The organism is Aeromonas sp. Marseille-Q7275, from assembly GCF_965119515.1.
Window position 1 is genome coordinate 223886 of sequence record NZ_CBCPLW010000002.1, and the last position, 55384, is coordinate 279269.

52 protein-coding genes and 1 pseudogene (2 of these 53 cut by a window edge) are annotated in these 55384 nt (G+C 64.4%); 28 read left to right on the forward strand and 25 right to left on the reverse strand.

Annotated elements, in window-relative coordinates:
- Positions 1-1039, forward strand: partial view of an ATP-dependent RNA helicase DbpA gene (gene dbpA / locus ACWPWQ_RS03285; protein WP_139439596.1) — the 3' portion only. The gene continues 341 nt to the left of window position 1, outside the view; the window shows 1039 of its 1380 coding nt (coding positions 342-1380); its start codon lies off the left edge, out of view; it ends in the stop codon at positions 1037-1039.
- A 90-nt stretch (positions 1040-1129) separates the two neighbouring features.
- On the forward strand, positions 1130-1420 hold the full coding sequence (locus ACWPWQ_RS03290; RefSeq protein WP_041206500.1) for a YkgJ family cysteine cluster protein: 291 nt from the start codon (positions 1130-1132) through the stop codon (positions 1418-1420).
- A 33-nt stretch (positions 1421-1453) separates the two neighbouring features.
- On the opposite strand, the gene ACWPWQ_RS03295 is transcribed toward ACWPWQ_RS03290, so the two are convergent.
- Entirely contained in the window at positions 1454-1861 is a 408-nt protein-coding gene (locus tag ACWPWQ_RS03295) for a hypothetical protein (RefSeq protein ID WP_454008987.1), read from the reverse strand.
- Positions 1862-2120: 259 nt separating this feature from the next.
- Here ACWPWQ_RS03295 and ACWPWQ_RS03300 point away from each other — a divergent pair, with 259 nt between their 5' ends.
- Positions 2121-3515 carry a PepSY-associated TM helix domain-containing protein gene (locus tag ACWPWQ_RS03300; protein WP_454008988.1) on the forward strand — a complete coding sequence of 465 codons (1395 nt, stop codon included), beginning with the start codon at positions 2121-2123 and terminating at the stop codon, positions 3513-3515.
- Positions 3516-3592: 77 nt separating this feature from the next.
- Here ACWPWQ_RS03300 and ACWPWQ_RS03305 read toward each other — a convergent pair whose 3' ends face one another.
- The 5 genes from ACWPWQ_RS03305 to ACWPWQ_RS03325 all read right to left on the reverse strand — a co-directional run bounded on the left by ACWPWQ_RS03305 (position 3593) and on the right by ACWPWQ_RS03325 (position 8554).
- Positions 3593-3811, reverse strand: coding sequence for a DUF6500 family protein (locus ACWPWQ_RS03305; RefSeq protein ID WP_454008989.1), 219 nt, complete (start codon positions 3809-3811; stop codon positions 3593-3595).
- Positions 3812-3824: 13 nt separating this feature from the next.
- On the reverse strand, positions 3825-4838 hold the full coding sequence (locus ACWPWQ_RS03310; RefSeq protein WP_454008990.1) for a CobW family GTP-binding protein: 1014 nt from the start codon (positions 4836-4838) through the stop codon (positions 3825-3827).
- A 153-nt stretch (positions 4839-4991) separates the two neighbouring features.
- Entirely contained in the window at positions 4992-5189 is a 198-nt protein-coding gene (locus ACWPWQ_RS03315; protein WP_025325546.1) for a YbdD/YjiX family protein, read from the reverse strand.
- A 59-nt stretch (positions 5190-5248) separates the two neighbouring features.
- Complete coding sequence (gene cstA, locus ACWPWQ_RS03320; RefSeq protein ID WP_265436465.1) at positions 5249-7375, reverse strand: pyruvate/proton symporter CstA; 2127 nt, start codon at positions 7373-7375, stop codon at positions 5249-5251.
- A 273-nt stretch (positions 7376-7648) separates the two neighbouring features.
- Positions 7649-8554, reverse strand: coding sequence for a 1,4-dihydroxy-2-naphthoate polyprenyltransferase (locus ACWPWQ_RS03325; RefSeq protein ID WP_429110012.1), 906 nt, complete (start codon positions 8552-8554; stop codon positions 7649-7651).
- 208 nt (positions 8555-8762) lie between these two features.
- On the opposite strand from ACWPWQ_RS03325, the gene ACWPWQ_RS03330 reads away from it, so the two are divergent.
- From ACWPWQ_RS03330 to ACWPWQ_RS03365, 8 genes are all read left to right on the forward strand, one after another.
- Complete coding sequence (locus ACWPWQ_RS03330) at positions 8763-10082, forward strand: isochorismate synthase (protein ID WP_454008991.1); 1320 nt, start codon at positions 8763-8765, stop codon at positions 10080-10082.
- A 30-nt stretch (positions 10083-10112) separates the two neighbouring features.
- A complete protein-coding gene (gene menD, locus ACWPWQ_RS03335; protein WP_454008992.1) occupies positions 10113-11846 on the forward strand; it encodes a 2-succinyl-5-enolpyruvyl-6-hydroxy-3-cyclohexene-1-carboxylic-acid synthase in 1734 nt (577 codons plus the stop codon).
- Positions 11847-11908: 62 nt separating this feature from the next.
- Positions 11909-12676 carry a 2-succinyl-6-hydroxy-2,4-cyclohexadiene-1-carboxylate synthase gene (gene menH / locus ACWPWQ_RS03340; RefSeq protein WP_454008993.1) on the forward strand — a complete coding sequence of 256 codons (768 nt, stop codon included), beginning with the start codon at positions 11909-11911 and terminating at the stop codon, positions 12674-12676.
- 86 nt (positions 12677-12762) lie between these two features.
- A complete protein-coding gene (gene menB / locus ACWPWQ_RS03345; protein ID WP_454008994.1) occupies positions 12763-13623 on the forward strand; it encodes a 1,4-dihydroxy-2-naphthoyl-CoA synthase in 861 nt (286 codons plus the stop codon).
- Entirely contained in the window at positions 13623-14552 is a 930-nt protein-coding gene (gene menC, locus ACWPWQ_RS03350) for an o-succinylbenzoate synthase (RefSeq protein ID WP_429161733.1), read from the forward strand. The genes menB and menC overlap by 1 nt, the downstream gene beginning before the upstream one ends.
- Positions 14553-14562: 10 nt before the next feature.
- Positions 14563-15969: an AMP-binding protein gene (locus ACWPWQ_RS03355; RefSeq protein ID WP_454008995.1), complete on the forward strand. Its 1407-nt coding sequence runs from the start codon at positions 14563-14565 to the stop codon at positions 15967-15969.
- A 177-nt stretch (positions 15970-16146) separates the two neighbouring features.
- Positions 16147-18891 (forward strand): collagenase, encoded by a 2745-nt coding sequence (locus ACWPWQ_RS03360; protein ID WP_454008996.1) that lies wholly within the window; start codon positions 16147-16149, stop codon positions 18889-18891.
- Between the two features lie 155 nt (positions 18892-19046).
- Positions 19047-19973, forward strand: a complete 927-nt coding sequence (locus ACWPWQ_RS03365) for a SanA/YdcF family protein (RefSeq protein ID WP_139439156.1) — start codon at positions 19047-19049, stop codon at positions 19971-19973.
- A gap of 78 nt (positions 19974-20051) precedes the next feature.
- Here the strand turns inward: ACWPWQ_RS03365 and ACWPWQ_RS03370 are convergent, their stop codons facing one another.
- Both ACWPWQ_RS03370 and ACWPWQ_RS03375 read right to left on the reverse strand, forming a co-directional pair.
- On the reverse strand, positions 20052-20666 hold the full coding sequence (locus ACWPWQ_RS03370; RefSeq protein ID WP_454008997.1) for a superoxide dismutase: 615 nt from the start codon (positions 20664-20666) through the stop codon (positions 20052-20054).
- Between the two features lie 23 nt (positions 20667-20689).
- Positions 20690-21115, reverse strand: coding sequence for a hypothetical protein (locus ACWPWQ_RS03375; protein WP_139439193.1), 426 nt, complete (start codon positions 21113-21115; stop codon positions 20690-20692).
- Between the two features lie 280 nt (positions 21116-21395).
- Here ACWPWQ_RS03375 and ACWPWQ_RS03380 point away from each other — a divergent pair, with 280 nt between their 5' ends.
- A complete protein-coding gene (locus ACWPWQ_RS03380) occupies positions 21396-22307 on the forward strand; it encodes a lipase family alpha/beta hydrolase (RefSeq protein WP_265436473.1) in 912 nt (303 codons plus the stop codon).
- Positions 22304-23053 (forward strand): lipase secretion chaperone, encoded by a 750-nt coding sequence (locus tag ACWPWQ_RS03385; RefSeq protein ID WP_454008998.1) that lies wholly within the window; start codon positions 22304-22306, stop codon positions 23051-23053. The genes ACWPWQ_RS03380 and ACWPWQ_RS03385 overlap by 4 nt, the downstream gene beginning before the upstream one ends.
- A gap of 48 nt (positions 23054-23101) precedes the next feature.
- On the opposite strand, the gene ACWPWQ_RS03390 is transcribed toward ACWPWQ_RS03385, so the two are convergent.
- From ACWPWQ_RS03390 to sgrR, 3 genes are read right to left on the reverse strand one after another with little or no spacing between them, the layout of a single operon-like run.
- Positions 23102-23815 carry a hypothetical protein gene (locus ACWPWQ_RS03390; protein ID WP_265436475.1) on the reverse strand — a complete coding sequence of 238 codons (714 nt, stop codon included), beginning with the start codon at positions 23813-23815 and terminating at the stop codon, positions 23102-23104.
- Positions 23816-23844: 29 nt separating this feature from the next.
- Positions 23845-24240 carry an acyl-CoA thioesterase gene (locus ACWPWQ_RS03395; protein ID WP_139439167.1) on the reverse strand — a complete coding sequence of 132 codons (396 nt, stop codon included), beginning with the start codon at positions 24238-24240 and terminating at the stop codon, positions 23845-23847.
- A gap of 50 nt (positions 24241-24290) precedes the next feature.
- Entirely contained in the window at positions 24291-26030 is a 1740-nt protein-coding gene (gene sgrR / locus ACWPWQ_RS03400; protein WP_454008999.1) for an HTH-type transcriptional regulator SgrR, read from the reverse strand.
- 100 nt (positions 26031-26130) lie between these two features.
- On the opposite strand from sgrR, the gene ACWPWQ_RS03405 reads away from it, so the two are divergent.
- The 3 genes from ACWPWQ_RS03405 to ACWPWQ_RS03415 all read left to right on the forward strand — a co-directional run bounded on the left by ACWPWQ_RS03405 (position 26131) and on the right by ACWPWQ_RS03415 (position 28459).
- Positions 26131-26307, forward strand: a complete 177-nt coding sequence (locus ACWPWQ_RS03405; RefSeq protein WP_454009000.1) for a hypothetical protein — start codon at positions 26131-26133, stop codon at positions 26305-26307.
- A 155-nt stretch (positions 26308-26462) separates the two neighbouring features.
- Positions 26463-27731, forward strand: coding sequence for an O-acetylhomoserine aminocarboxypropyltransferase/cysteine synthase family protein (locus ACWPWQ_RS03410; RefSeq protein ID WP_454009001.1), 1269 nt, complete (start codon positions 26463-26465; stop codon positions 27729-27731).
- 101 nt (positions 27732-27832) lie between these two features.
- Positions 27833-28459, forward strand: coding sequence for a glutathione S-transferase family protein (locus tag ACWPWQ_RS03415; protein ID WP_454009002.1), 627 nt, complete (start codon positions 27833-27835; stop codon positions 28457-28459).
- 296 nt (positions 28460-28755) lie between these two features.
- Here the strand turns inward: ACWPWQ_RS03415 and ACWPWQ_RS03420 are convergent, their stop codons facing one another.
- Positions 28756-29931 (reverse strand): iron-containing alcohol dehydrogenase, encoded by a 1176-nt coding sequence (locus ACWPWQ_RS03420; RefSeq protein ID WP_454009003.1) that lies wholly within the window; start codon positions 29929-29931, stop codon positions 28756-28758.
- 357 nt (positions 29932-30288) lie between these two features.
- On the opposite strand from ACWPWQ_RS03420, the gene ACWPWQ_RS03425 reads away from it, so the two are divergent.
- Positions 30289-30873 (forward strand): hypothetical protein, encoded by a 585-nt coding sequence (locus ACWPWQ_RS03425; protein WP_247627349.1) that lies wholly within the window; start codon positions 30289-30291, stop codon positions 30871-30873.
- A gap of 114 nt (positions 30874-30987) precedes the next feature.
- On the opposite strand, the gene ACWPWQ_RS03430 is transcribed toward ACWPWQ_RS03425, so the two are convergent.
- The 4 genes from ACWPWQ_RS03430 to ACWPWQ_RS03445 all read right to left on the reverse strand — a co-directional run bounded on the left by ACWPWQ_RS03430 (position 30988) and on the right by ACWPWQ_RS03445 (position 33144).
- The gene (locus ACWPWQ_RS03430) at positions 30988-31425 is read right to left on the reverse strand and encodes a hypothetical protein (RefSeq protein WP_454009004.1); all 438 of its coding nucleotides are present in this window, start codon (positions 31423-31425) and stop codon (positions 30988-30990) included.
- Between the two features lie 214 nt (positions 31426-31639).
- Positions 31640-32386, reverse strand: coding sequence for an SDR family oxidoreductase (locus ACWPWQ_RS03435; protein WP_139439181.1), 747 nt, complete (start codon positions 32384-32386; stop codon positions 31640-31642).
- Positions 32387-32428: 42 nt separating this feature from the next.
- The gene (locus ACWPWQ_RS03440) at positions 32429-32674 is read right to left on the reverse strand and encodes a DUF3624 family protein (RefSeq protein ID WP_247627351.1); all 246 of its coding nucleotides are present in this window, start codon (positions 32672-32674) and stop codon (positions 32429-32431) included.
- Entirely contained in the window at positions 32671-33144 is a 474-nt protein-coding gene (locus ACWPWQ_RS03445) for an N-acetyltransferase family protein (protein WP_454009005.1), read from the reverse strand. Before ACWPWQ_RS03445 ends, ACWPWQ_RS03440 begins: the two co-directional genes overlap by 4 nt.
- A gap of 186 nt (positions 33145-33330) precedes the next feature.
- On the opposite strand from ACWPWQ_RS03445, the gene ACWPWQ_RS03450 reads away from it, so the two are divergent.
- The gene (locus tag ACWPWQ_RS03450) at positions 33331-34773 is read left to right on the forward strand and encodes a RimK family protein (RefSeq protein ID WP_454009006.1); all 1443 of its coding nucleotides are present in this window, start codon (positions 33331-33333) and stop codon (positions 34771-34773) included.
- 24 nt (positions 34774-34797) lie between these two features.
- Entirely contained in the window at positions 34798-35334 is a 537-nt protein-coding gene (locus tag ACWPWQ_RS03455) for an MgtC/SapB family protein (RefSeq protein ID WP_454009007.1), read from the forward strand.
- 60 nt (positions 35335-35394) lie between these two features.
- Here ACWPWQ_RS03455 and ACWPWQ_RS03460 read toward each other — a convergent pair whose 3' ends face one another.
- On the reverse strand, positions 35395-37011 hold the full coding sequence (locus ACWPWQ_RS03460) for an alpha-amylase family protein (RefSeq protein WP_454009008.1): 1617 nt from the start codon (positions 37009-37011) through the stop codon (positions 35395-35397).
- Positions 37012-37132: 121 nt separating this feature from the next.
- On the reverse strand, positions 37133-37405 hold the full coding sequence (locus tag ACWPWQ_RS03465; RefSeq protein ID WP_139439186.1) for a DUF2442 domain-containing protein: 273 nt from the start codon (positions 37403-37405) through the stop codon (positions 37133-37135).
- 261 nt (positions 37406-37666) lie between these two features.
- Here ACWPWQ_RS03465 and ACWPWQ_RS03470 point away from each other — a divergent pair, with 261 nt between their 5' ends.
- Positions 37667-39631 (forward strand): LTA synthase family protein, encoded by a 1965-nt coding sequence (locus ACWPWQ_RS03470; RefSeq protein WP_454009009.1) that lies wholly within the window; start codon positions 37667-37669, stop codon positions 39629-39631.
- 181 nt (positions 39632-39812) lie between these two features.
- Here the strand turns inward: ACWPWQ_RS03470 and metF are convergent, their stop codons facing one another.
- Entirely contained in the window at positions 39813-40709 is an 897-nt protein-coding gene (gene metF / locus ACWPWQ_RS03475; RefSeq protein WP_025328549.1) for a methylenetetrahydrofolate reductase, read from the reverse strand.
- A 328-nt stretch (positions 40710-41037) separates the two neighbouring features.
- Here metF and ACWPWQ_RS03480 point away from each other — a divergent pair, with 328 nt between their 5' ends.
- Both ACWPWQ_RS03480 and ACWPWQ_RS03485 read left to right on the forward strand, forming a co-directional pair.
- Complete coding sequence (locus ACWPWQ_RS03480; protein WP_454009010.1) at positions 41038-41430, forward strand: hypothetical protein; 393 nt, start codon at positions 41038-41040, stop codon at positions 41428-41430.
- A gap of 87 nt (positions 41431-41517) precedes the next feature.
- Positions 41518-41829 (forward strand): annotated as a pseudogene (locus tag ACWPWQ_RS03485) (GNAT family N-acetyltransferase); the annotation flags it as partial.
- A 60-nt stretch (positions 41830-41889) separates the two neighbouring features.
- Here the strand turns inward: ACWPWQ_RS03485 and ACWPWQ_RS03490 are convergent.
- The 3 genes from ACWPWQ_RS03490 to ACWPWQ_RS03500 form a co-directional block, all read right to left on the reverse strand.
- Positions 41890-43335 carry an ABC transporter substrate-binding protein gene (locus tag ACWPWQ_RS03490; RefSeq protein WP_454009011.1) on the reverse strand — a complete coding sequence of 482 codons (1446 nt, stop codon included), beginning with the start codon at positions 43333-43335 and terminating at the stop codon, positions 41890-41892.
- Between the two features lie 8 nt (positions 43336-43343).
- Entirely contained in the window at positions 43344-45323 is a 1980-nt protein-coding gene (locus ACWPWQ_RS03495) for a methyl-accepting chemotaxis protein (RefSeq protein ID WP_454009012.1), read from the reverse strand.
- Between the two features lie 199 nt (positions 45324-45522).
- Positions 45523-46134 carry an OmpW family outer membrane protein gene (locus ACWPWQ_RS03500; protein ID WP_025328553.1) on the reverse strand — a complete coding sequence of 204 codons (612 nt, stop codon included), beginning with the start codon at positions 46132-46134 and terminating at the stop codon, positions 45523-45525.
- 324 nt (positions 46135-46458) lie between these two features.
- On the opposite strand from ACWPWQ_RS03500, the gene ACWPWQ_RS03505 reads away from it, so the two are divergent.
- Entirely contained in the window at positions 46459-46584 is a 126-nt protein-coding gene (locus ACWPWQ_RS03505) for a hypothetical protein (protein ID WP_005328766.1), read from the forward strand.
- 180 nt (positions 46585-46764) lie between these two features.
- On the opposite strand, the gene uvrA is transcribed toward ACWPWQ_RS03505, so the two are convergent.
- Complete coding sequence (gene uvrA / locus ACWPWQ_RS03510) at positions 46765-49593, reverse strand: excinuclease ABC subunit UvrA (protein ID WP_429161703.1); 2829 nt, start codon at positions 49591-49593, stop codon at positions 46765-46767.
- A 94-nt stretch (positions 49594-49687) separates the two neighbouring features.
- Positions 49688-50326 carry a LuxR C-terminal-related transcriptional regulator gene (locus ACWPWQ_RS03515; protein ID WP_162472085.1) on the reverse strand — a complete coding sequence of 213 codons (639 nt, stop codon included), beginning with the start codon at positions 50324-50326 and terminating at the stop codon, positions 49688-49690.
- Between the two features lie 518 nt (positions 50327-50844).
- Here ACWPWQ_RS03515 and ACWPWQ_RS03520 point away from each other — a divergent pair.
- Both ACWPWQ_RS03520 and ACWPWQ_RS03525 read left to right on the forward strand, forming a co-directional pair.
- Complete coding sequence (locus tag ACWPWQ_RS03520; RefSeq protein ID WP_005328769.1) at positions 50845-51420, forward strand: single-stranded DNA-binding protein; 576 nt, start codon at positions 50845-50847, stop codon at positions 51418-51420.
- Between the two features lie 156 nt (positions 51421-51576).
- Entirely contained in the window at positions 51577-52347 is a 771-nt protein-coding gene (locus tag ACWPWQ_RS03525; RefSeq protein WP_454009013.1) for a substrate-binding periplasmic protein, read from the forward strand.
- A gap of 48 nt (positions 52348-52395) precedes the next feature.
- Here ACWPWQ_RS03525 and ACWPWQ_RS03530 read toward each other — a convergent pair whose 3' ends face one another.
- Entirely contained in the window at positions 52396-52518 is a 123-nt protein-coding gene (locus ACWPWQ_RS03530; RefSeq protein ID WP_080675244.1) for a hypothetical protein, read from the reverse strand.
- A gap of 351 nt (positions 52519-52869) precedes the next feature.
- Here ACWPWQ_RS03530 and yjbD point away from each other — a divergent pair, with 351 nt between their 5' ends.
- The 3 genes from yjbD to ACWPWQ_RS03545 all read left to right on the forward strand — a co-directional run.
- Positions 52870-53154, forward strand: coding sequence for a DUF3811 domain-containing protein (yjbD, locus tag ACWPWQ_RS03535; RefSeq protein ID WP_162519186.1), 285 nt, complete (start codon positions 52870-52872; stop codon positions 53152-53154).
- A gap of 393 nt (positions 53155-53547) precedes the next feature.
- Positions 53548-53760 carry a transcription antiterminator/RNA stability regulator CspE gene (gene cspE, locus ACWPWQ_RS03540; protein ID WP_025328559.1) on the forward strand — a complete coding sequence of 71 codons (213 nt, stop codon included), beginning with the start codon at positions 53548-53550 and terminating at the stop codon, positions 53758-53760.
- 307 nt (positions 53761-54067) lie between these two features.
- Positions 54068-55384, forward strand: the 5' portion of a protein-coding gene (locus ACWPWQ_RS03545) for a ligand-gated channel protein (protein WP_454009014.1). Its footprint extends 639 nt past the window's final position; 1317 of the gene's 1956 nt are visible here — the first part of the coding sequence; the start codon lies at positions 54068-54070; the stop codon falls past the right edge of the window.

Below are 55384 nucleotides of genomic sequence, written 5' to 3' on the forward strand. Positions count from 1 at the left end.
ACCGCAGTCCGCCACCCTGGGCTTCGGTGCCCACATCGCCGTCGGCACCCCGGGTCGCATTCTCAAGCATCTGGAGCAGGGCACCCTGGAGCTCTCCAGCCTGGAGACCCTGGTGCTGGACGAAGCGGATCGCATGCTGGACATGGGCTTTGGCGAAGACATCAACAAGGTGATCCGCCATGCGCCCGAGCGCCGTCAGACCCTGCTGTTCTCCGCCACCTATCCGGAGGGGATAGCCCAGATGAGCCGCGGTGTGCAGCGCAACCCGGTCGAGGTGAGCGTGGAGTCCCTGCACGAGGGCAGCGCCATCGAACAGAAGCTGTATGAAGTGCCGGCCGGTCAGCGCCTCGACGCCCTCACCTGGCTGCTGAGCCACCATCAGCCGAGCTCCTGCGTGGTGTTCTGCAACACCAAGCGCGCCTGCAACGACGTGGCCGATCACCTGGCCGCCAAGGGCTTCTCGGCCCTGGCGCTGAACGGCGATCTGGAGCAGCGGGAGCGGGATCAGGTACTGGTACGCTTCGCCAACGGCAGCGCCACCATACTGGTCGCGACCGACGTGGCGGCCCGGGGTCTCGACATCAAGGAGCTGGGCGCCGTCATCAACTACGAGCTGACCTATGACCCTGAAGTGCATGTGCACCGCATCGGCCGTACCGGTCGTGCCGGCCAGCAGGGCCTGGCCCTGAGCCTGTATCAGCCCAACGAAGCCCAGCGCGTCAACCTGATCGAGGAGTACCAGCAGGCACCCATGCCGCTGGGGGATCTCGATACCCTGGGCCGCGACATCAAGCCGATAGCGCCGCAGATGGTGACCCTCTCCATCGATGCGGGCCGCAAGACCAAGGTGCGGGCCGGTGACATCCTGGGGGCCCTGACCGGCGAAGGTGGCATTGCCGGCAGCGACGTGGGCAAGATCCAGATCTCCGAGCAGTACTCCTACGTGGCGGTCAAGCGTCAGGTGGCGAGCGCCGCCCTCAAGCGGCTGCAGGAAGGCAAGATCAAGGGGCGCAGCTACCGCGCCCGCAAACTGGGCTAAGGTTCTTCACAAGCCGTTGGCCAGACCACAGGCGCCTGACAGGCGCCTGTTTCATATATCTCCATGCCGCCATGCGGCAAGACAGGCACCATGACCCAAGCAATCCAAACCGACGTGAGCTGCCAGAACTGCGAAGCCTGCTGCTGCCGCCTCGAAGTGATGCTCTTTACCGACACAGGCGTGCCGGATCGCTATGTGCTCGATCGGGAAGGGGAGATCCCCGTGATGCGCCGGCTGGAAGATGGCTGGTGCGCCGCCCTCGACCGCAACACCATGATGTGCCGCATCTATGAGGTGCGGCCCCTCATCTGCCGCGAGTTCGAGATGGGCGAACCCGACTGTGTCGACGAGCGGGACAAGTGGTTTATCAAGCTGGAGTGAGGCTGGCAGACAGAACGGCCCCGGGCTACCGGGTCAGCTCACCGGTGTGACGTCGCCGCCGAGCCGCTCCCCCAGCCAGTGGATGGCCGCCGCCTCCTGCTCGAAGTAACACACCGCCTTGAACGGCAGATCGCTGAAGACCTGATCCGCCAGATAGCGCTTGAACCCGCCCACCACCACGACCGCAAGAAAATCGCAGCCATTGGCGGCGCACCAGCCAAACTGACGACGAAAACGCGCCAGCGCCTCGGGACCGGCGGCCTCGAACTCGGTCGCCACCTCGACGATCCCCCAGGGTGCATCGTGCAATCCTGCGATCTGCTGGCTGAACGCAGCCTCATAGGCCATGGCGCCCGCCAGATTGAAGGGGCCGCTCGGGCGGCAAATCAGCACCTGCCCCTGTCGCTGCATCTCGAAATGGCCGTGTGGTTGCAAGTGCACGTCCCCCTCCTCCCCTGATTTTTTCGTCGTGCCGACGCCGCCTGATGTTGCAACAAGGTAAGGATTTATATGCAAAAAGTCCATGGCACCCCGGCCCTCACCGGCAGGCATCGACGCCAGATAGCACAATCAAGGCGCGCAACGAAGTGAAGGCGGAGCCAGCATGTTCTGTTGCAGTTAATAAAACGTTGCTGCTATCATCCGCGCCACTCAAACGTTCCACCAACTGAAACCTTTAGCCTCGGTGCAAGGATCCAAGATGAAGCATCAAGACGCGAGTTATTACCAAAGGATCTGGCGCTGGCATTTCTATGCCGGTCTCTTCGTCGCCCCCTTTCTGATCCTGCTCTCCCTCACCGGCATCCTGTACCTGTACAAGCCCCAGCTCGACAACCTGCTCTACCCCGAGCTGATGAAGGTGGCCCCCGCCACCCAGACCCTGAGTGCCGACCAACTGCTGGCCAAGGTGAAGATCGCCATGCCCGATGCCAGTCTGCGCAAATACCTGCCCCCCGTGGCCACGGATGCGAGCGCCCAGATCATCGTCAATCAGGGCGAGCGCGAACTGACCCTCTTCATGGATCCCGCCAGCGGCGCCCTGCTCGGCACCATGGACAACAAGTGGAACCTGCAGGCGGTGGCCCGCGCCCTGCATGCGGAGCTGCTGCTCGGTACCACAGGGGATCGCCTGATCGAACTGGCCGCCGGCTGGGGCATAGTGCTGCTCGTCAGTGGACTCTACCTGTGGTGGCCGCGCAAGGGGCCGGGCGTAGGGGGCATCCTCTGGCCCAGAATGAACCAGCGCGGACGCCTCTGGTGGCGCGATCTGCACGCCGTGGTCGGCTTCTGGGGAGCGGGTTTCCTGCTGCTGTTGCTGCTGAGCGGCATGACCTGGACCGGCTTCTGGGGCGATCGGTTCGCCAACGTCTGGAACCGTTTCCCGGCCGCCATGTGGAACGAGGTGCCGAAATCCGCTCCTCTCGCCCGCACCCTCAACCATGCCCATGAACAGACTGTGCCCTGGGCCGTCGAGAACACGCCCATACCGAGCTCGCAGCCGACGCCGGAAAGCCATGATCACAGCGCCATGAACCATGGCGGGGAACACGACGGCATGGTCATGGCCAGCCACCGCATCCCCCTGCAACGGGTAGTGGAGATCGCCACTGAGCGCGGGGTTCACCCGGGTTACAGCATCACGCCGCCGGTCGGTGGCACAGGCGTCTATACCATAGCCCTGTTCGCCGATGATCCGCGCAACGACGCCACCCTCCACATCGATCAATACAGCGGCAAGGTGCTGGCCGACGTGCGCTGGCAGGATTACGGCCCGGTCGCCAAGACGGTGGAAACCGGCGTCATGCTGCACACCGGCAAGCTCTACGGCTGGCCCCACCAGCTCGTCCTGCTGATCATCTGCCTGATGGTGCTGGCAAGCTCGGTGAGCGGACTCTGGATCTGGTGGAGCCGCCGCCCCAAGGGCCGGCTCGCCGCCCCGCCCCTGCCCGCCAAGTTGCCCCCCATGGGTGGTGCCATCGCGGTGCTGGTGCTGCTCGGGATCTGCTTCCCCCTGGTGGGCGCCTCCATGCTGGCCATCTGGCTGCTGGACTGCCTCTTCTTCTCCCGCCGGACGGCTGTGGCGCCCGCCAGCTGAGACCACTCGGCGGCGATAGCCGCAAACCATAAACAAGAAGGGCTCCTCATCAGGAGCCCTTCTTGTTTCATCTCGCCCTATTTCATGGCCTCGACCAGCGCGAGGATCTTGCGCGCCTTCTCGAAGTGGTCGAGTCTCTGGGTCTGGATCCACCAGGTCGCCGCCTCCATCAGCAGCTCGGGGTCGTCGTTCCTGTTGGCGAAGAAGGCATAGAAGGAGACGCCCACCCCCTCCCCCTTCTGCGCGATTTTCTGGTGGCAGACCTGGATGATTTTCTGTTTAAGTGATTCACGCATCTGTTATTTTTCCTCAGGCCCGGGTCAGGGCGAACCCCTCTTCCAGCGCCTCAAGAGGCAGGTAGCGACCGATCACCACCAGCCGCGAGCAGGGCACCTCGTCACCCCAGGGGGAGCCGTAATCGAACCCCGCCACCCTGTGCACCCCCTGCACTATCAGGCGGCGCGGCTCCCCGGCGATGGCCAGCACCCCCTTGTAGCGCAACATGTCGTTGCCATGCTGCTCTATGCACTGCTCCATGAAGGCCCCTATCTTCTTCAAGTCCAGCTCGCCCCCCTCGAACAGGTGGGCCGAGATGACATCCTGCCAGGAGCGGGGCCGGGACGAGAGGGGGGCAAACGCCTCGACGCCCTGACCGCCCCCACGCACTATCTTGATGCCTGGGCTCAGGCTCAGCTCGTCGCTCAGGGAGAAGGCATCGAGATCGAGCCAGAGCCCGGCCGGGCACTCCCCCCGCACTATGTCGATGATCTGCGCCTTGGGGTTGATGCCCTGGACTCGCGCTATGGCCGCCTCCCGGGTCGCTCCGTCCACCCTGTCCGTCTTGGTGAGCAGGATGCGGTCGGCAAAGCCGAGCTGGGCCGCCGCCACCGGATGTTCATCCAACTGACAACCTATGTGTTCACAGTCGGCCAGGGTGATGACGGCATCGAGGCGCAGGGCATCCCGCAGCGCCTCTTCCACGAAGAAGGTCTGGATGATGGGGGCCGGATCGGCGAGCCCCGTGGTCTCGACGATCAGCCGCTCGAACTGCAACTCCCCCGCCGCCCGCCGGGCCAGCAGATCGCTCAAGGCGGCCCGAAATTCCCCCCGCACGCTGCAGCAGACGCAGCCGTTGCTGAGCTCCACCACGCTGACCCTGTCACTCCCCTGCAGCAGGGAGCCGTCGATATTGGCGGCGCCGAACTCGTTCTCGAGAATGGCCACGGAGGCATCGGCGTGATGGCGCAGGAAGTGGTTGAGCAAGGTGGTCTTGCCGGCGCCGAGAAAACCGGTCAGCAGGGTAACCGCTACAGCCTGTGTCATGTTGAAGTCCTGTGATATGGGGATCGTATAAACCGAGAAAACCGTTCAATAAAGGGTGACAGCTACAGCCTGTGCCATGTTGAAGTCCTGTGGAAAGAGGGATTATATCCAGCCGGCGCCGAGGACAGGGCGTGCGCGCTGGTGGTGGCCTAATTAGCAGCAACGCCCGCCATTCTTGCCGCCGTAGCGGGCATCCTGGCGTTCGCGAAAGAACTCGTCGTGGCTCATGGGGGTCTGCTCCGGGTGGGTCAGCCGCATGTGCTGCACATAGTTGTCGTAGTCGGGCACGCCGACCATCAGCCTGGCGGTCTGTCCCAGATACTTGCCCGCCTTGGCCAGGGTATCAAACATGCTTGCTCCTTGTTCGCCGTCGAGGAGAGGCCGGCACCCCGGGGGGCCGGCCTGCCGACTTACTTGAGGCTGGGGGCCAGATCGCCGTCGTCATCAGACTCGGGCCGCGGGGCACCTTGCTGCGCCGGCATCGGCTGGTAGGGCGTCTCCCTGGCGGTCGGCTGCGGGTTCTTAAGCGCCTTCATGGCCGTCTTCAGGGAGAAGAAGGCGAGGATCACCACCACCCCCATGAAGAACAGCGTCAGCCCCGCATCCAGCCGGTTGTTGAACACCAGCTGGGCCAGCTGTGACTCTGTGTACTGGGCCGGGATGGTGCCGCTGTCGATCATGGCCTGGAACTTGTTCGCGATGGCCAGGAAGCCGAGCTTGGGATTGTCGCTGAAGGTCTTCTCCCAGCCCGCCGACAGGGTGCAGATGAGCAGCCAGCTGGTGGGCAGCAGGGCCACCCAGGCGTAGGCCTGGCGCTTCATCTTCACCAGCACCACGGCGCACAGCATCAGCGCCATGCCCGCCAGCATCTGGTTGGCGATGCCGAACAGCGGCCACAGGGTGTTGATGCCACCGAGCGGGTCCACCACCCCCTGATGGAGGAAGTAACCCCAGGCCAGCACGCAGAGGGCGGTGGCCAGCAGGTTGGCCGGCAGGGAGTCGGTCCGCTTGAGGGAGGGGGAGATGACCCCCATCAGATCCTGCAGCATGAAGCGCGCCGCCCGGGTGCCGGCATCCACGGCGGTGAGGATGAAGAGCGCCTCGAACAGGATGGCGAAGTGGTACCAGAAGGCGACGTTCATCAGGCCGCCGAGGGCACCGTGCAGTATGTAGGCCATGCCGACCGCCAGGGTCGGGGCACCGCCGGCACGGGAGATGATGCTCTGCTCACCCACCTCGCTGGCGATGCGGGTCAGGGTCTCCGGGGTGATCTGGAAGCCCCAGCTGCTCACCACGGCGGCGGCGGAGACCACCACGTCGGCGGTGCCCGCCGGTGCCAGCACCGCCAGGGGGCTGTTCATGGCGAAGTAGACGCCCGGATCGATGACGCAGGCGGAGACCAGGGCCATGATGGCGACGAAGGACTCCATCAGCATGCCGCCGTAGCCTATGAAGCAGGCCTGGTTCTCGTTGGCCAGCATCTTGGGGGTGGTGCCGGAGGAGATGAGCGCATGGAAGCCGGAGACGGCGCCGCAGGCGATGGTGATGAACAGGAAGGGGAAGAGATCCCCGGCCCAGACCGGGCCTGTCCCATCCACGAACTGGGTCAGCGCCGGCATCTGCAGGGTCGGCTGGGTCACCAGTATGCCGATGGCCAGGCCTATGATGGTGCCTATCTTGAGGAAGGTGGAGAGATAGTCCCGCGGTGCCAGCAGCAGCCAGACCGGCAGCACAGAGGCGACGAAGCCATAGCCCACCAGCATCCAGGTCAGCTGTACCCCGTCGAAGTCGAAATAGGGAGCCCAGGTCTGGCTCTCGGCCACCCAGCCACCGGAGACGATGGCGAAGATGAGGCACACCAGACCTATGATGGAGACCTCGCCGATGCGGCCTGGCCTCAGGTAGCGGGTGTAGATCCCCATGAAGATGGCCAGCGGTATGGTGAAGGCGACCGTGTAGGTGCCCCAGGGACTGTGGGTGAGCGCCTTGACCACTATCATCGCCAGCACCGCCAGGATGATCACCATGATCATGAAGGTGGCGACCAGGGCGATGACCCCGGCAACCGGGCCCATCTCCGACTTGATCAGCTCGCCGAGGGAGCGCCCATCGCGACGGGTGGAGACGAACAGCACCATGAAGTCCTGCACCGCCCCCGCCAGCACCACCCCGGCCAGCAGCCAGAGCATGCCGGGCAGATAGCCCATCTGGGCCGCCAGCACGGGGCCGACCAGGGGGCCGGCGCCGGCGATGGCGGCGAAGTGGTGGCCAAACAGCACCTTCTTGTCGGTCGGCACATAGTCCAGACCGTCGTTGTGGCGCACCGCCGGCGTCATGCGGCTGCTGTCGACCGCCAGCACCCGCTTGGCGATGAAGAGCCCGTAGTAGCGGTAGGCGATAAGATAAACGCACACAGCCGCGACCACTATCCAGAGCGCATTGATCTGCTCGCCCCTGTTGAGGGCGATGTAACCGAGGGAGCTGGCGCCCAGCAGTGCCAGCAGCCCCCATCCGAGATGTTTCCCTAACCTGTCCATAAGCCTGTCCCTGCCATTGGTTTTTTACATATGGAACCCCATACGCTTACATCTCTATAGCAATCGAAGCCGTGCCACAATCGAGGCCCGTCACAAGTCGGCGACCCGTTCCGAGAATTTCTCAATATTGCCGGCCGGATCACGGCCATCGGGCCTGAAGAGCAAGAGGAAGGCGCTGAAATACTTGAAGAAAACGGCAAGGTACAGCAACAGGAAGGGCCCCTTCACGGGGCCCTTCTTCGCCTGGCGTACCAGTTCATGGCTGAACAGCGCTCAGGAGAGCGCCAGCCCGACCGAGAGCAGCAGGCTGAACAGGAAGGCGCTGATGGCGGTCTTCTTGAGGGCGCCGGTCAACACCTCGCCGTCGAAGCTCTCGCGCAGGGTGCGGGCGGCATCGGTGAGGGGCTTGATGGCGGGCAGGAAGATCCAGGGCCAGATACTCATGGGCTGGGTCAGCAGGAAGGCGATGGTGGCCAGCAGCGCCGCCCCCAGCAGCCCCCAGTGGTAGGCGATGGCGCGGTTGCGGCCGAGCCGCACCGCCAGGGTGATCTTGCCGCTGGCGGCGTCGCTCTCTATGTCCCGCACGTTGTTGATGTTGAGCACGGCGGTCGCCAGCAGGCCACAGGCGGTGGCGGGCAGCAGCAGATCCCATTCCAGGGTATGGGTGAACAGGTAGTAGGAGCCGAGCACCCCCAGCAGGCCGAAGAACAGGAATACCGAGATGTCCCCGAAGCCGCGATAGCCGTAAGGGGTCTTGCCCACCGTATAGGTGATGGCCGCGACTATGGCGGCGCCCCCCAGCAGGATGAACGTCAGGATCTGCTGCCACGCCTCCCCGAAGGCGCAGACCAGCAGGGAGAGGCCGCTCACCACGGCCGCCAGCGCGGTCAACCCCATGGCGATGCACATCTGGTGGCGAGTGATGAGGCCGGAGACCACGGCACGCTGGGGCCCGATCCGCTCGCCGTTGTCGGCACCGGAGACCGCATCACCATAGTCGTTGGCCAGGTTGGAGAGGATCTGCAGCAGTATGGCGGTCAGCAGGGAGAGGCCCATGATGGCGCCGTCGAAGGCCCCCCGGCTGGCTGCGAGCCCCGAGCCCAGCAAAATGGAGGAGCACGCCAGGGGCAGTGTTCGCAAACGCGCCGCCAGCAACCAAACAGAGAAGGTATTTGTCATATTGTGATGGCCAAACAATCAGATATTGATCGTGTTAAGGGTTATCGAACCGGATTTAGGTATACTTGGCTCCGTGGGGGCTGGGCTCCCTCGGGCAATTTACATGGAAGAATGGGCAGATAATATATAGGAAATCATCGCCCTTTGGCATCAACCTGCGCCATCCTCCCCAGAGCGATTGCGACTATCTGGCTCAGACAAGACATCCATGTTGGCTCAGACCCATCTCAAGCAACAACTGGACGCCCTGCGTCACAGCAATGTCAGCGGCTTCGTGCGGTTGCGCGTGGCGGCCAACGTCGACCTCTTCCCGGGATGGCTGGCGGCGCAGACCCTGTATCCCCGCATCTATTGGCAGGCCCGCGGCCACAGGAGCCCTGAGTACGTGGCCCTCGGCGCCATCCACGAGCTGACCCGGCCAGCGGATATCCAGCGGGCCTGCGATCTCGCCAACTCAACGAGTGAAGACAGCCCCCGCTACTACGGCGGCCTGGCGTTCGATCCGGCCCAGCCAGGCTGGCAGGGGTTCGGCCCCTGTCGCTTCGTGTTGCCGCGCATCGAGCTGGTGCGCCGGGGGGAGTGTGTCAGCCTCTGCCTCAACCTCTGGCTGACCGACGGCAATCTGGATGCCGAACTGCAGGCGGCCGAGGCCGCCCTCGACGCCCTGCAGCCGGAAGCCCCCCTGCCCGCCCTGCAAAAACGGCCCTGGCAGCGCCAGGATGTCCCGGGTCAGGCCCAGTGGCAAACCCTGGTAGAGCGGGTAACCAGCCCTGCCTTTCAGGCCCACACCCCCAAGGTGGTGCTCTCCCGGGAGAGCGTGCTGACCCGCCAGCATGGGGATGATCCCCTCTGCCCCTGGTCCCTGCTGACCCAGTGGGCAAGTCACGCCCAGGAGTGTTTCCACTTCGGCTTCCAGTTCTCCCCCGAGCAGAGTTTCATCTCCTGCTCCCCCGAGCGCCTCTATCGCCGGGAGAGCGGCCACCTCTTCACCGAGGCGCTGGCGGGGACCATACGCCGCTCCGGTGACGACGCGGCCGACGCGGCCCTGGCCGCCGAGCTGCTGGCCGACAGCAAGAACCGGCTGGAGAACCGGCTGGTGCACGCCGACATCCTGAGCCGGCTGGCCCCGCTCACCACGGACGCCACCCTGACCGAGCCGCGCATCCTGAAACTGCGGCTGCTGCAACACCTCAAGTGCGACATCGAGGCCGAGCTCAAACCCGGCGTGTGCGACTGGCAACTGCTGGCCGCCCTGCACCCGACTCCGGCGGTGGGCGGAGCCCCCCGCGAGGCGGCGCTCGCCTTTATCCGCGAGTTCGAGCCCCATGAGCGCGGCTGGTACGCCGGTGCCTGCGGCATGCTGAGCCGGGAGACCTCGGAGTTCTCGGTCGCCATTCGCAGCGCCCGCATCACGGCCCGGGGCATCAGCCTGTTTGCCGGTGCCGGCATAGTGGCCGGGTCCGAGCCCGCCGCCGAGTGGGCCGAGCTCGACAACAAGATCGCCAACGTGCTCTCCCTGCTGGGATAGCGTTTTTCATCGACCCACTGCGAGAGCCTTATGCCCGCCAGCCAATTGCCTGAGCACCGAGCGTTTGCCAGCCAGCATGCCACCTTCAACCACGTCTGGTCTTCCCTCCTGCTGGAAGAGCTCCATCGCCTCGGGGTGCGGGACATAGCGCTGGCCTCCGGCTCCCGCTCGGCGCCGCTCACCATGGCCGCCGCCGCCCATGCCGGCTTTCGCCGCCATCTCCACTTCGACGAGCGGGGTCTGGGTTTCATGGCACTGGGGCTGGCCAAGGGGAGCGGCCGCCCGGTGGCGGTGATCATGACCTCGGGCACTGCGGTAGCCAACCTCTGGCCCGCGGTGGCCGAGGCCCAGCTCACCGGCGTGCCGCTGATTATTCTCTCGGCCGATCGACCGCCCGAGCTCATCGACAACGGCGCCAACCAGGCCATCGATCAGCAGGGGATCTTCGGCCGCTACCCCGTCTATCAGCAGAACCTGCCGAGCCCCACCCCGACCATACCGGCGTCCTTCGTGCTGAGCTCGGTGGATCAGGCCATGGCCAAGCAGGCACTGACCCCGGGGCCGGTTCACTTCAACTGCATGTACCCCGAGCCCCTCTATCCCGGCGAGGCGTACCTGGACTTTTCCGACTACCTGGCCCCGCTCGGCGACTGGCTCCATTCAAGTGAGCCCTGGAGCCCCTGGCAGCAGGGCGAGCAGCACTGCCCCCGCCAGCCCGACTGGGCCGCCTTGCAGGGCAAGCGCGGCGTCATAGTCGCGGGCCGCATTCAGGATCCGGCCGAGGCGCAGCGGGTGGCCCAGCTGGCCGAGCGCCTCGGCTGGCCGCTGCTGGCGGACTTGCAGAGCCAGATCCGCTTCGACAGCCGCAACCTCATCCACATGGATCTTGCCCTGCAAAACAGCTGCTTCGTGACCGAGCTGGCCCGGGCCGAGGTGCTGCTGCAGTTCGGTGCCCGCCTCATCTCCAAGCGGCTCGGCCAGTTCATCAAGCAGCACCCCTGGCAGGATTACTGGCTGGTGGACCCGCAACCGGCCAGGCTGGATCCGGACTACCGGCTGCGTCGCCGCCTGGTGTGCACGCCCGGCGCCTTCGCCGCGGCCCATCCGGTGGACCATCGCCACCTGCCCTGGCACCGGCTGGCGGAGCGTCAGCAGGGCATCAGCAGTCACATTCGCCGCGCCTGCGATCGCTTCTCCGAGCTCGGGGTCTGCCACCGGCTGACCCAGCTCATCCAGGGCCAGCTGTTCGTCGGCAACAGCATGCCGGCCCGGTTGATGGACATGCTCGGCGAAACCGGCAAGGGCCCCAGCCGGCTGATGACCAACCGCGGCGCCTCCGGCATCGACGGCCTGATCGCCACGGCCTTCGGTTTCTCCCTGTCCAGCGATGAGCCGACCACACTGCTGCTCGGGGATCTCAGCGCCCTGCACGATCTCAACAGCCTGGCCCTGCTCGGCAAATCGAGCCGCCCCCTGGTGGTGATCCTGCTCAACAACGACGGTGGCAGCATCTTCCGCATGCTGCCGGTGCCGACCCGGGATCAGCTGCTGGAGACCTACTACTGCCTGCCCCACGGCCTGCACTTCGAGCACGCCGCCGCCATGTTCGGCCTGCACTACAGGGCGCCGACCACCCTGGCCGAGTTCGAGCAAGATTACGCAACCGCCCTGGAAAAAGGGGTAACCCTGATTGAAATCAAGGTGCCGAGCAACGAGGTGGCCGAGGATCTTAAAGCACTGGGAACCCTTATCCGTGGCATATGACATCAAGGTCCTGCGTGGCCACGAGGCAGCCGAGGAGCTGAAGGCATTGGGAGCGGCTATCCGTGGCCACTAACAGAACCCAGCCAACACTGGTGCTGCTGCACGGCCTGCTCGGCAATGCCGGCGACTGGCGGCCTGTCATCCAGGCACTGCCCGGCATCGAGTGCCTGGCCCTGGATCTGCCGGGCCACGGCAGCAACAAGGGGCTGAGGGTGAGCGGCTTTGACGAGGTCCATCGCTGGCTCTGCGGCGAGCTGGCCGCGCGGCATATCGCGCGCTACCGGCTGGCGGGCTATTCCCTGGGGGGGAGGCTCGCCCTCTATCACGCCAGCCAGTCCCCCGCCGGGTTGCAGGCGCTCTTGCTGGAGAACTGCCATCCGGGCCTGCCGGAGGCCGAGCGCGCCGCCCGCCTCGCCCACGACGAGGGCTGGGCCCGACGCTTCGAGTGCGAGCCCCTGGCCCTGGTGCTCGCCGACTGGTACCGGCAGGGGGTGTTCGCCGATCTGGACGAGGAGGCCCGTGGCCGCCAGATTGCCAGGCGCCTTGGCAACGAGGGGAGAGCCGTGGCGACCATGTTGCGCGCCACTTCCCTTGGCAAGCAGCCGGATCTCGCCCCCTGGCTGGGCAAAACCCGGTTGCCGGTGCGCTGGATCTCCGGCAGCCGGGATCACAAATTCCATCGCCTGGCTTGCCAGCTGGTCAAGCAAGGCTGCAATATCAATCACTTGGCTCTGGATGGCGGGCACAACCTGCACGCCAGCCAGCCCGACACCTTTGCCCGGCTCCTGCAAGACTGGGTCAAGCAACCAGAAGAGAAGAGTCATGACTGACGCAATGACGGAAGTGCAACCCCATGCCACCGTCGCCCCTGACAGGATTGCCCGGCTGACCATTACCACACCAGAAGGAAAACACCATGATTGAGGCAATGACGGAAGCGGAACTGTACGCTCCCATTGAGTGGCAGGATTGCTCCGCCGGTTACGAGGACATCCTCTATCACAAGTCCCGGGATGGCATTGCCAAGATCACCATCAACCGTCCCCAGGTGCGCAACGCCTTCCGCCCCCGCACAGTGAAAGAGATGCTGCAGGCCCTGGCCGATGCCCGTTACGACGACAAGGTGGGCACCATCATATTGACCGGCTTCGGCGAGAAGGCCTTCTGCGCCGGCGGCGACCAGAAGATCCGTGGCGACTACGGTGGCTACCGCGACGACGAGGGGACCCACCACCTCAACGTGCTCGACTTCCAGCGCGACATCCGCACCTGCCCGAAACCCGTGGTCGCCATGGTGGCCGGGTATGCAGTCGGGGGCGGCCACGTGCTGCACATGATGTGCGATCTGACCATCGCCGCCGACAACGCCCAGTTCGGCCAGACAGGTCCGAAAGTGGGCTCCTTCGACGGCGGCTGGGGCGCCTCCTACATGGCCCGCATCGTCGGCCAGAAGAAGGCCCGCGAGATCTGGTTCCTGTGCCGCATGTACGACGCGGGCCAAGCCCTCGACATGGGGCTGGTCAACACAGTGGTGCCCCTGGCCGAGCTGGAGCGGGAAACCGTGCGCTGGTGCCGGGAGATGCTGCAAAACAGCCCCATGGCGCTGCGCTGCCTGAAGGCCGCCCTGAACGCCGACTGCGACGGCCAGGCCGGCTTGCAGGAGCTGGCGGGCAATGCCACCATGCTCTTCTACATGACCGAAGAGGGTCAGGAAGGGCGCAACGCCTTCAACGAGAAGCGCCGCCCCGACTTCTCCAAATACAAGCGGAACCCCTGATGACACTCGCCCTCTATCGCTACCAACTGCCCTTTACCCAGCCCCTGACCTTTCACGGCAAGGTGGAGGTGGCGCGAGAGGGCCTGCTGGTGCGCATCAACGACGGCTGGGGGGAGATAGCCCCCCTGCCCGGTTTCTCCAGAGAGAGCCTGGCCGAGGCGCAGGCCGAGAGCCTGGCCTGCCTGGCGCAGCTGGCCCAGGGGCAGACCATAACCCCCCGGCTGCCTTCGGTGCAATTCGGGCTCGACTGTGCCCGCCGTCACTGGCCACAGCAGGACGCCAGCCTGCCCGAACCCTATCCCCTCATTCAGGGCTCCCCCCAGGAGCTGCTCAAGAACTGGAAGCAGTGGCTGCACGAGACTCCCCTCAAGGCCAAGCTGAAGGTGGCCCGCTACCCCATGCGGGACGAGCTGGCGCTGATCCGCCTGTTGCTCGATCGGCGTCCCAATCTCAAGCTGGTGCTGGATGCCAACCAGGGCTGGACCCGCGAGGAGGCCTGGGCCTTCTGCGGTCACCTGGATCCGAACCGGATCGAATATCTGGAAGATCTGTGCGCCGACTTTGCCGACATCGCCTTCGTCGCCAACCGTACCGGCATGCCGGTGGCCCTCGACGAGTTGCTGGCCCAGGGCAAGCCCTGGGAACCCATACCCCAGCTGAAGGCCCTGGTGCTCAAGCCGACCCTGCTCGGCTCCCTGGCCAACAGTGAGGCCCTGGTGGCCCGCGCCCGCGAGCTGAAGCTGAAGGTGATCGTCTCCTCCTGCTTCGAGTCCGGCGTCGGCCTCGGTCAGCTCGCCCGCCTCGCGGGGGAGTGGGCGCCGGATCAGGCCCCCGGCCTCGACACCAGGCGCTGGCTGGCCAGGGATCTGCTGGACAAGCAGGGTCAACCCGACCCAAGCCTGATGACCCCCCTGTTTCACCGTGACTGAGGGGGCCCCCATGCAGCCCGTCCGTGCAGCTGACGCCTCACTGGCAACCTGCCCGGTGCGCCACTGGGCACAGACGGCACCCGAGCGCACCGCCATCCACGGCGACACCTCCCTCAGCTACCGGCAGCTGGATGCGCGGCTCAACGCCCTGTGCGACCAGCTCGAGCTGGCGGGTTTAAAGGCCGGCGACCGGCTGGCCGCCGTGGTGCGCGGCGCCCTGGAGGACGTGCTGCTGGCCTGGGCCTGCGTGCGCAGCGGCCTCGTCTTCTGCCCGCTCAATCCCGCCTTCCCCCTCCCCAGACAGGCCGAGCTGGCCGCACAGCTGGACGCCAGCGCCTTCTGGTCGGCGGGCGAGACTCCGGTGGGGAGCGGATTGCCGTTGCGGCTCGACTTCACGGGCGAGCTGGCGGCCGAGGGGAACTACCTGCTGGTACCCGACCAGCAGAGCAACATGATCCTCACCTCGGGATCCTGCGGCACGCCGAAAGCGGTGGTGCACCGGCTCTGCAACCACCTTGCCTCGGCCCGGGGCTCGGCCAGCCTGATCCCGCTCGATGGCGACTGCGGCTGGCTGCTCTCCCTGCCGCTGTTTCACGTGGGCGGCTACGCCATCCTGTTCCGGGTCTTCCTGGCGGGGGCCAGTCTGGTGCTGGACGATCGCACCCAGCCTCTCAAGGAGCGGCTCGAGCGTCAGCCCATTACCCACCTCTCGCTGGTGCCGACCCAGCTCTGGCGCCTGCTGGCGCAAGGCTTCGACCCCGCTCGCACCCGCTTGCGCGAGCTGCTGCTCGGGGGGGCCGCCATCCCTGAGCCCCTGGTCAACCAGCTCAAGGCCCTGGGGTTCACCCCCAAGTCGAGCTATGGCCTCTCCGAAATGGGCAGCCAGGTCTGCACCGGCCAGCCTGCTGGTGCCGGGGTAGTGGGCAGGCCCCTGCCCGGGCGGGAGGTCTGCATCCGTCAGGGGGAGATCTGCGTGCGTGGCGACACCCTGTTTGCTGGCTATTTCCAGGCCGGAGCGCTGGTGCTGCCGCTGGATGAGGAGGGCTGGTTCCACACCCGGGACAAGGGTTATTTCACCCCGGACGGCGAGCTGGTGGTGGAGGGGCGGCTCGACAACCTCTTCATCTCGGGAGGAGAGAACATCCAGCCCGAGATCATAGAGCAGCGGCTGGTGGATCACGGCGCCGTGGCCCAGGCCCTGGTGGTGCCCATCCCCAGCGCGCAGTGGGGGCAGCGACCCGCCGCCTTTATCGACTGGCACGGCGAACCTGTTCCCCACGCCGAGCTGGCCGTCTGGATCAGAGCCACCCTGCCCGGCTTTATGGTGCCGGATCGCTGGCTGCCCTGGCCGGATCTCGGCGGCAGCCTGAAACCCTCCCGCACCCTGCTCGCCCGTAGCCTGCGGCAAGAGGAGTGACGCCGCCCCCCATATGGGGCTGAGTCCTTGCTATCAACACAGTCCCTTTTGGGGCTGTTTTTATGTTGTTTGCTCCCGAATACATGATTTCTCGGCGCCATCTGGTTCGTTGATATTCTTTTGGAGCCCAATACCCTGTCTGGTCCCCACGTTACTCCATCCACCAAAGGGATCATGATGAATCACCTCTCTACCCGGCTGCTGCTCCTGGCAGCCCCCGGCCTGCTCGCCACCTCGGCGCTGGCCAGCTACTCCCCCGACTGGCAACAGTATCAACTCACAGGTGAATCCAGCCGTCAGCTGGGGGACAGCCTCACCGAAGTGACCTATGAGCTGAGCGCCCGCGATGGCGACGCCCCCTATCAGCAGCTGAGGGTGTATCGCCGCTTCGACTGGCACGACGCCAACCTGGCGGCCCTGGCCGAACAGCAGTGCGGCGAGCCGCAGCTCAGGGTCGAGCAGGGCTGGCAGATCCGCTACCTCAGCTGCGAAGAGGTGGTGCCGGCCGGCAAGGCCGTCCCGGCCAGCAGCCATGACTTTGGCTATGGCCTGAAACAGGGCCGCTGGGAGCCGCTGGCAGGCACCCCGACCGCACCGCGTCAGGACAGCCTGCCGCTCCCCGAGCGCATCGTCCTGGGTCACAGCGAGCAGGAGCTGGATCGCTGCGAGCTCAACGCCGAGGGGCGCTGCGCCGAGCAGGCATGGCAGTACCAGCCCCGAGACTGGCAGCAGCTGAAAGTGCTGGAAGAGACCCCCAACGAGCGGGATGGCCGCCTCGAGCAGATCTTCTTCCGCCTGCAACCCGTGGCGGGCAGCCAGGCCGCCCGTCAGGTGAGCGAGCTGCACGTCTGGCGCCAATACAGCTGGCAACTGGACGAGACCAGGGCGCAGCAGGAGTGCGATGAACCCCAGACCCGCCAGGAAGGGGACAAGACCATCAGCTACCGGGTGTGCCGCCAGACCCTGCCCGCGGGCAGCGAGGTGCAGGTGGTACTGAAAGACACCGGCTATCAATACCCGGTCGGCGGCAGCGAATGGCAGAGCCTGCCGGAAACAACCGAGTGGCAGGAGAGCCGGGTGCTCAACCGCCCCCTGGTGCTGGCCAGCAAGGAGGAGCAGCTCGACTGTCGCCGCGCCGACGGCCGCGCCTGTTCCGAACCGGATCTGCCCGATACCGATCTGCTGGACGCCGAAGCGGCCAGGATAGTGCAGGACGCCAGTGGCCAGCCCGCCCCGGTCTGGCAGGAGAACTATGGCCACGATGACCGCAAGCTGCTGGCGGTGTCCCGCGGTATCCAGAGCCTGCTGGCGGCCAATCAGCCGGCCCATCCGGCCATGAAGCTGCTGCTGGAATACGTGCGTGCCCACAACTACCACAACTACGGCAAGCACAAGGAGGACGGCCCGGCCGCCGCCGAGGCGCTGGCCGAGGCATTGACGGCGCTCGGTGCCCATCCGCTGCTCTTCCCGGAGCAGGCCAGCGACGAGGTGGGCGCCGTCATGGGGGCCTGGAGCATAGCCCTGCACGGCCAGTTCAGGAGCCCGGCAGTGCAGAGCCGCTTTGGCACCCTGCTCGGCCAGTTCAACCAGATGTTGGCCTACGCCACCCTGCATGCCAGCGAGATCAACGGCCAGCACCCCTGGGCCACCGGCCTGTTCGATCTGCTCAACTTCCTCGACTTCGCCAGCGACCATAGCGACCCCTTCGCCAACGACTTCCGCCAGCAGGATGGCGAGCTGCGCCAGCAGCTGCACGCCCTCGGCATGAGCGAGCTCGCACTGTGGAAGGGACGGGACGGCGCGGATCTGTTCCTGCTCAACAACGTGCTGGACGCCTACACCCGCCTCTACCGGGTCGCCCGCTATACCCGCCCGGACGAGCTCGACGGCTACCGCAGGCTGCTGGATGACTCAGTCATCGCCCTCGTTCGCCACCACGACCTGATCCCGGGCGGCCAGCAGAGCCAGGATCTGCTGGAAGACATGTCGCTGACCCTCTCCACCTACTACCTGACCTACACGGATCGCACCGGCGAGGCCTGCATCAGCGGCGACTTCGCCGGACTCTGCACCCCTGTCCGGGTGGAGGACGTGCTGCCGTTCGAGCACACCTGCTCGCCGACCCTGCGCCTGCGGGCCCAGGATCTGACCATGGATCAGGCCGAGGGGATCTGCCGTGAGCTGGGGGCCGAGGAGCAGCAGTTCCACCGCCAGATGGAGACCGGCGGTCAGCCGGTGGCGGACGATCTCAACGAGGCGCTTGAGCTGGTGATCTTCGACTCCTCCGCCGACTGGAAACGCTACGGCAGCGCCCTGTTTGGCGGCGTCTCCACCGACAACGGCGGCATCTACATCGAGGGGGATCCGGCCCGTCCCGGCAACCAGGCCCGCTTCTTCGCCTATGAGGCAGAGTGGAAGCGCCCCGCCTTCCAGGTGTGGAACCTGCGCCACGAGTACGTCCACTACCTGGACGGTCGCTTCAACCAGTACGGCAGCTTCGGCCACTACCCGCTCAACCGCACCACCTGGTGGTCGGAAGGGCTGGCGGAGTTCATCGCCCACGGCCAGTGCTTCGCCCGCGGCCTGGACAACGTCGCCGGTCGCCCGGCGGCCGAACGACCTGCCCTGGCCGACATATTGCACCTGGATTACGACAAGGGGGGCGAGATGGTCTACTCCTGGTCCTATACGGTGCATCGCTTCCTGAGCGAGACCGGCCGCGGCGCCAGCTGGCTGGCCATGGCCCGGGCCCTGCGAGGCCCGGATCAACAGCAGGCGATGAGCGACTTCGAGGCCGAGCTGGACGCCCTGATCGCAAACGACAGCGAGGCTTATCAGGCCTGGCTCGGCCGGGATCTGCTGCCCTGGTGGGACGCCAACAAGGAGTCTGAGGAGTGCAAGGCGAACGACTCGGCCCATTGAGGGTGAGCCATGAATGAGGAAGGGCGGCCATGGCCGCCCTTGTTTATGGCGCCCCTTGATGGGCTCAAGATAGCGCCGCGCTCTGCGACAGCCTGTGCCCGAGTGACGCCATGGGGGCGCATCAAACCTGACGCGCCACGGCAACTTGTAATAGAATGGCCCCCTGTCATCTCTTACTTCAGACCCGAACCGCACCGCGCATGAAGAAGTTTGCCAAGATCCTGCTCGCCTGCCTCTGCCTGCTGCTGGCCTCAGTCGCCGCGCTGCTGGGCTACAGCGAGTGGACCGTCTCCGACGCCCGTCACTACACCTACGACGACGTCGAGGCGGTGCCCTACAATCGGGTCGCCCTGGTGCTCGGCACCTCCAAGTATCTGATCGGGGGCAGCCCGAACCACTACTTCAAGTACAGGATCAAGGCCGCCGCCGAGCTCTACAACAACGGCAAGGTGGACTACATCCTGGTCTCCGGCGACAACGCCACCGTCCAGTACAACGAGCCGCGCCAGATGCGGCGGGCCCTGATCCAGGCGGGCATCCCCGCCAGCGCCATCTACAGCGACTACGCGGGCTTTCGCACCCTGGACTCCATAGTGCGGGCCAAGGAGGTGTTCGGTCAGGCCCGCTTCACCGTGGTCTCCCAGGCCTTCCACAACGAGCGCGCCATCTTCATCGCTCGTCACTTCGGCATCGAGGCGGTCGGCTTCAACGCCCTGGATCCCAGCGCCTATCAGGGCATCAAGACCCGGGTGCGCGAAGTGTTCGCCCGGCTGATGGGGCTGCTCGATCTCTACGTGCTGGACAAGGGGCCCAAGTTCCTCGGCGAGCCCATCGTCATCGGTGGTCCCATCCCCTGCCAGCCCCTGAGCACCATAGGGGCCAGCCAGCCCTGCCTGCCGATTCCCGCGGCCAAGACGCCGGCCAAGCCCGCGAAGCCATCACAACCCGTGCCCAGCGCGGCGGTAGCGACCGCGACAAGTTCGGCCTTAGCCACGGCAGCCAGCAGTGCCCCCGCCACATCGAGTGCTGCCGAGGTGACCAGTGCGGCGGTAGCGACAGATGCAGACAAGGCAACCGACTGAGCTCGGTGACGAAACTCCAAAAAGAGACCCGCCAGTTGGCGGGTCTCTTTTTTCATCTATGGCAGTAAATGCCGCTCTTTATGCCAGCGCCTGCTGGTAGCGACGCGCCACTTCCGGCCAGTTGACCACGTGATAGAAGGCGGCGATATAGTCCGGACGCTTGTTCTGGTACTTGAGGTAGTAGGCGTGCTCCCACACGTCCAGCCCCAGGACAGGCACCAGCCCCTCCATCAGGGGGCTGTCCTGGTTGGCGCTGCTCACCACCTGCAGCTTGCCGCTCTGATCGACCACCAGCCAGGCCCAGCCGCTGCCGAAGCGACTCAGGGCCGCCTGGGTGAAGGCCTGCTTGAAGGCATCCAGTCCCCCCAGATCCCGATTGATCGCCTCGGCCAGCTCACCGCCCGGCTCACCGCCCCCTTGCGGGCTCATCACCTGCCAGAACAGGCTGTGGTTGGCATGGCCGCCACCGTGATTGCGCACCGCCCCCTGCACGCTCGCCGGCAGGCTGTCGAAACTGGCGAGCAGTTCGTCCACCGGCAGGGCCGCCAGCTCAGGGAGCTCGGCCAGGGCGGCATTGAGGTTGGTGATATAGGTCTGGTGGTGACGGCTGTGGTGGATCTCCATGGTCAGCGCGTCTATGTGAGGCTCCAGCGCGTCATAGGCATAGGCGAGGGCAGGCAGGGTATGGCTCATGTTCGTTCTCTCTCTTGTTGGGCTCAATGCAATCGATGGGCGGGCTCGGTCTGGCACTGACATTGACCGAGGCAGCGCAAAATGCCGTCGTGATGACCGTGTTTCTGCACGAAGGCGAGCAGCTCGGTGCGGGTGCTGCGGCTATGGCGCAGGGCCGCCGCCCGCAGGGGATCCGGGCTTGCGGGAGACTGGCTGGTGGCGAGCAGGCAGTCGTGGACATGGCACAACATGTCGGCGGCCCTGTCCGGCAGCGTCATGGCCACCAGCAGATCCGCCAGGTTGTGGTGGGCCACCACCAGGGCTGCCACGGCTTCGTCCGCATCCGGCCAGCAGGCGAACTGCTGACGGGCCAGCCACAGGGCCTGCTGGTAATAGTCGAGCGCCCTGGCGTGCTCTCCCGCGTCGAAGTGGCGATTGCCACTCAGGGTCTGCGCCTTCCAGTGCGCCATGCTGCTCTCCCCGTCGGTGGCACCGACCCATCCCTTCACCCAGGTTACCGTCATGACTCAGACACTCAAATGATAATAATTATTATTTAACTTATTTGATGGGCGGACACAAGGAATAGTTGGTGCGACCTCTTTTTGCCCATATGGGTAGGGTTTTTCTGCAATCCCCGGTTTAGTGATCCCATCCACAGATACATTTGAGTTCAGCTACCATGCTGCTGCTACTGGCATGAGGCCGGTGGCTGCCGGAGCGCAGTCGGTTTTCACAAGGATGGTGAAGATGAAAAGATGGCTATTGGTGCTTCTGTGCGCCCTGCCCATGCTGGGCCAGGGGGCCGGCTATACCCAGACCCGCTACCCCATAGTGCTGGTGCACGGGCTGTTCGGCTTCGACAAGCTGCTCGGGGTCGACTATTTCTACGGCATTCCCCAGGCCCTGACCCGGGACGGCGCCCGCGTCTACGTGGCACAGGTCTCCGCCACCCAGAGTTCGGAGTTGCGCGGCGAGCAGTTGCTCAGGCAGGTACAGCAGGTACTCGCCATCACGGGGGCCGACAAGGTGAACCTCATAGGTCACTCCCACGGCGGCCCCACCATTCGCTATGTGGCCTCGGTCGCCCCCGAGCTGGTCGCCTCCGCCACCAGCGTGGGGGGCGTCAACCAGGGCTCCGAGATCGCCGATCTGGTGCGCGCCAGGGTGGCGCCGGGCTCGGTGGCCGAGCAGTTGGCGGTGGCCGCCGCCTCGGCGCTCTCCGGGGTCATCTCGCTGCTCTCCGGCGGCAGTGACCTGCCCCAGGATCCCCTCGCCTCCCTCGATGCCTTGACCAGCGCCGGTGCCCAGCGCTTCAACCAGCGCTATCCGGAAGGACTGCCCAGCCAGCACTGCGGCGAGGGGCCCCTGCTGGCCGACAACGGCGTCTACTACTTCTCCTGGAGCGGGCGCGGCAACATGACCAACATACTGGATCCGGTGGATCCGGCGCTGGCCCTGACCGGCACCTTCTTTCACGAGCCCAATGACGGCCTGGTCGGGGTCTGCAGCAGCCACCTCGGCAAGGTGATAGGCACGGCTTACCGGATGAACCACCTGGACGAGGTGAACCAGTCGTTCGGCATCCACCACCTGTTCGACACGGATCCCGTCACCCTCTATCGCCAGCATGCCAACCGCTTGCAGAGGCTGGGGCTATGAGACGGCTCCTGCTGGTCGCCCTCTCCCTGGGCGCGGCCCTGCTGGGTACACTCCTGCTCTGGCCCGAGCCTGCCCCTGATCTGGCGGCAGCCCCCGAGCGGGGAGCCCTGCGCCACCAGCTGGCCCAGCGGCTGGAGCAGGGCGAGGCGGACGAAGAGGACGCCATGCTGGCCCGCTACCGGCAGTTTCTGCGGGCGGAAGGGAGCCTGACGGTGCCGACGGATCCCGGCCTCGCCAGCCTGCAGCTGCTGTTTGACGAGCGTGAACGGCTGCGCCGGCAACACTTCAGCCCCGCCGAGCAGGCGTCGCTGTTTGCCGAAGAGAGGCTGATGGAGCAGTGGACCCTGAGGCGCAAGGCGCTGGCAGAGGCCGACGCCGCCGACAGGGTGATGCTGGGGGAAGAGCTGGCGCTCTGGCTGGCGGAGCAGCCCCAGTGGTTCAGGGAGGCCGAGGCCAACGGCCGCCTGCTCGGCGATCTGCAGCGCCTGGAGCGGCTCTCCCCCGCCGAACGGGACGCCGTGCTGCTGGAACAGCTGGGGCCTGAGGCGGTGGATCGGCTGCGCCAGCTGGCGCAGAGCCAGCAAGGGTTCGATCGGCAGCTGGCGGGCTATCTGGCGGAACTCGAGCCCCTGCTCCCCCTGGACAGGGCCGAGCAGCAGCAGGCGATCCTGGCGCGCTGGTTCGAGCCTGGGCAGTGGCGGCGGGTGGAGGCGCTGACCCGGCAGAGACTCGGGGAGCGGCCATAAATGGCGAGGGGGCCCCGACGGCCCCCTCGCTTCATGCTGTCACTGCACTCATTGCGGCTTGTTGGCTCCCGGCAGCGGCTGCCAGGTGAGGCGGGTCACCTGGGTGCCCTGTACCTCGCAGGTGAGGCAGAGATCCTGCCACCCCTTCTCCTGGCGCAGGGAGACCTCCCCCTTCATGCCCTCAGCGCCCGTCTTGAGCCTGGCCTGCTCGAAGGTCACCTTGTCGCCCTTGGCCAGCGCCATCAGCTTGCCGTTGCAGAGCCACCGGGTCAGCTCGGCCCCCTTCAGCTTGACGCCGCCTTCGCCGGCCTGCTGCTCCGCCTGACTCGGCACGAACAGCGCGCTCAGCTCGGCCGCCCGTTTGGTGAGCCAGGCCTCCCGCTGCTGCATGCTCATCTTGCTGACGAACTCGGCGGGCTGCCCCTTCTCATCCAGCCACTGAGTCAACTTGCCGCCGTCATCGAAGGCGAACTGGGCGGCGGGCTCCTTCACCCCGAACAGCTTGCCCCCCTTGAAGTAGTAGCGGCTCTCCCCCTCCTGCTTGCCCTGCTCGTTCAGTATGGGCACGGCTATGATGACGGGAACCCCGTCGATCCAGGCCTTGATGTCCACACCGTCATGGCTGAACAGCCGGGTGTCGAGACCATAGTCGGCCCCCTTCTCCATCAGGGTGAACTGCTCGGCCAGGGTGGTGGCCAGAGAAGGCAGGGAGCAGAGTCCCAGTCCCAAGCCGAGGCTCAGGGCGATCGCTGTCTTGCGCATAAGTGTCCTGTGATGGCCAAAAGGCCAGGTTAACTCTCTACCAGCCAGGCCCTCAGCCCCTCCCGGTGCGCGTCACTCAGGGGGATGGACTGACGGGTCTGGTAGTCAAAATGGATCAGGGTCGTCTCGGCGGTCACCGCCAGCTCGCCCCCCTGCCAGGCCTCCTGCCAGAGGGTGAAGGAGCTGGTGCCGATGCGCCGCACCCCCGTCTTGATCAATACCTGCTGACCATAGAACAGCTCCCGTTTGAACTGCACCGCATAGCCCGCGATGATCAGATGCCAGTTGTGCACATCCAGCTCGGGAGAGAAGAGGCGGAACAGGGGATCACGGGCCGATTCAAACCAGACCGCCGGCACCGTATTGTTGATGTGGCCGAGGGCGTCCGTCTCTTGAAAACGGGGTTGGATCTGCATTTCCAGCATGGATATCGACTCCTTGTCGTGGGACCGCGCACAGGCTAGCGCGCCAACCCTTATGACTCAAGCGTCCCGGCATCCGGGTGGGAGCCGCCTCCGGTTTCCGGCGCCGCCATCCCCTGCTCGGGTTTGAGCCAGGCGCTGCGAAAATCGAACCAGCCGAGGGCCGTCATGCGCACCCCGTGCACGCCGACCCGGCTCTCCAGCTCCAGCCAGTGATGAAACAGCGGCACAAACCAGCCCTGGCGCTGCACCTCGGCCAGCAAGGCCCGCGGGCCTGGCTCGGCGCCGCTGGCGCGCCACTGCGTCAATCCCTGCCACAGGGCCTGCTGGCCCCCCCATACCCGGCGCAGCAGCGGGGTGCCCTGCAGCCAGGCGTAGGGGGCGAAGGCGTGTTCGTGCTCCAGGTTCAGAGTGCCGAGCCAGAGATCCACGTCTTGATCCTCCCCGCTCACCCAGCGGCCGTAATCCAGGGTGCGCACCTCGAGCCGGATCCCCTGCTCTGCCAGCAGGCTGGCCATGGCATTGGCACACTCGTTGAACTCCAGATGCTGGTTGAAACAGGCCAGCACCAGCCGGGTCGGCAACAGCGCAGGTTGAGGCTCCTCGGCGGGCAGGGCTTCGCGCCAGTGGGGCAGCAGGCCGAGGGCACTGGTCCAGCCCCGTTGCAGCTCGGGGGCGACCCGCCCCATCAGGGCGATGGGGTTGAGCAGCCGGGTCAGCCACTGGCGCAGGGCGGGATCCTGCAGCGGGAGGGATCTGTCGTCCTGCAGCAGGAAGTAGCAGCCCGATTCCAACTCGGACTCGCCGCGCATGGTGCCGAGCTCGGGGCTGTCGCGCCCCAGTTGCAGGTGGCTCTCCAGCCGTTCCGCCAGCTCCGGCAGCATCCAGATGTCGATCTCGTCGAGCAGGGCCCGCAGCCCGAAGTAGTCGTCGAAGGCCGCAAGGCACAGCTGCAGGGGATCGTTGGCGGTGACCCTGTAGGGGCCGGTGCCGACCGGGTGCAGGGCAAAGCCCGCCTCCCCCTTGAGCTCGCGGGGCAGGATGGCCGCCACCGGCTCCGCCAGCAGGTGCAATAGCAGAGGATCCGGGCTGTCGAGGTGCAGATCTAGGGTGCGCGGCCAGCGACTCTCCAGCCGGGCGAGGTGGGCAAACAGCGGGCGATCCCGCAGGCCGAGCAGGCTCTCCATCACATCTTCCACCGCCAGCTCGCGGCCGTGGTGAAAGCGCACCGCCGGGCGCAGGTAGAAGCGCCAGTGACAGGGGCCCAGACACTCCCAGTGGTGGGCCAGATCCCCCTCGATTTCCCCATTTTCCTCATTTCGCCGGGTGAGGCCGTTGAAGATCTGGCGGCTGAGGTGCACCTCGGAGCGGCGCAGGGGATCCGTGGGCAGCAGGTGGGGCAGCGGCCGGTAGTAGGGCACCCGCAGGATCTGGCGCCCCTCCCGGGTGGCCTGACCGAGCTGCTCGATGAGCAGCGGGGTGAGCAAGTCCAGCCGTCCCTCCGCCAGCCGCACCGCCTGGGCGAGCTGGCCCTGGCTCAGCAGATCCCGCAGGCGGCGGCGAGTCAGGCTCTCCTGATTGTCCAGCAAGATGAGCCGGGAGCGCCGCCCCCGCCCGGCCTCCGCCGACCAGCTGAGCCAGCCCTGATCCTGCATGCGGCGCAGCAGCAGGCGGGCGTTGCGCGGGGTGCAGCAGAGCAGATCCGCCACCTCGGCGAGGCTGGTCTCCCGCTCATCACAGCCAAGCTGCTGGGCGAGCCGTTGAAATTGCTGGTAGAGGCGGCGGCTGGGCATAAAAGAGGAAATCCTTGTCAATCAAGTCGTCAGTTTTTACTTCCTCATTTTAGCTCAATACTGTTGGCGAACGTGAGCACCACAGCACAGGAGCACCATCATGAGCCAGACCAACCCCCATGCACCGAACCGGATCCAGCAGATCCTGCGCCGCTACTTCCGCCGGATCCAGCCCCGCCCCCTGACCCTGATCGAGGATCCCATGCAGCAGCTCAACCGCCTGATGCAGTGGGACATGCACCAGATAGACGACAGGGAGTATCGTCGCCGCCTCTGATCGGGCCAGGACTCCGGACGGGAAAGGGCGCGGCAGGATCACTGCAAGCCCCTGACAATGCTTTGCCGGATTGGGTGGTTTACATCGGCACAGGGCCTGCTAGATTGGACGTCTATCCATCCATAATGGCGACGACGTCCAACAAGGAGTGTGTGATGAAAGATGCGACCCTGGCCCTGCACCACGGCTTTTCCAGCGACCCCACCACCAAGGCGGTGGCCGTGCCCATCTACCAGACGGTGGCCTACGAGTTCGACAGCGCCCAGCACGGGGCGGATCTGTTCAACCTGGCGGTGCCCGGCAACATCTACACCCGCATCATGAACCCCACCAACGACGTGCTGGAACAGCGGATGGCCGCCCTGGAGGGGGGCATCGCCGGGCTGGTGGTCTCGGCGGGTTCCGCCGCCATCACCTACGCCATCCAGGCGCTGACCGCCGCCGGCGACAACATAGTCTCCACCCCCCAGCTCTACGGCGGCACCTACACCCTGTTCGCCCACATGCTGCCGAGCTTCGGGGTCGAGGTGCGCTTCGCCAAGGATGACAGCGCCGAGGCCATCGCCGCCCTCATCGACGACAGGACCAAGGCGGTCTATTGCGAGAGCATAGGCAACCCGGCGGGCAACATCGTCGATCTGGCCGCCTTCGCCAAGGTGGCCCACGCCCGCGGCGTGCCCCTCATCGTCGACAACACGGTCGCCACCCCGGTGCTGTGCAAACCCATAGAGCACGGCGCCGACATAGTGGTGCACAGCCTGACCAAGTATGTCGGTGGTCACGGCAACTCCCTGGGCGGCGTCATCGTCGACTCGGGCAAGTTCCCCTGGGCGGATCACGCCGAGCGCTTTCCCCAGCTCACCCGGCCCGAGCCCTCCTATCACGGGGTGGTCTACACCGAAGCCTTTGGCCCGGCCGCCTTCATCGGCCGGGTGCGCACAGTGCCCCTGCGCAACACGGGGGCGGCCCTGGCGCCGATGAACGCCTTCCTGCTGCTGCAGGGGCTGGAGACCCTGAGCCTGCGCATGGAGCGCCACGTGGACAACGCCCTGCGGGTGGCCCACCACCTCAGGCATCACCCCAAGGTGGCCTGGGTCAGCTACGCCGGTCTGCCGGGTCACCCCCACTATCCGCTGGCGGAGAAGTACATGGGCGGCCGTCCCTCGGCCATCCTCTCCTTCGGTCTGAAGGAAGGGTATGAGGCCGGGGTGCGCTTCTACGATGCGCTGAAGATCTTCAAGCGGCTGGTCAACATAGGGGATGCCAAGTCCCTGGCCTGCCACCCCGCCTCCACCACCCACCGCCAGCTGAGCGAAGACGAGCAGGCCAAGGCCGGGGTCAAGCCGGAGATGATCCGGCTGTCGGTCGGGATCGAGGCGATCGAAGACATACTGGCGGACCTGGATCAGGCGCTGGAAGCCTGAGTCGGCACGGAGCGGGCATCTGCCCGCTCTTTTTTGTCCATCGGTGAACCACTTGCCTCGCCCCTTCGTACACTCCATCCCGCCACCGAATCGAGGTTCCCATGATAGTCCTGCACCACCTGAACAAGTCCCGCTCCCAACGCATCATCTGGCTGCTCGAGGAGCTGGGCCTGCCCTACGAGATCAAGGCCTACCAGCGCGACGCCACCACCTTTTTGGCACCGCCCGAACTCAAGGCCATCCACCCCCTCGGCAAGTCGCCGGTCATCGAGTTCGACGGGCGGGTGCTGGCAGAATCCGGCGCCATCACCGAGTACCTGATAGCCCGCCACGCCCCCGAGCGGCTGGCCCCAGCCACCGACAGCCCCGACTACCCCGAGTACCTGCAATGGATCCACTTCGCCGAGAGCTCCGGCATATTGCCGCTGCTGCTGGACATGTTCGTGCGCAAGGATGGCAGCCCGATGCGCTTCCTGCCGGGCTACGCCCAGGCGGAGTGCGCCAAGGTGCTGGGCTATCTCAACGAGGTGCTGGCAAGCCGCCGCTATCTGGTGGGGGATCGCCTCTCCGGCGCCGACATCATGAACTCCTTCCTGTTGGATCTGCTGGCCCAAGGCGGCCAGCTGGCCCGGTTCCCGCACCTTGAGGCCTACTGGCAGCGGCTCAATACCCATCCGGCCCGCCAGAAGGCGGCAGCCCTGGAGCGCGAGCTGGATCAGGGGACCTGAGCCCCGGCACCTCGCCACAGCATGCAAAACGCCCCGAACTCGGGGCGTTTTCTTTTCAGCTCGGAAGCCGGAGTCTAGAGCGCGTGGGAGAGGATCCTGGCTACCTTGTCCGGATCTATGTCCTGCTGCTCACCCAGGGCGGTCAGCCCGAAGCGCTTGAGGTTGGAGCAGACAGAACGCAGGGATCACAGCGCGTGGGAGAGGATCCGCGCTACCTTGTCCGGATCTATGTCCTGCTGCTCACCCAGGGCGGTCAGCCCGAAGCGCTTGAGGTTGGAGCAGACAGAACGCAGGGATCACAGCGCGTGGGAGAGGATCCGCGCCACCTTGTCGGGATCGATATCTTGCTGCTCACCCAGGGCGGTCAGCCCGAAGCGCTTGAGGTTGGAGCAGATGGCGGGGATGCAGCTCTCGTTCAGGCCGTAGTCGGCGAGTCGGGTGCCCACTCCCATCTGCTGGAAGAACTGCTCGGTGCGGATGATGGCCTCCTCGATGCGCAGCGCCTTGTCCTCCCGGCGGGAGTGCCAGACCCGCTCGGCGAACTGGGCCAGCTTCTCCTGCTTCTGGGCCGCCTGTTCCCGCAGCAAGGAGGGCAGCACCACCGCCAGGCTCTGGGCATGATCCAGCCCGTGCAGGGCGGTGAGCTGGTGACCTATGGCATGGGTGGACCAGTCCTGGGGCACGCCGCGCCCGATGAGGCCGTTGAGGGCCAGGCTGGCGGCCCACATCAGGTTGGCCCGCACCTGGTAGTTGGTGGGCTCCGTCAGCGCCCGCGGGCCGTTGTCCACCAGCACCTGCAGCAGGCCCTCCGCCAGCCGATCCTGCACATCCCCTCCCACCGGGAAGGTAAGGTACTGCTCCAGAATATGGACGAAGGCATCCACCACGCCGTTGCCCACCTGGCGTACCGGCAGGCTGTAGGTGGTGGTGGGATCCAGCACCGCAAACCGGGGCAGCACCAGCGGATTGTAGAAGGAGAGCTTGGCCTCTCCCCGGCTCACCACGGCGGCGGGATTGCTCTCGGAGCCGGTGGCAGGCAGGGTCAGCACGCAGCCGAGCGGCAGCGCCCCCTTGATCGGCGCCTTCTCCAGCAGGATGTCCCAGGGATCCTCCCCCTCGAAGCAGGCCGCGGCGGCCACGAACTTGGTGCCATCCACCACGGATCCGCCGCCTACCGCCAGCAGGAAGTCGATGCGCTCGCGCTTGACCAGGGCCACCGCCTCCATCAGCTGATCGTACTGGGGGTTGGCACCTATGCCGGGAAACTCCAGCCACTCCCTGCCCGCCAGCGCCTGGGTCAACTGCTCATAGACGCCGTTCTGCTTGATGCTGCCACCGCCGTAGAGCACCAGCAGACGGCTGCCCGCCGGGATCAGCTCCGGCAGCGTGGCTATCTGGCCCTCCCCGAAACAGACGCGGGTGGGATTGGCATATTGGAAGTTGTACACGGCAGAGCCCTCGGTTGAATGCATGCAGGGGGATTGTGCGCCAGCCATACCATCAGGTCAAAAAACGGGAGCGAGCCATCAACATGGTGATGCCCCCCCTTTGGGATCATGGTACTCAGGCATGACTTTCCATGGTGTCACTGGCGCAGTCCCCTGCTCCCTCATGGCGCCGCGCCATGCCGTCATCCCATCAGGTCAAAAAACGGGAGCGAGCCATCAAAATGGTGATGCGCACTCTTTGGCATGATGGTACTCAGGTGTGACTTTGCTATGGTGTCACTGGAGCAGGGGGCTCACTCCCCTGCTCCGTCATGGCGCCGCGCCATGTCGTCATCCTGACGCCTCTCACGGGGTTCTGTTTTCCAGCCATAGGGTCTAATCATGAAACTGAAGCACGCATGGATCGCAGGAGTGCTCACTCTCTGTGTCAATCCCCTGATACAGGCCGCCGAGGTGACCGCCAATGTGGCCGTCACTCCGGGCCAGGCCAGCCTGGCAGAAGAGGTGAAGGCCGAGGCGACCGTCACCGCCCTCGATCTCGCGACCCGCAAGATCAGCCTGAAGAATGCCGAAGGCGAGACCTTCGATCTGGTCGCCGGGGAAGAGGTGACCAACCTCCAGAACCTCAAGGTGGGGGACGTGGTGGCGCTGCGATACCTGCAGCTGCTGGATCTCGAGCTGCTCAAGGGCACCGCCGGCGTGAGAAAGCGGGTGGTGGAGGTCGAGGGGAGCAAGGCGGCCGCCGGCCAGCAACCGGGCGCCGGGGCTGGCATGCAGGTCACCATCTATGCCGACGTCATCGACGTCGACAAGGCGCAGCAGACCATCAGGGTCAAGGGGGTGGACAATACCCTCACCCTCAAGGTGAGGGATCCGGCCCAGTTCGCCCTGATCGCCAAGGGGGATCAGATCAAGGCCGTCCAGACCACGGCCATCGCCATAGGAATCGTGCCCAAACAGCCCTGAGGCACACCGTCTGCGGCAGGGAGGGCGCTGGCGCTCCCTGCTTCATCCCTCCCCGGCATCCGGGGCAACATCTTGCCCACCCGACACCAAAGATTGCCGTTTGGGTCGGTGGTATCAGGCCTGGGTGCTTTGCCCGCTCGACGACTTGCCGGTGAGCCTGTCCATGGCCGCCTTGAGCATGGCATCACGCTGCTCGGTCAGGGCTCGGGTCTGGGTCTCCCGCTCTTCGGCCGAGAGCGTCTTGTTGTCGGCCACCCCTTTGATCTGGCTCTCGAGATCGTCAAATTTTTTGCGATCGAAGCCGAGTGCCTTGTCCACCAGCTGCTGCACCACCGTATTGTTGGCGCTCCCGGCCAGGGAGGCGCTCTTGCCGCTTCTGGCCAGATGCTCGTAAGTCAGTACCTGCTGCGCCTTGCCGGTCAGCACCTGGCTGGAGAGGCTGACCTGCAGATCCCAGCTCCCCTGCTGGCTGTCATCGCCACTGAGGGTGGCCAGGGCACGGCTGTGGGACGCACTCTGGGCGAGTTGCTGACCATAGGGTTTGATGTCCATGAAGGCTCCAAGCTGCTGCCGGCCAAACCGGCGTCCGGGGAGACACTCCCCGCCAATCACCATGACTCAGCAAGTTGCAGGCCAACTTGACCACCAGCTGGCAGCTATCTGGGATAGAGGGTGGATGGCGCCAGACGGGGGCGGTGGGCTGGATAGAAAACAGAGCGAGAAGAGGCACCCGGGAGTGCCTCTTCTCATTCCGGCGAGACGGGGTTCAGCGACGGCTGATCTGCAGCGGGCCGAAGGTCTGGGCCACCGGCATGATCTCTATGCTGTTGATGTTGACGTGGGCGGGCTGCTGGCTGACCCAGAGCACGGTATTGGCGATGTCCTCCGGCTGGATGGCCTGCACCCCCTGATAGACGGTGGCCGCCTTGGCGTCGTCACCGTGGAAACGCACGTTGGAGAACTCGGTGCCGCCGCACAGGCCGGGCTCCAGGTTGGTGACGCGGAGGGCGGTGCCCGCCAGATCGGCCCGCAGGTTCAGGCTGAACTGCTTCACGAACGCCTTGGTGGCGCCGTAGACGTTGCCGCCCGGATAGGGGTAGGTGCCGGCGATGGAGCCGATGTTGACCACGTGGCCGCGATTGCGCGCCACCATGCCCGGCAGCAGCAGCCGGGTGAGCAAGGTCAGGCCGCTGATGTTGGTGGCGATCATCTGCTCCCAGTCTTCCAGATCCGCCTTGTGGGCGGGCTCGAGCCCGAGCGCCAGCCCGGCGTTGTTGACCAGCAGGTCCACCTCGCTCCACTCGGCCGGCAGCCCGGCGATGGCGGCGCGGGTGGCGGCCTTGTCCTGCACGTCGAACGCCAGCGGCAGGAACTGTTCACCCAGCTCGTCGGCCAGAGCGGCCAGCCGCTCGGCGCGGCGACCGGTACCTATCACCCTGTAACCAGCCTGCACCAGCAGACGGCTGATGGCCTCACCAAACCCGGACGAGGCGCCCGTTACCATTGCGATCATCTGAACCTCCATTGTTATTTATCTGGTTGAAACAAAAAGAATTCACTCATTATCCAGCTCGCGCCCCGTCACCTTGCGCCAGAGGAAGACCGACAGGTGCAGCAGCAGCAGGCCGCTGCCCCCCAGGGCAAACAACAGGCCGGTGAGGGCGTTGACCGAGGTGTCGGCGCCACACCACCACCAGACCAGCCAGCCCACGGCCCCGATGACGAAGGTCTGGATGGCACAGATCGGGCAACGCCCGAGTTTGGCCTTGATGGCGGTGGCCAGACAGTCGTCACAGCTCATGATGTCTCCTGTCGCTCATCCCCCAGCGCCAGCACCAGCCGGTGGGCATGCTGGCCCGGGCCGTAGTAATCCGGCAGCCTGAGCCTTGGGCGAAACCCCAGTCCATGGTAGAGGGTCTGGGCCTCGGGATTGGCATCGGCCACTTCGAGCCGGACGGCGCCCCAGCCTGCCTCGCGGCCTTCCCGGATCACCTGCTCCAGCAGGCGCCGGGCCCAGCCCTGGCGGCGCACCGTCCAGCGAATGGCGAGGGTCTGGATGATGAGCCTGTCCCAGCCCCTGTGCTCCAGCACGCTGAGGTAGCCCATCAACTGCCCCTTCTCATCCAGCAGCAGCAGGGTGCGCCCCCTGGCATGGCTGAGCAGGTAGTGCCAGCGGCTGCGGCCGAAGGCGACCTCGGGGGGGAAACAGTAGCGTTCCAGCTTAACGATGGCGCCCAAATCATCGGTTCGGGCCGCGCGCACGGTCAACACGGGGAGTCCTTGTTCGGTTATTTATCCTCAGCACCAGAAATGCGACTTGTATCACAAGTTACCAAGGCAGAATATTAGGCACTGTAACCTCTTGTTTCCCCTCGCGCCATTGTCGTGCTTGTCGGTGCATCGAAGCCCACTGGGGATCCTGCCTATTCGGGCAGTCCTTTCTGTGGAGCCGAAAATATGAGTACCTATGTCATCGTCGACGAGCTGGGCGACTGGCCCTGCCATGCCGACTATCTGCTGACCGCCCGCACCTACCTGCAACACGGCGTGCCCACCACCGGCGGCCGCCCCCGCATCATCAACCTCTGCCGCAGTCTGGAGCACCTGAGCGCGGGCTATTACTGCTCATTGCTGGCCCAGGCCCGCAGCCACCACTGCCTGCCGGGGCTGCAGGCCATCAGCCGGCTGCAACCCCAGCAGCCACCGGCCAAGCTGTGGCGCAAGCTGCAGGGCTGGCTGACCCGCCAGAGCGAGGACAGGATCCGGGTGCGCGCCATCTTCGGCCAGTGCGAGCAGAGCGAGCTGGCGGGGCTGGCCCGCTACTACTACGGCCTGAGCCAGCTGCCGCTGCAGGAGCTGACCCTCAAGCGAGGTCGTCACGGCTGGTCGGTGCGCCAGCAGCAGAGCCTCTCCCCCCTGGCGCTGAGCCCGAGCGAGAAGGCGCTGATGGTGCAGCACGCCCAGGCGCTGGTGGGCACCGGGGGCGAGGAGCAGACGGCGCCCCTCTATCAGCTCGCCATCCTGATGGATCAGAACGATGGCCGGGCCAGCAGCGATGTCCTGGCGATAGAGCGCTTCATCCAGGCCGCCGCCGCCCAGGGGATCCAGGCCGAGATACTGGCCCCCTCCGCCATCGAGCGGCTGCCGGAGTTCGACACCCTCTGGCTGCGGGCCGAGACCGCGGTCGGCCACTACACCTTCGAGTTCGCCCGCCGCGCCGAGCAGCTCAAGATGCCGGTGATCGACAGCTCCCGCGCCATCCTCGCCTGCAGCAACAAGCTCTACCTCTACGAGCTGATGGTGCGCAGCGGCGTGCCCATGCCCCCCACCATGGTGGTGACCCGCCGCGGCCGCCACCAGGTGGACGAGCTGGTGCAGCGCCTCGGCCTGCCGCTGATGGTGAAGGTGCCCGACGGTGCCCAGGGCCGGGATCTCGCCATGGCGAGCGACGAGACCCAGCTCGCCCGCCTGCTGGACGAGGGGCTGGGCCGCTCCGCCCTGCTGCTGGTGCAGAGCCGGATCCCCGCCGAGTTCGACTGGCGCATCGGCTTTCTCGACGGCTCGCCGCTGTTCGCCTGCCGCCGCTACCGGCCGGAGCCCGGCAACCGCATCCGCCGCCGCAAGCACCCCCTCGACATGAGCCGGATCGAGGCGCTGCCTCTCACCGAGGTGCCGGAGCGGGTGTTGCAGACCGCCCGCCGCGCCGTGCACCAGCTCGGCAACGGCCTGTTCGGGGTGGATCTGCGCCAGCAGGGCCAGGGCTGCGTGCTGCTGGAAATCATCGACAATCCCTGGATACGTGGCGATATTGAAGACAGAGAGGCCAAAGATCTCTACGAGCGCCTGGCCAGGGCCTTCCGGCAACGGCTGGAGAACCGGGGGCAGAGCGCGGCAGGATAACAAGCAGGATCGGCAGAGGTGGGTATGATGACAATGCAGTGGTGGGACATAGCGCCCCTTGGCTGGAACAACATTCTGGCCTGTCTGGTGTGTGGCGGTCTGGTGGGGCTGGAGCGGCAGTTGCACGGCAAGCCGGTCGGCATTCGCACCTCCTCCCTCATCGTGCTTGGCACTTACTGCTTTCTCGCCATCGGCGCCGCCGTCAGCCCGCAGTCTGCGGATCAGGCGCGGGTGCTGGGCCAGCTCATCACCGGCATCGGCTTCCTCGGTGCCGGGGTCATGATGACCCGGGATGGTCAGGTGCTGGGGGTGACCTCGGCCGCCACCATCTGGATGCTGGCCGCCCTCGGTGCCCTGATCGGCATGGGAATGCTGCACCAGGCCGTGCTGCTCACCGGCGTGACCCTGGGGATCCTGGTGGGGGTTCACTACCTGGAGACCAGCTTCAAGAGCCTGCGCCGTGGCGTGCACAACCGGCTGGAGCACTGGCGCAACGGCAACGAGCGCGGCGCGCCGACCAGCCCCCGTCAGGAGGAGCTCGGCAGTGGTCTCGAGAAGTGATCCTGCCGCCAGCTGGCAACAACAAGGGCTCCCGCGGGAGCCCTTTTGCTGTCTGCCGTCTTATTGCAACAGCAGGAAGCGGCCGGTGAGGGGCGGCAGGTCCACCGTCAGGCTGCTGCCCCCCATGGCCAGGCGCTCGCCGCTCTGCAGATCCACCAGGGCGCTGCCGCTACGCAGCTTGGCCAGAGGCAGGCTGTAGCTCTGGGGCGTACTTGAAACGTTGAGCAGATAGACGATCTGTTCCGCCGCCGTCTGCTTGATGTCGCCATAGACGCTGCCCTCGGCCACCAGCTTGACTCGCTCCCCCTGGTAGAGGGCGGGGTGGGCGGCGCGCAGGGCCATCAGTTGGCTGAGCCACTGCTTCAGATCGCTCTGCTCGCCGCTTGGCACGAAGCCGGTGACACCGGGCACCTTGCCATCGCTGCGGGCCACATGATCGTCGCACAATCCCTGGGCCGCACAGTCGCCGCTGACCTGGGCCGCAAAGCCCGGCACCTCGTCGCCAAACTCCTCGCCGTAGTAGAAGGTGATGGGGCCGGAGCGGGCCGCCAGGAAGCTGAAGGCCGCCTTGTGGCGCTGCCAGTAGTCCGCCTGGTTGAAGTTGCCGCGCTCCAGCAGATCGCCGAAGCGCACCAGATCGTGGTTGCCCAGCATCAGGTTCGGCATGGCGTGATCGGGGTAGTTCTCCACCTTGTTCCAGCTGGCGTCGAGCACGCCGGCCCCCTGTCCGCCCTTGCCGGACTCCTCCACCGCCAGCGCCTGCACCAGGCCGTAGCGCAGCGGGAAGTCGAACGCCGAGGAGAGCGCCGGGTTGTCGCTGCTGCCATACGCCTGGGCGCGGATCTCGTCGGCCCCCTTCCACACCTCCCCCACCATGTAACCGAGCGTGCCCCACTGCTGGCCGGCGGCCTTGCGCGTTGCGCTGGCCTGCGCCACCTCGGTGCGAATGGCACGCCAGTCGTCCAGCCCCAGCTGATAGGCCTGATCGAGGCGCCAACCGTCGATGCCGTACTGCTGGACCCAGTGGCGGGCCACCTCCTTGAAGTAGGCGAGGCTCTCGGGCTGGCTGTAATCCACCAGCTGACCCGGATAACCGGTACCGCCGCTCTTGAGGGCGGGCAGGCGGCCCTCTGGCGAGGGTTTGCTCACCCCCACCCTGTTGACGTGGCCGAAGACACCGTCGAGGAAGACATAGAGGCCGCGCTGGTGGGCCGCGTCCACCAGGGTCTTGAGCTGGGCATTGCTGCCGAAGTTGGGATCCACGTTGAAGAAGTCGCAGGCGAAATAGCCGGTGGCATCCAGCCGATCGTCCCCGGCCTGACCGGCGCAGGAGTCGAACACAGGGGTGAGCCAGATGGCGTTGACGTTGAGGCTCTTGATGTGGTCCAGGCTGTCGATGATCCCCTGCAGATCGCCGTTGTGCCTGGAGGGGCCGTAGCCGACGCCGTAGTTGGCACTGCCGTCGCCGTCGACGAAGGACTCCACCATCACCTGATAGGTTCTCAGGTTGCAGGCGGGCTGATCATCGCCGTAACAGGCGCGACTGTCCGAGGTGGGAGGCGGATTGACCACGGGGGGCTGGGTCTCGCTGCTGGATCCCCCGCCGCCGCTGCCGCACGCTGTCAGTAACAAGGCGGCCCCGATCAGGCCGCCATGGCGCAACCTTCCTTGTTTCATTGTTATCTTCCCGCTGTGGTGCTGGCGCAAAATGCGCCACCCTGAGGCCATGATAACGGCCTCGCCAGGGCGGGTCTGTGACTGAAAACGTTACCTGACTCAACGAGTTAGCCCGTCACTCTCAGCCCGGGTTGCGATCCGGGAAGGCCTCGCGCTCGTCGATGGGGGCGATCAGGTGATAGACCTTCTGGGCCGACAGGGTACAGCCCGAGGGCCACTCCAGCTGGTGGCGACGATTGATGAAGACCCGGGCACAACGCCGCTCCGAGTCCAGCGCAGCGAACAGGGGCTGGCTGCGCCAGGGGGTCAGGTCCAGCACCCCGGTGGTGCCATCCGAGAGCACCACGAACAGGCACCAGCCGTGCACATACTCCACATCGATAAAGACCGGCATCCCTTCGGCTCCGATTGAGAAAATCCGGCGCCATTATAGGCAAGCCCCCCGCCGCGCTTTGCCGTGGGGATCACACAACGCCCAGTCATTTATGCTGTCTTTGGGCTCCCCTGGGATCCCTCATTAAAAAATCAATGTTATCAATAGCATCCTATGGCCCCCTGCGCCGCAACCTTTCCCCGCCCCCATTGTCATAACCCTGCAATATAAAAAAAGCTGTCCTCGGATGGGCATCAAAAACAGGCTTTATCAGGAAAAACAATGACAAAAATAAGACACTGGCTGGGTCCATTTTGGCCCATCGCCATTTTTTCGGTGATCGCGCTCATCGCCCTCTCCGCCAGCAGGGCAGGCCTGGGGCTCTGGCAACAGGAGCGGGTCGACGCCGTCGCCGGTTGGTCGCAACTGCTGCTGCAAGGTATCCGGGTCGACCTTGCCACCCTCTGCTGGCTGTGGGGCGTCCCCGCCGTCTTCACTCTGCTGCTGGCCGGCCCCCATGCCCTGGGCCGCGCCTGGCTGCAACTCATCCGGGTCTGGCTGACCCTGGGGCTCTGGCTGATGCTCTTCCTCGAGATCTCCACCCCCGCCTTCGTCACCGAATACGGGGTGCGCCCCAATCGCCTCTATATCGAATACCTCATCTACCCGAAGGAGGTGCTCGCCATGCTGTGGGCGGGGCGCAAGGGCGAACTGCTGCTGGCCCTGGTGTTCAGCCTGCTGACTCTGGGGGGCGGCTGGTGGCTGAGCGGGCGCCTGATGCGGCACCTGAGCTTCCCGCGCTGGTATCTGCGCCCGGCCTTCGCCCTGCTGATCCTGGCCATCGGCTTCCTCGGCGCCCGCTCCAGCCTGGGGCACCGGGCCCTGAACCCGGCCATGGTGGCATTCGCCAGCGATCCCCTGGTCAACGCCCTGACGGTCAACTCCGCCTACTCCCTCTTCTTCGCCATCAAGCAGATGAGCAACGAGGAGAGTGCCGGCGAATTCTACGGGGAACTGCCCAGGGAGCGGATAATGGCGCTGGTGCGCGAGGAGAGCGGCCGCCCCGACCAGGACTTCAGCTCCGAGACACAACCCAGCCAGACCTTCAACTCAGCCAGCCATAGCGGCAAGCCGAAGAACCTGGTGATCCTGCTGCAAGAGAGCCTGGGCGCCCAGTTTGTCGGCTCCCTCGGCGGCCTGCCGCTGACCCCCAACATAGATGCGCTGTCCCGGGAGGGCTGGGCGTTCGAGCAGCTCTACGCCACTGGCACCCGCTCGGTGCGCGGCATAGAGGCGGTGCTGACCGGCTTCACGCCGACCCCGGCCCAGGCCGTGGTCAAGCTCGGCAAGAGCCAGACCAACTTCTTCACCATCGCGGATCTGCTCAAGCAGCGGGGCTATGACACCAGCTTCATCTACGGCGGCGAGAGCCATTTCGACAACATGCGCAGCTTCTTCCTCGGCAATGGCTTCACCACCATAGTCGAGCAGAAGGACTTCAAGAACCCGGTGTTCGAGGGCTCATGGGGCGCCTCGGATGAAGATCTCATGGTCAAGGCCAACGACACCTTCGAGGCACTGCACAGGCAGGGCAAGCCCTTCTTCAGCCTGGTGTTCAGCTCCAGCAACCACGATCCCTTCGAGTTCCCGGACGACCGCATCTCCCTCTATGAACAGCCCAAGGCGACCCGCAACAACGCCGCCAAGTACGCGGATTACGCCGTCGGCGAGTTCTTCAGGAGGGCCAAGGCATCGGACTACTGGAAGGACACCCTGTTCCTGGTCATCGCCGATCACGACAGCCGGGTCGGCGGCGCCAGCCTGGTGCCCATCCCCCGCTTCCATATCCCTGGGGTTATCGTGGGAGAGGGCATAGCGCCGAAACAGGATCCGCGCATCGTCAGCCAGATCGACATGGCGCCCACCCTGCTCTCCCTGATGGGCATAAGTGCCGACTACACCATGCTGGGCAAGGATCTGACCCGCATGCCGGCAGACTGGCCGGGGCGCGCCATCATGCAGTACGACAAGAACTTCGCCCTGATGCGAGGCAAGGACGTGGTGATACTGCAGCCGGAGCGGGCGGCGGAAGGCTTCATCTATGACGATGCCAGCGAGACCCTCACCCCGGCCCCGCAGCCAGACGCCATGAAGGATGCCGCGCTGGGCCTGGTGCTCTGGGGCAACCTGGCCTACCAGCAGGGGCTCTACCAGACGGCGCCGGACGACAGGCTGGCCCTCAACTGAAGGGATAAAGAAACGAAAAAACCGCCAGCTGGCGGTTTTTTCGTTTTCGCTGCCTCATCCTGAACATGGATCCACCTTTCCCCTCCGAAATAGAATTCCCCGGTGCGGTGCATAGGGGGATGCTCAAGATTGGCCGATATGGTGCAACCCCATTTCATGACCAGACACTGGCGGATGGGGATCAGGCCTGGCCTTTGGGCCTCACACCCAGGGTATGGCAGATGGCGTAGGTCAGCTCGGAGCGGTTCAGGGTGTAGAAGTGGAAATCCTTCACCCCTTCCTGGCTCAGCACCCGCACCTGGTCGATGGCGATGCTGGCCCCCACCATGTTGCGGGTCATCTGATCGTTATCCAGCCCTTCGAATCGCTGGTGCATCCAGCGCGGGATCTTCACGTTGGTAAAGCCGGCAAACTTGTTGAGGGTCTGGAAATTGGAGACCGGCAGTATCCCCGGCACGATTTCGGCATCGATGCCGATGGCGGCGCAGCGATCACGGAAGCGCAGATAGGTCTCCACATCGAAGAAAAACTGGGTAATGGCGCGGTTGGCACCGGCATCTATCTTGCGCTTGAGGTTGAGCAGGTCGGACTGCGCGCTCCTGGCTTCGGGGTGGCCCTCCGGATAGGCGGCAACCGAGATGTCGAAGTCGGCCTCGGACTTGAGCAGGGCGACCAGATCGGTGGCATACATGTCCGGCTTGTCGAGTCCGGGGGGCAGGTCACCGCGCAGTGCCACTATGTGGCGAATGCCGCTGTTCCAGTAGTCACGGGCAATGGTTCTCAGCTCGTCGCGGCTGGCATCGATACAGGTCAGGTGCGGGGCGGCGATGAGGCCGGTGCGCTCCTTGATGTCCTTGATCACCTTGTGGGTGCGATCCCGGGTACCCGAGTTGGCGCCATAGGTCACGGAGACAAACTTGGGTTCTAGCACCTGCAGTCGTTCGATGGATTGCCAGAGGGTATTCTCCATCCCTTCACTGTTGGGTGGAAAAAACTCGAAGCTGACCGAAATGTTGTTACCCAAGTCAGCCAGACTCTGGTTGAGTGCCTCGACCTGACGCGCGCTGTGAAATCCCATCTGCTCTCTCCCTGTCCTACAACCGATTCCTGTACGTCAAAACGGATGTTTGGACGTCTAAACGGCTTTCTATCTTTATGAGAAAACGGATCAAAGTCAACACCGATTTGCCGGCGAAGGCGGGATAAACGATTTTTTTTATTTTGCAATTCGACCCAAGTAACGACGGGCCCCATCCCAAAATGGCCTCAGGCACGCTATGATGCGGGCGGATCGTCCTGGACGTTCTGAATCTGCGTGTGATTGTTTGGCCGGGTTTCCCGGCCTTTTTTTTAACTTCTCCCCCTCCCTGCCGATAATCAATTCAAGCATTTGCAGGAGCCTTGTCATGGAAGATCACCCCGGTTTTGCCACCGATTTGCTGTTCGATCGCTATCAGGGCGAGGTGACGGACCATGAAGGGTTCTGGGCCGTGCGCACCCCGACTGCCCCGGATTACTACTTCGGCAACTATCTGCTGCTCCCCACGCCCCCCAGCGACCGCGACAAGGGTTGGCTCGAGGCCAGCTTCGACAAGCTGATCGGCCAGGATCCCAGGATCCGCCATCGCACCTTCCAGTGGCCGCTGGCCGAGGGACAGAACAGCCGGGTCGCCGGCTTCGTGGCGGCGGGATACCAGTACATGGAGTGCGTGGTGCTGGCGCTGGAGGCGGCCGACTGCAAGGCCCCGAGCGACAGAACTCGCCCCGGCCCGCCCCTTCACCCCCGCCGACTGGGATGACTGGCTGACCCTGGACTCGATGACAGGGACTCGGGCCAGCGATGAGTAAGCTACCTTGCCTACCTTCAGTCGCGGCGCGACCTCTATCAGGCCATGATCGCCGATGGCTTGGGACAGTGGTGGGGGATCTGGCAGCAGGATCGCCTGATCGCCAGCTGCGGCCTCTTCTTCACCGGCACCATGGGGCGCTTTCAGCTGGTACGCACCCATCAGGATTGGCGCAACCGGGGCCTCTGCCGTCAGCTGCTGAGCCAGGTCGCCCGCCAGGGGTTCCTGCGGGCCAGGCAGCTCATCATTGTGGCCGACGAGCACTACCACGCCCAGCGGGTCTACCGCGCCCTGGGCTTCGTTCCGGTGGCGCGTATCGGCAGCCTGTGCCGCTGGGCTCAGCAGCCATAGGCATCTGGCGCAAATGAAAACGGGAGGCTGATGCCTCCCGTTTTTTCATGGTGCAGCCCTTCAGGGCTGCGGCGCGTCCAGTTCGCTGGCCAGCGCCTGCTCGACGTCGGTCGGGGCCGCCGCTGAGGGGGCAACAGCCGCTGCTGCGGGGGACGCGTTCAGCTCGGTCGAGATGGCCGCGGATGGCGCAGCGACGGCGGCCTCAATCGTGGCAGGAGCGGCAGAGATGGCGGCGGGCGCCGCACATTGACAGTCCAGGGCCTTGGCCTGCTGGCCCTGATGAGGGGCGTACCAGCCCTTCAGCCCCTGCTCCAACCGATCGGCGGCGGCTTGCGGCGCCATGGTGCCAAGCAACACCCCCTGGCTCACCTCGGCCAGCTCATCCCCCAGCTTGGGGGTGCCGCGAGAGAGGATCTGGGTGGCGACCCGGATGGTGGAGTCACACTGATCCCGCCACTCCATCATCTCTTTGGCCGCCGGGTTGGTGGCCTCGAAGAAGTGGTTGGAGAGGGAGAAGAACCCCGGCAGCGAGTTGGTATAGAGCTCGGCAAACTGGGAGGTGGTCAGCCACTGCAGGAAGGTCATGGCGGCCTCCTTGTTCTTGCTGGCCGGGTTCATCCCCATGCCGATGTCGGTGTGATCGGTGAAGAAGCAACCGTCACCCTGTTTTGCCACAGGGGGGCGCATGACACCGAAGTCCACCTTGCCGGTGAAGGGGGCTATCTCCCAGGAGCCGGCCGCATAGAAGGCGGCCTTGCCGGAGGTGAACAGCTCGTTGGTGGTGGCGTAGTCACGACCCTCCCCCCCCTCGCCGAGATAGGCGCGCCAGCGGGCCAGCTCCTCGAACACCTTGACGTACTGCGGGTTGTCGAGCCGCTCCTGGCCCGCGATCAGTGCCAGTCGGCCATCCTCTCCCTTCCAGTAGTTGGGACCTATGTTCTGGAAGCCCAGCTCGGAGGCGACCCAGCTCTCGGAGCCGCTCATGGCCAGCGGCACATAGCGGCCATCCGCCTTCACCTTGTCGAGCACGGCGAAGAACTGGTCCCGGGTCTGCGGCACCGCCAGCCCCAGCTCACTGAAGATCTGCTTGTTGTAGAAGAAGCCGTGAATGACGGAGGCCATGGGCACGCAGAAGGTCTGGGCGCCGCTATCGGTCTGCCAGGGGGACTGGGCGAAGCTCGGGAAGTTCTCCATCCCGGCCATCTCGCTCAGCTCCGCCAGATGGCCCGCCTTGAACAGGGCCAGGGAGTCGTCGAACGGGCGGCAGGTGATGAGATCCCCGGCCTTGCCCGCTTTCAGGCTGGCCCAGAGGGTCGGCATGTATTCGACGTTCTGCACCCCGTTGAAGCTCACCTGGATGCCCGGGTGAGCGGCCTCGAAGGCGGGAATGATCTTCTCCTCCCACAAGGCCTTGTCATCTATCCGCCAGCTTTCGATCACCAGCTCGCTGGCCATCAGCTGGCCACACAACAGGAGACTCAGGGCCCCGATCCACTTGTTAGCCATAAGTCCTCCTACACCTTGAAATGAGCGATCAATTGCTGCTGCTTGGCGACCAGTTCCGCCAGCACTTCACTGCTGCCTGCCGATTCACGGGCCTCCCGTTCGGTCTCGTAGGCCACGTCCGCAATGCCGGCGATATGACGGGCCACCCCCTGACTGACCGAGATCTGCTCCTGGGCCGCATGGGCGACCTGATCCGCCATCGACTTGATGGCGCTCATCCGCTCGGCGATGGATTGCAGCGCCTCGTCCATGGCCCGGGTCTGCGACACGCAACCCTGGGTCTGCTCCTGGCTGCGTCCCATCACCTCCATCACCTGCTTGCTGGAGCTCTGCAGGTTCTCGATCATGGCCTGGATCTCCTCGGTCGAGGTCTGGGTCCGGTTCGCCAGTGCCCTCACCTCGTCCGCCACCACGGCAAAGCCGCGACCGGCATCACCGGCCCGGGCCGCCTCGATGGCCGCATTCAGTGCCAGCAGGTTGGTCTGCTCGGCAATGCTGCGGATCACATCCAGAATGCTGCCGATGTTGTTGCTGAATTCACCCAGCTTGTGGGTGATGCCGACCGCCTCCTCCATGGCGCCCGCCAGCTGTTCGGTGATCTGGCGCGTGGTCGCCACCTGCTTGCGACCGGCGCGAGCCTCCTCGTCGGCCAGATCCACCTCGCGCTTGGTGCCGTCGGTGGAGCGGGCCACCTCGGTGGCGCTCACTTCCAGCTCGGTGATGGCGGCGGCGACCTGATCGGTCTGGCTCTTCTGATCCTGCACCCTGGACATGGCGCGCTCGCTGATCTCGGCGGCGCGACTCGCCTCCTCCACCAGATGGCGGGAACCGGCGTTGATCTGGGAGAGCAGCTCCCCCGTCTTGTCCGCCAGGGTGTTGATGGAGCGGGTCAGGCTGCCGAATTCACAACTGCTCTGGTAGTCGATGCGCCGGGTCATGTCCCCGGTGGCCATGCGATCCAGCGCCCGATCGATCAGCTGCAGCGGGCGCTGTATGCTGCGGGCCGTGGTGTAACCGATGATGAGCGCGGCGGCGGCAGAGATGGCGGAGACGATCAGGATCCAGAAGCTGGCACTGCTGACGGCGTCATCGGCCCCGATCCGGCTCTGGCTGGCGATGCTGCCCGCCGACTTGCCCATCTCGTCCAGCAGCGCCAGGCTGTTGACCAGGCTGGTATCGAGCTGCTGATTCAAGGTTTGCAACGAGGCCGCAAGCTGCTGGGCATGGCGCATGGTGGCCAGCAGCCCCTGCGGGCCGAGCGCCAGCTCCTGCATCCTGTCCAGATTGACGACGAAGCGCTGCCTCACGTCATCGGGTACCAGCACCCGCTCGAGCCGCTTGCGCGCCATCTCGATATCCTTGGCGAGCACCTTCTCCAGTTCGTTGAGATCTGTCTTGGCGTCGGCCCGACGGATGTTCTTCAGATCCCGGGCGATGCCGGAGGTGATGAGTTCGGCCTTGTTGCGCATGGAGCGCTTGCTGGCGGTCTGCTGCAACAGCAGATCGGCGGCCCACTGATAGGTATCTTCCAGCCGGATAAAGGCCAGCTCCAGCTCATGACGCCGATCGAGGGCGGCTATCCACTGGCCATGCTGGCTCAGCACCTGATCCGCCAGACCGTAGAACTCCCGGGTGGCCCCATCTACCTGACGAAAGCGCTCGCCCGCCTCGGCCACGTCGTTGAAGCGGGCCATCTCCTGGCTCTGGGCCAGGAAGCGCGCCTGCTGCGCCTTGAACTGGCTGGCCAGCTGCGGCAACTGGGTGGCATCTTCGCTGGTCCTGTAGGTCAGCACCCAGCGGTTGCTGTCCTGCAAGGCACCCTTGAGCCCGGCAACGGCGATCACCAGGGGAGTGGCACGATCCGATACCTGGGATAGTCCCTCATTGATTCCCCGGATCTTCAGGATACTGATGAAGCCCAGCAGCACCAGCAGCAGCAACATCAGCACAAATCCGGCGATGATCCGCTGCACGATAGATAAACCCATGGAGACATCCTCACTCGTTGGGAAATAAAGGGTGAACGCAGAGGCTATCGGCAAGTTGAGGCAATGGAAGAGCAATAAGTGACGCCATGAGGGGCCGGATCACAGTTATTACGCCACGCCGGACAGAAAAGGGCCCGAACAGAGCCGGGCCAAAGAGACATGCTTGGTTGTCATGGCCTTGAGGCGGCCAACCTTGTCATCAGAAGCGGTAGCCGACGCCGAACATGAAGGCAACCGGATCGATGGAGGTATTGATGGTACCCACCGCGGTGTGCACGTCGGTGTCGATGTCGATGAGCCAGGCGGAGGCGTTGACGAACCAGCGGTCGTTGATCGCCATGTCCAGGCCCACCTGACCCGCCAGCCCCCAGGAGGAGTCAACGCTCACATCCGTGCCCGCCAGGGCGCCGCGGCCCTCTTCATCGAAGAAGGTGGTGTAGTTGATGCCGGCGCCGACATAGGGGCGCACCTTGCTGTTGGCATCCCCGAAGTAGTACTGGGCCATCAGGGTCGGCGGCAGGTGCTTGACCTTGGCGACCTCACCCAGCCCCGGAGTCGACACCGAGTGGGAGAAAGGCGTCGCCGCCAGCAGCTCGACGCCCCAGTTGTCCGTCAGCATGTAGGAGAGGGTCAGCCCCAGCTGCATGTTGCTGTCGATATCCAGCTCGCCGGTGCCGAGCACGTCGTCACTGCTGGTCTGGGGAGAGACGAAGGCCAGGCCGCCACGCACCAGGATGTCACCGGCCTGGTGGGCCATGGCGGCGGGGGAAGCAAAAGCGGCTGCGATCAGGAGAGGAAGCACTTTTTTCATCACATAATTCCTTTTTGTTTTCTTTCTATGTTGTAAGCCCGAAAACTATAAAAGGATGTGAATGGACGGTTATTGATTTAGCTCAATAGTTATCAAGAAATAGATGGATGTACACAGCAGCTTCAGACAGCCAAAAACCTGACAAATAACACCATAAAACCATTTAAATACAGCAAGTTGAAATATAAATATACAGTGACGCCCCATTTAAAATAGCAAATAAATACACCTTAAGGTTACCCATATTCCCGTTTCACTGTTGTTTAATGATGCCGGTCAGCGTATTTTATTAAAGCAATGTAGCCATGCTGTAATTTAATCTTTATGAAACCACAGACACGCAAAGACAAAATCATCGGCATCCTGGCAGCCATCTGGGGCATAGGCTCCTTCCTGTTTATCCTGCTCGGTTTTCTGTTCGCCCTCGCCTTCCTGATGCTGGCCCACTGACCCCCGGCGTCACGGCTCACACCCTGGGTGCGGGTTGCCCTGCCCGCTTCAATACCGCATTCAATCATGCTCCGGGCTCAGATCCTGCGCCCGCCGCCGAGGCGAAGCCCGGGATCTCTCCATCCCCCGGCGATCGCCCACAAAAAAGGGGCCAAGGCCCCTTGTCTGTCTGATGTGCCCCTACTTGTTCAGCAAGGGGGCCAGGAAGCGCGCCGTGTGCGACTCCTTGCAACGGCTCATCTCCTCCGGTGTGCCGGTCACCAGGATGCGACCGCCACCGGCGCCCCCTTCCGGCCCCAGATCGACGATCCAGTCGGCGGTCTTGATGACGTCCAGGTTGTGCTCGATGATGACGATGGTGTTGCCGCGATCCCGCAACTGGTGCAGCACCTTGAGCAGTTGCTGGATGTCGTGGAAGTGCAGCCCCGTGGTCGGCTCGTCCAGGATGTAGAGGGTCTGGCCGGTGTCCCGCTTGGAGAGCTCCCGCGCCAGCTTGACCCGCTGCGCCTCGCCCCCCGACAGGGTGGTGGCGGACTGACCGAGGCGGATGTAGGAGAGGCCCACGTCCATCAGGGTCTGCAGCTTGCGCGCCACCGCAGGGACGGGGTCGAAGAATTCGCGGGCATCTTCCACCGTCATCTCCAGGATCTCGTGGATGTTCCTGCCCTTGTACTTCACCTCCAGGGTCTCGCGGTTGTAGCGCTTGCCCTTGCAGACGTCGCACGGCACGTAGACGTCCGGCAGGAAGTGCATCTCCACCTTGATGACCCCATCCCCCTGGCACGCCTCGCAGCGCCCCCCCTTGACGTTGAAGGAGAAGCGGCCCGGCTGGTAGCCACGGGAACGCGCCTCCTGGGTGCCGGAGAGCAGCTCGCGGATCGGGGTGAACAGGCCGGTATAGGTCGCCGGGTTGGAGCGCGGGGTCCGGCCGATGGGGCTCTGGTCGATGTCCACCACCTTGTCCAGATGCTCCAGCCCTTCCACCTCGCGATAGGGCGCCGGGGTGGACTCGGTCGCCTTGTTGAGCTCCCGGTGGGCGATGCGGAACAGGGTGTCGTTGATCAGGGTCGACTTGCCTGAGCCGGAGACACCGGTGACGCAGGTCATCACCCCGATCGGCAGATCCAGGTTGACGTTGCGCAGGTTGTTGCCGCTCGCCCCCTTGAGTTTCAACCACTTGCCGGTGAGCGGCGTGCGTTCATCAGGAATGGCGATCTGCTTGCGGCCGGAGAGGTAGTCACCGGTGAGCGACTCGGGATTGGCGATGATCTCTTCCGGTGTCCCTTGCGCGACTATGGCTCCGCCATGCACGCCGGCTCCCGGGCCTATGTCGAGCACATGGTCGGCGAGGCGGATGGCGTCCTCGTCGTGCTCCACCACGATCACCGTGTTGCCGAGATCGCGCAGATGGGTGAGGGTCTTGAGCAGCCGCTCGTTGTCCCGCTGGTGCAGGCCGATGGAGGGCTCATCCAGTACATACATGACCCCCACCAGACCGGCGCCGATCTGGCTCGCCAGCCGGATCCGCTGCGCCTCGCCGCCGGAGAGGGTTTCGGCGCTGCGAGACAGGCTCAGATAGTTGAGGCCGACGTTCACCAGGAAGCCGAGCCGCTCGACTATCTCCTTGAGGATCTTCTCGGCGATCTGGGCGCGCTGGCCGGTGAGGTTCAGCCCCTCGAAGAAGGCGAGCGCATCGCCGATGGATTGCTCGGCGATGGCCGGCAGGTTGCGGTTGTCCACGAAGACGTGGCGCGCCTCTTCCCGCAGCCGGCTGCCACCACAGCTGGTGCAGGACTTGTTGGCGATGTACTTGGAGAGCTCTTCCCGCACCGAGTTGGACTCGGTTTCCCGGTAGCGGCGCTCCATGTTGTGCAATATTCCCTCGAACGGGTGCTTGCGCACCACCACATCGCCGCGATCGTTCATGTAGCGGAATTCGATCTCGGTGCGACCGGAGCCGCGCAGGATCACCTCCTGGATCTTGGCCGGCAGATCTTCCCAGGGCGCCTCCAGATCGAACTTGTAGTGCTCGGAGAGGGATTTCAGCATCTGGAAGTAATAGAAGCTGCGCTTGTCCCAACCCCGGATGGCGCCACCGGCCAGGCTCTGGCCCGGATCCTGGATCAGCTTGGCGGGATCGAAGTACTGCTGCACCCCGAGGCCGTCGCAGGTGGGGCAGGCACCGGCCGGGTTGTTGAAGGAGAAGATGCGCGGCTCCAGTTCCGACATGGAGTAGCCGCACTCGGGGCAGGCGAAGTTGGCGGAGAAGATCAGGGGGGCAACCCCCTCCTCTCCGTCCATGGGGGCCACCAGGACGATGCCGCCAGAGAGGGTCAGTGCCGTCTCGAAGGATTCGGCGAGGCGCAGGGCCAGGTCATCGCGCACCTTGAAGCGATCCACCACCACCTCTATGGTGTGCTTCTTGTGCAGCTCCAGCGAGGGAGGATCGGAAAGGTCGCACACCTCCCCATCGATGCGGGCACGGATGTAGCCCTGGGCCGCCAGGTTCTCCAGCAGCTTGGTGTGCTCCCCCTTGCGATTGCGCACCACGGGCGCCAGCAGCATCAGCTTGGTGCCTTCGGGCTGGGCCAGCACCTGATCCACCATCTGGCTGATGGTCTGGGCGGCGAGCGGGATGGCGTGGGTCGGGCAGCGGGGTTCACCGACCCGGGCAAACAGCAGGCGCAGGTAGTCGTAGATTTCGGTGATGGTGCCGACGGTCGAGCGCGGGTTGTGGGAGGTGGACTTCTGCTCGATGGAGATGGCAGGCGACAGCCCCTCGATATGGTCCACATCCGGCTTCTCCATCAGGGAGAGGAACTGGCGGGCATAGGCGGAGAGGGACTCCACATAGCGGCGCTGGCCTTCGGCATAGAGGGTATCGAACGCCAGGGAGGACTTGCCGGAACCTGACAGGCCGGTGACCACGATCAGCTTGTCGCGGGGCAGGGTCAGGTTGATGTTCTTGAGGTTGTGGGTGCGGGCACCCCGGATCACGATTTTTTCCATCTTGTTGCGCGCTCGATACGGGAACCAGAGCGGGCCAGTATGGCATAGAGACTACTGGATGAATAGACAGGCTTTTATCATCCCACCCCGGCGCTCAGAGATACTCCTTGGCCCAGCTCACCGCCTGCAGACGGTTCTTGACGTTCAACTTCTTGAACACGTTATAGAGGTGGGACTTGATGGTGTGCTCGCTCACGAACAGGCTGTCGGCGATCTCGGTATTGGAGGCCCCCGTCATCAGGTGGCGGACTATCTCCTGCTCGCGGGCAGTCAGCAGGGTCTGGTTGCGCAGGGGCTGGCCGCTCCCCTTGCGGTAGTAATCCACCAGATCGCACAGCAGATGGCGCGGGATCCAGTACTCCCCCTGCAACACCTTGCGGATGCCGATCACCAACCTGTCCAGGTTGTCTTGGCGGAAGAAGAGCCCGCTGGTGTGGGGCCACATCAGCAGCAGCTCCCTGTCCGTGCTGGTCGGGGCGTTGAGCAGCACGGCACTGGCCTCGCCGAAGCGGCTGCAGATGGCCTTGCTCCAATCCGCCTGCTGAGCCGACTTCAGATAGTCCAGATCGATCAGCAGCAGCGTCTGGGCAGACGTTTCGGCGGGTTCGGGCAGGGCCTCTATCTCCCCCACCAGCAAGATGGACAAGCCAAGCTGTTCGCTGAGGTGACGCTGGAAACTGCTGGCTTGTGCATTATTTTCGGTGATCAGCACTAAGGGGTATTCGGGCGTCATCAAGAGAACTTCCTTGCACATTCGAGTCGGGGCTTTTCGGCAAGGAAGAGTACCAATCCCCCTCCTGGCTGCAGCATTAAAAAAGTATTAGACGCTGCTGTGATTCCTTTGAAGCTCAGCAATTTTCCAACCAATACAAATGACTAGCACACCCCCCCCATTTGGGGGGTCAAGTAGTGCCGGACCGCACCATAGCAGGCCTTGGCCGTCGATGCAGCACTCGGCCCCGTCGCCCCCTTGCTGGTGGGGCCATACCTCGGGTAAGTTACTCGGACGCCAGCGGCGGGGTTTGGTGCTCGCCGGGACAGGAAGGTGTGCGCTCATCTCCGCCAACTGGTATTATTGCGGGCAAACGCTGCGGCGGATGGCCGATAAACGCGTCGGTTGAATCTGGCACAGCCGTGACATGCGTGAAGATGAGGTCCATCCGTGGCACGCATCTCATTGCAAACAAACGACATATTGAATGGGACCAGGCATTTGGCCTGGCCGGTATACATAAGGGTGGAAGAGAGATTATGGCCAGTCGAGGCATCAACAAAGTCATTCTGATCGGTAACCTGGGGCAAGACCCGGAAGTGCGCTACATGCCGAGCGGCGGTGCCGTGACTAACATCACCCTGGCCACCTCCGACACCTGGCGCGACAAGCAGACCGGTGAGCAGAAAGAGCGTACCGAGTGGCACCGTGTAGTCTTCATGGGCAAGCTGGCCGAAGTGGCGGGCGAGTACCTGAAGAAGGGTTCCCAGGTCTATGTCGAAGGCAAGCTGCAGACCCGCAAGTGGCAGGATCAGAGTGGCCAGGAGCGTTACACCACAGAGGTGCTGGTCGACAGCTTCACCGGCGTGATGCAGATGCTGGGTGGCCGTCCGCAAGGCGGCGCCGGCCAGGGCATGGGCGGTCAACAGTCCCAGGGCAACTGGGGCCAGCCGCAACAGGCAGCTCCCCAGCAAGCGATGCAGCGCCCGGCCGCAGCCCCGCAGCAGAATATGCAGCCACAGGGTGGTTACGGCCGTCCGGCCCAGCAGCCCCAGTCTGCACCGCCGGTCTACAACGAGCCGCCGATGGATTTCGACGACGATATCCCGTTCTGATCGACACCCAGGCCCTGATGACTCAGGGCCTTTTTGTCTGTTCCTGACGCATTCATCCCCTCCCTCATCATGTTGTTGCGACGATCCGCACCTGACCCTCTCCCTCGCCCTGACGTGTGGCTATTCTCGGGACGAGTCAGCTCCCCGAGAACCTGCATGAATCACCTTGGTCGCCTGCTGCGCCTCATCTTGCTGGTGTTTGCCGCCCCTCTGATCGCCGAACCGCTACGAGTGGGGGTGAGCTTCGCCATCCCTCCCTACGTGATCGCTCACGAGGATCGCGGCATCGAGCTCGATCTCATGCGCGAGGCGTTCGTCGGCAGCAGTCATGAGCCCGAGTTCATCTATCTGCCTCTGGAGCGGACTTTCAGGATGCTGGAGGAAGGCAAGCTGGATGCCATCATCAACGTCAGACCCGGCATGCTGAGCCACGCCCACCTCTCCCAGGTGGTGATCACCTTTCACAACCGGGTCTTTACCCTCGACAAGACGGCCTTTGACACCATGGGGGATCTGCGGACGCTGCGAGTCAGCGCCTTCCAGCGGGCCAGGCAGATCCTGGGAAAAGAGTTCGCCGACCTGGTCGATCAGAACCCCGACTATGAAGAGGTGGCGAGGCAGGAGGGGCAGGTTCAGAAGTTGTTGCTGGGACGCACGGATGCCGTGATCCTGGAGCAGAGGGTCTTTTACTACTACCTGTTGCAACTGATCGGGCAAGCAGAGGGCAGCGCGCGCTATCCCCACGACAGGGTCAGACAGCATGATCTCTTCCCCCCCACCCGGTACCACTTCGCCTTTCGCGAGGCGGCGCAGCAGCAGTGGTTCGATCGCCAGTTGAGCAAGATGAAGGAAGATGGTCGCTATGAGCGGATCTTTACCGCCTATGGCACGACCTCATCCGACAGAAACATAAAAGCCAGCCCATGACGGACTGGCTTGATACTGGCTCCAGAGGAACAACAGTGTAGTGGAGCGTTACTTCATCGCGCCGCCATTTTTCAGATCAGCTTTCTGACGTTTGGCCTCGCGCTTCTCTTTCAGTGACATCTGCGGTTTTTTCTTGGCATCTTTGCCGTGATGCTGTTCTTTGTTGCTCATCATCAGACTCCAAAAATGTTACCAGGACAGTTGGAATCAAGATTCCAGCATGTCATCCGAATCATAGATCACAGTACGCTAGCAGTGACGATCGAGGATCGCACTGGCACCAGCATACCCCCAGCCTCCACCGGGATCCAGCCTCGCCGGACAGCGGTGCTCCACAGGGCTCTGACCTCGCCATCCAGATCCCGACAACCCGGGACAAACTGCCACAACCGGCCTGTATCTGGACGAAAACCGGCAGGAAAACGCACTCAACTTGCTCTTTTGGGGTCTAGAGGACGATTACATAAGAGTCGGCCTCCGGAGTGTGTTAGGGTGAGCCATCACCTGCCGCAGGAGTGCGCCATGAAAAAGCTGGAAATGAAAGATCTTACCGAGGCCGAAAAAGCCGAGATCACCCTGTTGCTGCAGAAGGCCCAGGCCCATGCCGATCACACCCTGACCAATGGGGAACGTAACAAGATCCGTGAGGAAGGGCGCCTGAAAATCGCCGAGGATCGCGCCAAGGCAGCCAAGGCGGCCTCCGCACTGGCACGGGAGAAGGCCAAGGAGCGCGCCAAGAATCAGGTGCTGCCGGAAACCTTCAACTGGGCGGACTCCGTCAGCAACAAGTACCGCAGCAAGCGATAATTTCTGTCTCCCATGTCCGGATGCTTGTGCTGTCATCCGGAGATGGGCCTGCGTACATCCCTTTCCCGTACCGGAAAATGCTAGATAACCTTCTGGTATAAAACGATTTTATCAAGATAAAACGCTAACACCCCCTCGCCGGGCAGGAATTAATACCAAGATAAAGATTGCCATGGCGGAGTGAGCGTGTTCTAATCGATTTCGATGGTTCGGTAGTTCAGACCTGATTATGTTAGGCAGTCATTTTAAAGCAGTGATTTGTGCATAGAGTTGTCCCAGATGATTCTCGCCAAATAATTCTCCTTCTTTAGTGCTCCCCATACGTATTGCTGACGAAAAATCATGGATTGCTACACAAGTAGCGTTTCAACATCACTATTCAAGGAAATTATTATGTCTAACAAAATGACTGGTACCGTAAAGTTCTTCAACGCTGAGAAAGGTTTTGGCTTCATCTCCCCGGCTGACGGTGGCAAAGACGTGTTCGTACACTTCTCCGCTATCCAGTCCACCAGCTTCAAAACCCTGGACGAAGGTCAGCGCGTTGAGTTCACCATCGAGCAAGGCCAGAAAGGCCCGGCTGCTGCCAACGTAGTTGGTCTGTAATTCAAGCCAGGAAGCCTTTTCGTCAATCGGAAAGTCCTTCTGCAAGAATTGAAAAAACCCGCCTCGGCGGGTTTTTTGTTATCTGGATTTCCATCATTACCTCTCTTCCCCGCCAGAACTGCCCCCTTCCCTCGAACAAAACGCAAATGATAACCAATATCAATTGCATTTGATTCTTGTTTGCCTAGAATGCCTGTCGACAGATGTCATCCATTTGAGGCTCAGCTCCGCCGTCCCAGTGCGACACCAAGATCCCGGGACTCAGTGGCGGGTTGAGAAACTTTCCTTCCCAGGAGTTCAGGTTTTCATGACTAGCATCCCCATTACCCCTCTCGCCACCCTGATCATCGCCGCACTGGCCAGCCAGGCCCACGCCAGCCAGAACGAAGTCATGGTGATCACCGCCTCGGGTTTCCAGCAGAAGATCGAAGACTCTGCCGCCTCCATCTCGGTCGTGACCCGGGAACAGCTGGAGAAGCGCGCCTACCGTGACGTGACCGACGCCCTGAAAGACGTCCCCGGGGTGGTGATCACCGGGGGTGGCAGCAGCAGTGACATCAGTATCCGCGGCATGGGAGCCAAGTACACGCTGATGCTGGTGGACGGCAAGCGGGTCGACAGCCGTGGCACCCGCCCCAACAGCGACGGTCCCGGCATAGAGCAGGGCTGGTTGCCGCCGCTGCAGGCCATAGAGCGGATCGAGGTGGTGCGTGGCCCCATGTCCTCCCGCTACGGCTCGGACGCCATGGGGGGCGTCATCAACGTCATCACCCGCAAGAGCACCAGCATGACGGCATGGCAGGGGTCGCTGCATGCCGACAGCACCTTCCAGGAGAACAAGGCGTCAGGTGATCTCTTCCAGACCGATGCCTACACCGCTGGCGCCCTGGTGGACGGACTGCTGGGGATGCGCTTGAACGGCCAGCTCTCCTACCGCGGCGAGGATCAGTTCGAGAACGGCTTCGCCGAGCAGGAGATGCACAGCGGCACCGCCGTGTTCAGCCTGACCCCGGACGAGCACAACAGCGTCGACTTCGAGGTGAGCCGCGGCCTGCAGGACAGGGATCGCACACCGGGTGAGTCCATTTCAGCCAAGGCCAAACCGAACCTGAGCACCTACGAGCGCACCAACTACGCCATCACCCACGACGGCCGCTACGACTTCGGCTCCTCCACCAGCTATCTGCAACGGGAAGAGAGCACCAACCCGGGTCGGCAGATGAAGATGATCAACACCATAGCCGACACCCACACCCAGATCATCCTGGGGGATCACTACCTGAGCGTCGGCGGCCAATACCGCTACGAGGATCTGCAGGATCAGGGCAACCAGCTGAATGTGGCCAATCGCGCCGACCAGCTGACCCGCTGGAGCTGGGCCCTGTTCGTGGAAGACGAGTGGGCCCTGACCGACAGCTTCGCCCTCACCGGCGGCGTGCGCATGGACAGGGATCAGAACTACGGCAGCCACTGGAGCCCGCGTCTCTACGGGGTCTGGCATCCCGCCGAGTTCTGGACCCTGAAGGGTGGTGTCTCCACCGGCTACCGCTCCCCCGACCTGCGCATGTCAGCGGCCAACTGGGGCCAGGCCACTGGCGGCGGCACCCAGGATGGCATGCTGGTC

What these genes read in the sequence shown, in the direction of transcription:
- ACWPWQ_RS03290 (WP_041206500.1), top strand. Translation starts at nt 1,130, where the DNA reads ATGACCCAAGCAATCCAAACCGACGTGAGCTGCCAGAACTGCGAAGCC.
- ACWPWQ_RS03300 (WP_454008988.1), top strand. Translation starts at nt 2,121, where the DNA reads ATGAAGCATCAAGACGCGAGTTATTACCAAAGGATCTGGCGCTGGCAT.
- ACWPWQ_RS03305 (WP_454008989.1), bottom strand. Translation starts at nt 3,811, where the DNA reads ATGCGTGAATCACTTAAACAGAAAATCATCCAGGTCTGCCACCAGAAA.
- ACWPWQ_RS03310 (WP_454008990.1), bottom strand. Translation starts at nt 4,838, where the DNA reads ATGACACAGGCTGTAGCGGTTACCCTGCTGACCGGTTTTCTCGGCGCC.
- ACWPWQ_RS03315 (WP_025325546.1), bottom strand. Translation starts at nt 5,189, where the DNA reads ATGTTTGATACCCTGGCCAAGGCGGGCAAGTATCTGGGACAGACCGCC.
- cstA (WP_265436465.1), bottom strand. Translation starts at nt 7,375, where the DNA reads ATGGACAGGTTAGGGAAACATCTCGGATGGGGGCTGCTGGCACTGCTG.
- ACWPWQ_RS03325 (WP_429110012.1), bottom strand. Translation starts at nt 8,554, where the DNA reads ATGACAAATACCTTCTCTGTTTGGTTGCTGGCGGCGCGTTTGCGAACA.
- ACWPWQ_RS03330 (WP_454008991.1), top strand. Translation starts at nt 8,763, where the DNA reads ATGTTGGCTCAGACCCATCTCAAGCAACAACTGGACGCCCTGCGTCAC.
- menD (WP_454008992.1), top strand. Translation starts at nt 10,113, where the DNA reads ATGCCCGCCAGCCAATTGCCTGAGCACCGAGCGTTTGCCAGCCAGCAT.
- menB (WP_454008994.1), top strand. Translation starts at nt 12,763, where the DNA reads ATGATTGAGGCAATGACGGAAGCGGAACTGTACGCTCCCATTGAGTGG.
- menC (WP_429161733.1), top strand. Translation starts at nt 13,623, where the DNA reads ATGACACTCGCCCTCTATCGCTACCAACTGCCCTTTACCCAGCCCCTG.
- ACWPWQ_RS03355 (WP_454008995.1), top strand. Translation starts at nt 14,563, where the DNA reads ATGCAGCCCGTCCGTGCAGCTGACGCCTCACTGGCAACCTGCCCGGTG.
- ACWPWQ_RS03360 (WP_454008996.1), top strand. Translation starts at nt 16,147, where the DNA reads ATGAATCACCTCTCTACCCGGCTGCTGCTCCTGGCAGCCCCCGGCCTG.
- ACWPWQ_RS03365 (WP_139439156.1), top strand. Translation starts at nt 19,047, where the DNA reads ATGGCCCCCTGTCATCTCTTACTTCAGACCCGAACCGCACCGCGCATG.
- ACWPWQ_RS03370 (WP_454008997.1), bottom strand. Translation starts at nt 20,666, where the DNA reads ATGAGCCATACCCTGCCTGCCCTCGCCTATGCCTATGACGCGCTGGAG.
- ACWPWQ_RS03375 (WP_139439193.1), bottom strand. Translation starts at nt 21,115, where the DNA reads ATGGCGCACTGGAAGGCGCAGACCCTGAGTGGCAATCGCCACTTCGAC.
- ACWPWQ_RS03380 (WP_265436473.1), top strand. Translation starts at nt 21,396, where the DNA reads ATGAAAAGATGGCTATTGGTGCTTCTGTGCGCCCTGCCCATGCTGGGC.
- ACWPWQ_RS03385 (WP_454008998.1), top strand. Translation starts at nt 22,304, where the DNA reads ATGAGACGGCTCCTGCTGGTCGCCCTCTCCCTGGGCGCGGCCCTGCTG.
- ACWPWQ_RS03390 (WP_265436475.1), bottom strand. Translation starts at nt 23,815, where the DNA reads ATGCGCAAGACAGCGATCGCCCTGAGCCTCGGCTTGGGACTGGGACTC.
- ACWPWQ_RS03395 (WP_139439167.1), bottom strand. Translation starts at nt 24,240, where the DNA reads ATGCTGGAAATGCAGATCCAACCCCGTTTTCAAGAGACGGACGCCCTC.
- sgrR (WP_454008999.1), bottom strand. Translation starts at nt 26,030, where the DNA reads ATGCCCAGCCGCCGCCTCTACCAGCAATTTCAACGGCTCGCCCAGCAG.
- ACWPWQ_RS03405 (WP_454009000.1), top strand. Translation starts at nt 26,131, where the DNA reads ATGAGCCAGACCAACCCCCATGCACCGAACCGGATCCAGCAGATCCTG.
- ACWPWQ_RS03410 (WP_454009001.1), top strand. Translation starts at nt 26,463, where the DNA reads ATGAAAGATGCGACCCTGGCCCTGCACCACGGCTTTTCCAGCGACCCC.
- ACWPWQ_RS03415 (WP_454009002.1), top strand. Translation starts at nt 27,833, where the DNA reads ATGATAGTCCTGCACCACCTGAACAAGTCCCGCTCCCAACGCATCATC.
- ACWPWQ_RS03420 (WP_454009003.1), bottom strand. Translation starts at nt 29,931, where the DNA reads ATGCATTCAACCGAGGGCTCTGCCGTGTACAACTTCCAATATGCCAAT.
- ACWPWQ_RS03425 (WP_247627349.1), top strand. Translation starts at nt 30,289, where the DNA reads ATGAAACTGAAGCACGCATGGATCGCAGGAGTGCTCACTCTCTGTGTC.
- ACWPWQ_RS03430 (WP_454009004.1), bottom strand. Translation starts at nt 31,425, where the DNA reads ATGGACATCAAACCCTATGGTCAGCAACTCGCCCAGAGTGCGTCCCAC.
- ACWPWQ_RS03435 (WP_139439181.1), bottom strand. Translation starts at nt 32,386, where the DNA reads ATGATCGCAATGGTAACGGGCGCCTCGTCCGGGTTTGGTGAGGCCATC.
- ACWPWQ_RS03440 (WP_247627351.1), bottom strand. Translation starts at nt 32,674, where the DNA reads ATGAGCTGTGACGACTGTCTGGCCACCGCCATCAAGGCCAAACTCGGG.
- ACWPWQ_RS03450 (WP_454009006.1), top strand. Translation starts at nt 33,331, where the DNA reads ATGAGTACCTATGTCATCGTCGACGAGCTGGGCGACTGGCCCTGCCAT.
- ACWPWQ_RS03455 (WP_454009007.1), top strand. Translation starts at nt 34,798, where the DNA reads ATGATGACAATGCAGTGGTGGGACATAGCGCCCCTTGGCTGGAACAAC.
- ACWPWQ_RS03460 (WP_454009008.1), bottom strand. Translation starts at nt 37,011, where the DNA reads ATGAAACAAGGAAGGTTGCGCCATGGCGGCCTGATCGGGGCCGCCTTG.
- ACWPWQ_RS03465 (WP_139439186.1), bottom strand. Translation starts at nt 37,405, where the DNA reads ATGCCGGTCTTTATCGATGTGGAGTATGTGCACGGCTGGTGCCTGTTC.
- ACWPWQ_RS03470 (WP_454009009.1), top strand. Translation starts at nt 37,667, where the DNA reads ATGACAAAAATAAGACACTGGCTGGGTCCATTTTGGCCCATCGCCATT.
- metF (WP_025328549.1), bottom strand. Translation starts at nt 40,709, where the DNA reads ATGGGATTTCACAGCGCGCGTCAGGTCGAGGCACTCAACCAGAGTCTG.
- ACWPWQ_RS03480 (WP_454009010.1), top strand. Translation starts at nt 41,038, where the DNA reads ATGGAAGATCACCCCGGTTTTGCCACCGATTTGCTGTTCGATCGCTAT.
- ACWPWQ_RS03490 (WP_454009011.1), bottom strand. Translation starts at nt 43,335, where the DNA reads ATGGCTAACAAGTGGATCGGGGCCCTGAGTCTCCTGTTGTGTGGCCAG.
- ACWPWQ_RS03495 (WP_454009012.1), bottom strand. Translation starts at nt 45,323, where the DNA reads ATGGGTTTATCTATCGTGCAGCGGATCATCGCCGGATTTGTGCTGATG.
- ACWPWQ_RS03500 (WP_025328553.1), bottom strand. Translation starts at nt 46,134, where the DNA reads ATGAAAAAAGTGCTTCCTCTCCTGATCGCAGCCGCTTTTGCTTCCCCC.
- ACWPWQ_RS03505 (WP_005328766.1), top strand. Translation starts at nt 46,459, where the DNA reads ATGAAACCACAGACACGCAAAGACAAAATCATCGGCATCCTGGCAGCC.
- uvrA (WP_429161703.1), bottom strand. Translation starts at nt 49,593, where the DNA reads ATGGAAAAAATCGTGATCCGGGGTGCCCGCACCCACAACCTCAAGAAC.
- ACWPWQ_RS03515 (WP_162472085.1), bottom strand. Translation starts at nt 50,326, where the DNA reads ATGACGCCCGAATACCCCTTAGTGCTGATCACCGAAAATAATGCACAA.
- ACWPWQ_RS03520 (WP_005328769.1), top strand. Translation starts at nt 50,845, where the DNA reads ATGGCCAGTCGAGGCATCAACAAAGTCATTCTGATCGGTAACCTGGGG.
- ACWPWQ_RS03525 (WP_454009013.1), top strand. Translation starts at nt 51,577, where the DNA reads ATGAATCACCTTGGTCGCCTGCTGCGCCTCATCTTGCTGGTGTTTGCC.
- ACWPWQ_RS03530 (WP_080675244.1), bottom strand. Translation starts at nt 52,518, where the DNA reads ATGAGCAACAAAGAACAGCATCACGGCAAAGATGCCAAGAAAAAACCG.
- yjbD (WP_162519186.1), top strand. Translation starts at nt 52,870, where the DNA reads ATGAAAAAGCTGGAAATGAAAGATCTTACCGAGGCCGAAAAAGCCGAG.
- cspE (WP_025328559.1), top strand. Translation starts at nt 53,548, where the DNA reads ATGTCTAACAAAATGACTGGTACCGTAAAGTTCTTCAACGCTGAGAAA.